The 54,782-nt window shown below is 66.3% G+C and carries 53 protein-coding genes (1 of these 53 running past the window's edge); 31 read left to right on the forward strand and 22 right to left on the reverse strand.

Features of this window, described 5'->3' with window-relative positions; all coding sequences use genetic code 11:
- Positions 1–105: 105 nt before the first annotated feature.
- The 4 genes from ACOHX0_RS09265 (at position 106) to ACOHX0_RS09280 (ending at position 3,185) form a co-directional block, all read left to right on the forward strand.
- Positions 106–519: an Hsp20 family protein gene (locus tag ACOHX0_RS09265; protein ID WP_420676392.1), complete on the forward strand. Its 414-nt coding sequence runs from the start codon at positions 106–108 to the stop codon at positions 517–519.
- Between the two features lie 5 nt (positions 520–524).
- Positions 525–749 carry a DUF1150 family protein gene (locus ACOHX0_RS09270; protein ID WP_420676393.1) on the forward strand — a complete coding sequence of 75 codons (225 nt, stop codon included), beginning with the start codon at positions 525–527 and terminating at the stop codon, positions 747–749.
- 108 nt (positions 750–857) lie between these two features.
- Positions 858–1,742 (forward strand): PhzF family phenazine biosynthesis protein, encoded by an 885-nt coding sequence (locus ACOHX0_RS09275; RefSeq protein ID WP_420676394.1) that lies wholly within the window; start codon positions 858–860, stop codon positions 1,740–1,742.
- 210 nt (positions 1,743–1,952) lie between these two features.
- Positions 1,953–3,185: a class I SAM-dependent methyltransferase gene (locus tag ACOHX0_RS09280; RefSeq protein WP_420676466.1), complete on the forward strand. Its 1,233-nt coding sequence runs from the start codon at positions 1,953–1,955 to the stop codon at positions 3,183–3,185.
- A gap of 134 nt (positions 3,186–3,319) precedes the next feature.
- Here the strand turns inward: ACOHX0_RS09280 and ACOHX0_RS09285 are convergent, their stop codons facing one another.
- The 3 genes from ACOHX0_RS09285 to trxB form a co-directional block, all read right to left on the reverse strand.
- A complete protein-coding gene (locus ACOHX0_RS09285) occupies positions 3,320–5,035 on the reverse strand; it encodes a bifunctional sulfate adenylyltransferase/adenylylsulfate kinase (protein WP_420676395.1) in 1,716 nt (571 codons plus the stop codon).
- Positions 5,036–5,183: 148 nt separating this feature from the next.
- Complete coding sequence (locus ACOHX0_RS09290) at positions 5,184–6,920, reverse strand: adenylate/guanylate cyclase domain-containing protein (RefSeq protein ID WP_420676396.1); 1,737 nt, start codon at positions 6,918–6,920, stop codon at positions 5,184–5,186.
- Positions 6,921–7,343: 423 nt separating this feature from the next.
- Positions 7,344–8,285 (reverse strand): thioredoxin-disulfide reductase, encoded by a 942-nt coding sequence (gene trxB / locus ACOHX0_RS09295; protein WP_420676397.1) that lies wholly within the window; start codon positions 8,283–8,285, stop codon positions 7,344–7,346.
- Between the two features lie 224 nt (positions 8,286–8,509).
- Between trxB and ACOHX0_RS09300 the strand changes: the two genes are divergently transcribed.
- A complete protein-coding gene (locus ACOHX0_RS09300) occupies positions 8,510–9,010 on the forward strand; it encodes an Lrp/AsnC family transcriptional regulator (RefSeq protein WP_420676398.1) in 501 nt (166 codons plus the stop codon).
- A gap of 28 nt (positions 9,011–9,038) precedes the next feature.
- Here the strand turns inward: ACOHX0_RS09300 and ACOHX0_RS09305 are convergent, their stop codons facing one another.
- From ACOHX0_RS09305 to lgt, 4 genes are all read right to left on the reverse strand, one after another.
- Complete coding sequence (locus ACOHX0_RS09305; RefSeq protein WP_420676399.1) at positions 9,039–9,827, reverse strand: Hint domain-containing protein; 789 nt, start codon at positions 9,825–9,827, stop codon at positions 9,039–9,041.
- A gap of 655 nt (positions 9,828–10,482) precedes the next feature.
- Positions 10,483–11,238 (reverse strand): peptidoglycan editing factor PgeF, encoded by a 756-nt coding sequence (pgeF, locus tag ACOHX0_RS09310; RefSeq protein WP_420676400.1) that lies wholly within the window; start codon positions 11,236–11,238, stop codon positions 10,483–10,485.
- Positions 11,235–12,302: a class I SAM-dependent methyltransferase gene (locus ACOHX0_RS09315; protein ID WP_420676401.1), complete on the reverse strand. Its 1,068-nt coding sequence runs from the start codon at positions 12,300–12,302 to the stop codon at positions 11,235–11,237. Before ACOHX0_RS09315 ends, pgeF begins: the two co-directional genes overlap by 4 nt.
- Positions 12,299–13,198 (reverse strand): prolipoprotein diacylglyceryl transferase, encoded by a 900-nt coding sequence (gene lgt, locus ACOHX0_RS09320; RefSeq protein ID WP_420676402.1) that lies wholly within the window; start codon positions 13,196–13,198, stop codon positions 12,299–12,301. The genes ACOHX0_RS09315 and lgt overlap by 4 nt, the downstream gene beginning before the upstream one ends.
- A 96-nt stretch (positions 13,199–13,294) precedes the next feature.
- Here lgt and ACOHX0_RS09325 point away from each other — a divergent pair, with 96 nt between their 5' ends.
- The 6 genes from ACOHX0_RS09325 to ACOHX0_RS09350 all read left to right on the forward strand — a co-directional run bounded on the left by ACOHX0_RS09325 (position 13,295) and on the right by ACOHX0_RS09350 (position 17,298).
- Positions 13,295–13,576, forward strand: coding sequence for an accessory factor UbiK family protein (locus tag ACOHX0_RS09325; RefSeq protein WP_420676403.1), 282 nt, complete (start codon positions 13,295–13,297; stop codon positions 13,574–13,576).
- A gap of 193 nt (positions 13,577–13,769) precedes the next feature.
- Entirely contained in the window at positions 13,770–14,321 is a 552-nt protein-coding gene (locus ACOHX0_RS09330; RefSeq protein WP_420676404.1) for a 2OG-Fe(II) oxygenase, read from the forward strand.
- Positions 14,322–14,654: 333 nt separating this feature from the next.
- Positions 14,655–15,155 (forward strand): type III secretion system chaperone family protein, encoded by a 501-nt coding sequence (locus tag ACOHX0_RS09335; RefSeq protein WP_420676405.1) that lies wholly within the window; start codon positions 14,655–14,657, stop codon positions 15,153–15,155.
- A gap of 41 nt (positions 15,156–15,196) precedes the next feature.
- A complete protein-coding gene (proC, locus tag ACOHX0_RS09340) occupies positions 15,197–16,012 on the forward strand; it encodes a pyrroline-5-carboxylate reductase (RefSeq protein WP_420676406.1) in 816 nt (271 codons plus the stop codon).
- Positions 16,005–16,343, forward strand: a complete 339-nt coding sequence (locus tag ACOHX0_RS09345; protein ID WP_420676407.1) for a tRNA-binding protein — start codon at positions 16,005–16,007, stop codon at positions 16,341–16,343. The genes proC and ACOHX0_RS09345 overlap by 8 nt, the downstream gene beginning before the upstream one ends.
- 1 nt (position 16,344) lies before the next feature.
- On the forward strand, positions 16,345–17,298 hold the full coding sequence (locus tag ACOHX0_RS09350) for a 2-hydroxyacid dehydrogenase (RefSeq protein ID WP_420676408.1): 954 nt from the start codon (positions 16,345–16,347) through the stop codon (positions 17,296–17,298).
- Between the two features lie 46 nt (positions 17,299–17,344).
- Here ACOHX0_RS09350 and ACOHX0_RS09355 read toward each other — a convergent pair whose 3' ends face one another.
- Positions 17,345–17,947, reverse strand: a complete 603-nt coding sequence (locus ACOHX0_RS09355) for a thymidine kinase (RefSeq protein ID WP_420676409.1) — start codon at positions 17,945–17,947, stop codon at positions 17,345–17,347.
- 369 nt (positions 17,948–18,316) lie between these two features.
- On the opposite strand from ACOHX0_RS09355, the gene ACOHX0_RS09360 reads away from it, so the two are divergent.
- The 3 genes from ACOHX0_RS09360 to ACOHX0_RS09370 all read left to right on the forward strand — a co-directional run bounded on the left by ACOHX0_RS09360 (position 18,317) and on the right by ACOHX0_RS09370 (position 23,210).
- Positions 18,317–18,781, forward strand: a complete 465-nt coding sequence (locus ACOHX0_RS09360; protein ID WP_420676410.1) for a hypothetical protein — start codon at positions 18,317–18,319, stop codon at positions 18,779–18,781.
- A 306-nt stretch (positions 18,782–19,087) separates the two neighbouring features.
- Positions 19,088–20,143, forward strand: coding sequence for an efflux RND transporter periplasmic adaptor subunit (locus ACOHX0_RS09365; RefSeq protein WP_420676411.1), 1,056 nt, complete (start codon positions 19,088–19,090; stop codon positions 20,141–20,143).
- Positions 20,144–20,153: 10 nt separating this feature from the next.
- Positions 20,154–23,210 (forward strand): efflux RND transporter permease subunit, encoded by a 3,057-nt coding sequence (locus ACOHX0_RS09370; protein WP_420676412.1) that lies wholly within the window; start codon positions 20,154–20,156, stop codon positions 23,208–23,210.
- A gap of 372 nt (positions 23,211–23,582) precedes the next feature.
- Here ACOHX0_RS09370 and ACOHX0_RS09375 read toward each other — a convergent pair whose 3' ends face one another.
- Both ACOHX0_RS09375 and carB read right to left on the reverse strand, forming a co-directional pair.
- Positions 23,583–24,263, reverse strand: coding sequence for a hypothetical protein (locus tag ACOHX0_RS09375; protein ID WP_420676413.1), 681 nt, complete (start codon positions 24,261–24,263; stop codon positions 23,583–23,585).
- A gap of 180 nt (positions 24,264–24,443) precedes the next feature.
- Positions 24,444–27,821: a carbamoyl-phosphate synthase large subunit gene (gene carB, locus ACOHX0_RS09380; protein ID WP_420676414.1), complete on the reverse strand. Its 3,378-nt coding sequence runs from the start codon at positions 27,819–27,821 to the stop codon at positions 24,444–24,446.
- 210 nt (positions 27,822–28,031) lie between these two features.
- Here carB and ACOHX0_RS09385 point away from each other — a divergent pair, with 210 nt between their 5' ends.
- The 5 genes from ACOHX0_RS09385 (at position 28,032) to ACOHX0_RS09405 (ending at position 34,889) form a co-directional block, all read left to right on the forward strand.
- Complete coding sequence (locus ACOHX0_RS09385; RefSeq protein ID WP_420676415.1) at positions 28,032–29,237, forward strand: aminodeoxychorismate synthase component I; 1,206 nt, start codon at positions 28,032–28,034, stop codon at positions 29,235–29,237.
- Positions 29,150–29,872: an aminotransferase class IV family protein gene (locus ACOHX0_RS09390; RefSeq protein WP_420676416.1), complete on the forward strand. Its 723-nt coding sequence runs from the start codon at positions 29,150–29,152 to the stop codon at positions 29,870–29,872. Before ACOHX0_RS09385 ends, ACOHX0_RS09390 begins: the two co-directional genes overlap by 88 nt.
- A 325-nt stretch (positions 29,873–30,197) precedes the next feature.
- Entirely contained in the window at positions 30,198–31,976 is a 1,779-nt protein-coding gene (aspS, locus tag ACOHX0_RS09395; protein ID WP_420676417.1) for an aspartate--tRNA ligase, read from the forward strand.
- Positions 31,977–32,244: 268 nt separating this feature from the next.
- On the forward strand, positions 32,245–33,639 hold the full coding sequence (locus ACOHX0_RS09400; protein WP_420676418.1) for a DUF1800 domain-containing protein: 1,395 nt from the start codon (positions 32,245–32,247) through the stop codon (positions 33,637–33,639).
- A gap of 14 nt (positions 33,640–33,653) precedes the next feature.
- Positions 33,654–34,889, forward strand: coding sequence for a DUF1501 domain-containing protein (locus ACOHX0_RS09405; protein ID WP_420676467.1), 1,236 nt, complete (start codon positions 33,654–33,656; stop codon positions 34,887–34,889).
- 324 nt (positions 34,890–35,213) lie between these two features.
- On the opposite strand, the gene ACOHX0_RS09410 is transcribed toward ACOHX0_RS09405, so the two are convergent.
- Both ACOHX0_RS09410 and ACOHX0_RS09415 read right to left on the reverse strand, forming a co-directional pair.
- A complete protein-coding gene (locus ACOHX0_RS09410) occupies positions 35,214–35,354 on the reverse strand; it encodes a hypothetical protein (RefSeq protein WP_420676419.1) in 141 nt (46 codons plus the stop codon).
- A gap of 1 nt (position 35,355) precedes the next feature.
- Positions 35,356–36,075, reverse strand: a complete 720-nt coding sequence (locus tag ACOHX0_RS09415) for a response regulator (protein ID WP_420676420.1) — start codon at positions 36,073–36,075, stop codon at positions 35,356–35,358.
- 168 nt (positions 36,076–36,243) lie between these two features.
- Here ACOHX0_RS09415 and mce point away from each other — a divergent pair, with 168 nt between their 5' ends.
- Both mce and ACOHX0_RS09425 read left to right on the forward strand, forming a co-directional pair.
- A complete protein-coding gene (gene mce / locus ACOHX0_RS09420) occupies positions 36,244–36,648 on the forward strand; it encodes a methylmalonyl-CoA epimerase (RefSeq protein ID WP_420676421.1) in 405 nt (134 codons plus the stop codon).
- A gap of 57 nt (positions 36,649–36,705) precedes the next feature.
- Positions 36,706–36,981: a DUF1467 family protein gene (locus ACOHX0_RS09425; protein WP_420676422.1), complete on the forward strand. Its 276-nt coding sequence runs from the start codon at positions 36,706–36,708 to the stop codon at positions 36,979–36,981.
- 141 nt (positions 36,982–37,122) lie between these two features.
- On the opposite strand, the gene ACOHX0_RS09430 is transcribed toward ACOHX0_RS09425, so the two are convergent.
- On the reverse strand, positions 37,123–37,815 hold the full coding sequence (locus ACOHX0_RS09430; RefSeq protein WP_420676423.1) for an EI24 domain-containing protein: 693 nt from the start codon (positions 37,813–37,815) through the stop codon (positions 37,123–37,125).
- Positions 37,812–38,390, reverse strand: a complete 579-nt coding sequence (locus tag ACOHX0_RS09435; protein WP_420676424.1) for a nitroreductase family protein — start codon at positions 38,388–38,390, stop codon at positions 37,812–37,814. The genes ACOHX0_RS09430 and ACOHX0_RS09435 overlap by 4 nt, the downstream gene beginning before the upstream one ends.
- Before the next feature lie 235 nt (positions 38,391–38,625).
- Between ACOHX0_RS09435 and ACOHX0_RS09440 the strand changes: the two genes are divergently transcribed.
- A complete protein-coding gene (locus ACOHX0_RS09440; protein ID WP_420676425.1) occupies positions 38,626–38,940 on the forward strand; it encodes a DUF167 domain-containing protein in 315 nt (104 codons plus the stop codon).
- Here the strand turns inward: ACOHX0_RS09440 and ACOHX0_RS09445 are convergent.
- Positions 38,889–39,152, reverse strand: coding sequence for a hypothetical protein (locus ACOHX0_RS09445; protein WP_420676426.1), 264 nt, complete (start codon positions 39,150–39,152; stop codon positions 38,889–38,891). The genes ACOHX0_RS09440 and ACOHX0_RS09445 overlap by 52 nt on opposite strands.
- Before the next feature lie 150 nt (positions 39,153–39,302).
- Between ACOHX0_RS09445 and ACOHX0_RS09450 the strand changes: the two genes are divergently transcribed.
- The 4 genes from ACOHX0_RS09450 to ACOHX0_RS09465 all read left to right on the forward strand — a co-directional run bounded on the left by ACOHX0_RS09450 (position 39,303) and on the right by ACOHX0_RS09465 (position 41,270).
- Positions 39,303–40,025, forward strand: coding sequence for a M48 family metalloprotease (locus tag ACOHX0_RS09450; RefSeq protein WP_420676427.1), 723 nt, complete (start codon positions 39,303–39,305; stop codon positions 40,023–40,025).
- 11 nt (positions 40,026–40,036) lie between these two features.
- Positions 40,037–40,441: a YigZ family protein gene (locus tag ACOHX0_RS09455; RefSeq protein WP_420676428.1), complete on the forward strand. Its 405-nt coding sequence runs from the start codon at positions 40,037–40,039 to the stop codon at positions 40,439–40,441.
- A 90-nt stretch (positions 40,442–40,531) separates the two neighbouring features.
- Positions 40,532–40,810, forward strand: coding sequence for a DUF6455 family protein (locus tag ACOHX0_RS09460; protein ID WP_420676429.1), 279 nt, complete (start codon positions 40,532–40,534; stop codon positions 40,808–40,810).
- Between the two features lie 154 nt (positions 40,811–40,964).
- On the forward strand, positions 40,965–41,270 hold the full coding sequence (locus ACOHX0_RS09465) for a DUF6455 family protein (RefSeq protein ID WP_420676430.1): 306 nt from the start codon (positions 40,965–40,967) through the stop codon (positions 41,268–41,270).
- Between the two features lie 32 nt (positions 41,271–41,302).
- Here ACOHX0_RS09465 and ACOHX0_RS09470 read toward each other — a convergent pair whose 3' ends face one another.
- Together ACOHX0_RS09470 and rimO are read right to left on the reverse strand one after the other, a co-directional pair.
- On the reverse strand, positions 41,303–41,545 hold the full coding sequence (locus ACOHX0_RS09470) for a CDGSH iron-sulfur domain-containing protein (RefSeq protein WP_420676431.1): 243 nt from the start codon (positions 41,543–41,545) through the stop codon (positions 41,303–41,305).
- 139 nt (positions 41,546–41,684) lie between these two features.
- A complete protein-coding gene (rimO, locus tag ACOHX0_RS09475) occupies positions 41,685–43,091 on the reverse strand; it encodes a 30S ribosomal protein S12 methylthiotransferase RimO (RefSeq protein WP_420676432.1) in 1,407 nt (468 codons plus the stop codon).
- A 456-nt stretch (positions 43,092–43,547) separates the two neighbouring features.
- Here rimO and ACOHX0_RS09480 point away from each other — a divergent pair, with 456 nt between their 5' ends.
- Together ACOHX0_RS09480 and ACOHX0_RS09485 are read left to right on the forward strand one after the other, a co-directional pair.
- On the forward strand, positions 43,548–43,952 hold the full coding sequence (locus ACOHX0_RS09480) for a hypothetical protein (protein WP_420676433.1): 405 nt from the start codon (positions 43,548–43,550) through the stop codon (positions 43,950–43,952).
- Positions 43,953–44,082: 130 nt separating this feature from the next.
- Positions 44,083–46,146 (forward strand): AsmA family protein, encoded by a 2,064-nt coding sequence (locus tag ACOHX0_RS09485; protein WP_420676434.1) that lies wholly within the window; start codon positions 44,083–44,085, stop codon positions 46,144–46,146.
- A gap of 223 nt (positions 46,147–46,369) precedes the next feature.
- Here ACOHX0_RS09485 and ACOHX0_RS09490 read toward each other — a convergent pair whose 3' ends face one another.
- The 4 genes from ACOHX0_RS09490 to ACOHX0_RS09505 are packed head-to-tail and all read right to left on the reverse strand — an operon-like array spanning position 46,370 to position 51,201.
- The gene (locus ACOHX0_RS09490; protein ID WP_420676435.1) at positions 46,370–47,866 is read right to left on the reverse strand and encodes a phosphomannomutase/phosphoglucomutase; all 1,497 of its coding nucleotides are present in this window, start codon (positions 47,864–47,866) and stop codon (positions 46,370–46,372) included.
- 21 nt (positions 47,867–47,887) lie between these two features.
- Positions 47,888–48,721, reverse strand: a complete 834-nt coding sequence (kdsA, locus tag ACOHX0_RS09495; RefSeq protein WP_420676436.1) for a 3-deoxy-8-phosphooctulonate synthase — start codon at positions 48,719–48,721, stop codon at positions 47,888–47,890.
- A 28-nt stretch (positions 48,722–48,749) separates the two neighbouring features.
- Entirely contained in the window at positions 48,750–50,564 is a 1,815-nt protein-coding gene (locus ACOHX0_RS09500) for a KpsE/RkpR family capsule polysaccharide export protein (protein WP_420676437.1), read from the reverse strand.
- Positions 50,542–51,201: an ABC transporter ATP-binding protein gene (locus ACOHX0_RS09505; protein ID WP_420676438.1), complete on the reverse strand. Its 660-nt coding sequence runs from the start codon at positions 51,199–51,201 to the stop codon at positions 50,542–50,544. Before ACOHX0_RS09505 ends, ACOHX0_RS09500 begins: the two co-directional genes overlap by 23 nt.
- 253 nt (positions 51,202–51,454) lie before the next feature.
- Here ACOHX0_RS09505 and ACOHX0_RS09510 point away from each other — a divergent pair, with 253 nt between their 5' ends.
- Both ACOHX0_RS09510 and ACOHX0_RS09515 read left to right on the forward strand, forming a co-directional pair.
- Positions 51,455–52,063, forward strand: coding sequence for a uracil-DNA glycosylase family protein (locus ACOHX0_RS09510; RefSeq protein WP_420676439.1), 609 nt, complete (start codon positions 51,455–51,457; stop codon positions 52,061–52,063).
- Positions 52,060–52,848, forward strand: a complete 789-nt coding sequence (locus tag ACOHX0_RS09515) for an SseB family protein (RefSeq protein WP_420676440.1) — start codon at positions 52,060–52,062, stop codon at positions 52,846–52,848. The genes ACOHX0_RS09510 and ACOHX0_RS09515 overlap by 4 nt, the downstream gene beginning before the upstream one ends.
- A gap of 309 nt (positions 52,849–53,157) precedes the next feature.
- On the opposite strand, the gene yghU is transcribed toward ACOHX0_RS09515, so the two are convergent.
- Positions 53,158–54,033 (reverse strand): glutathione-dependent disulfide-bond oxidoreductase, encoded by an 876-nt coding sequence (gene yghU, locus ACOHX0_RS09520; protein ID WP_420676441.1) that lies wholly within the window; start codon positions 54,031–54,033, stop codon positions 53,158–53,160.
- A gap of 269 nt (positions 54,034–54,302) precedes the next feature.
- Here yghU and ACOHX0_RS09525 point away from each other — a divergent pair, with 269 nt between their 5' ends.
- A protein-coding gene (locus ACOHX0_RS09525; RefSeq protein ID WP_420676442.1) for a YHS domain-containing (seleno)protein crosses the window boundary here: on the forward strand, positions 54,303–54,782 show its 5' portion. Its footprint extends 39 nt past the window's final position; only the first 480 of its 519 coding nucleotides appear in the window; its start codon is at positions 54,303–54,305; its stop codon lies beyond the right edge, outside the window.

Here is a 54,782-nt window from a genome sequence, read left to right on the forward strand (position 1 = left end):
CGCATGGTCTTGTGATCGGGGAGAAACTTCCCATATTCTTGCAAGAGCGGCCGCCGGAACCGGGACCGCACACACCCGTCGCTTTCGAACAAAGGACGAAGAAACGTGTCGAAACTTACTTTGGGCTCCTACCCGCACATGCTGGGGTTCGAGCAGCTGGAACGCCTCCTGGAACGCTCGGCCAAGTCGGGCAACGAGGGTTACCCCCCGTATAATATCGAACAGACCTCCGATCATTCCTACCGGATCACCCTGGCCGTCGCGGGCTTTGCCGAAGACGACATTGCCATCACTGTCGAGGACCGGCAGCTGGTGATCCGCGGCCGCCAGCGCGACGACAGCGACGGGCGGGTGTTCCTGCACCGCGGCATCGCCGCCCGCCAGTTCCAGCGCATGTTCGTGCTGGCGGATGGCGTGGAAGTCGGCGAAGCGGTGATGGAAAACGGCCTGCTGCACGTGGATCTGACCCGCGCGCGGCCGGAGACGGTGGTTCAGACGATCAACATCAGAAAGGGGTAAGAGCAATGCACACACTGTATGACTTCAAAGATGCCGGACAGCAGACCGTCTATGTGAAGACGGTCGATGTAGCCGATCTGCCCAAGGATGTGCAGGCAGGGGCAGGCGACCGGAAGCATTTCTACGCTGTGCACGACGCCGAGGGCGGGCAGCTGGCGCTGGTCGCCGACCGCCGCCTGGCATTCGTGCTGGCGCGGCAGAACGATTTCACGCCGGTGCCGGTGCACTGACGGTCCGGCTGCGGCCCATTGACGGCCGCACCGCGATTCCACAAGATGCGCGAGGCGGGCTCAGGCCCGCCTTTTTGCTGCCTGAAGGAAAGACGCGGGGAGGGTGTGATGGCACGGTTTGATTTCGATTGGGTGGACGCATTCTCGTCCCGGGCTTTTGGCGGCAACGGATGTGCGGTGGTGCATGGCGGCGCGGGCCTGCCGGAAGAGATCTGCACCGCCTATGTGCGGGAGACCTCGCTGGTCGAATGCACCTTCACCGGCCCGTCCGAAGCGGCCGATATCAAGGTGCGCTATTTCCTCGCCAGCCGCGAGATCCCTTTCGCGGGCCATCCGACGCTTGCCACCGTAGCGGCGATGCGCGACCGCGGGTTGATCGAAGGGGACAAAATCACGCTGGAGACCGGCGCCGGGCTGGTGCCGGTGCGGCTGAACGGGGACATGATCGAGATGACGCAGGTGGCGCCCGAGTTCGGCCCCTTTGCCGATCCGGCGCTGGTGGCAGCTGCGGTTTCCCTGCCCGAGGACGCGATCCTGGGCCAGCCGCGCAAGGTCTCCACCGGGCTGCCGTTCTGCGTCACTGTGCTGAAGAACCGCAAGGCACTCGAGGCGGCGCGGCTGAACCTGGACGCACTGCAGCGCCTCGGCGCCTCGCTCGGCGCTGACGGGATCGACATGATGGAGCCCTTCCTGGTGACGCTGGAGGGCGCGACCGGGGCGGGGGATACTTTCTCGCGCCTCCTTATGGCACCGCCCAGCCCGCCGGAGGATCCCTTCACCGGCTCCGCCACCGGCGCGATGGCCTCCTACCTCTGGCATCACGGTATGCTGGACAAGGCCGAGTTCATCGCCGAACAGGGCCACGGTTTGGGCCGCCCCGGCCAGGCCAGCGTGAGCCGAATCGGCACGGCGCAGGAAATCGAGGGCGTGCGGGTCGCGGGCGAGGGATTTGTGCTGATGCGCGGCACGGTGGACCTGCCGCAAAGCCTCTGAGGCCAACGGGCCGCCGCCGCCCTGCAATTCCCATGAAGGTTACCTGGCTCCGGGGTCTTCGTGCCCGGGCTTCTGGCTGCTTTTGCCGGCGCGAACCGCGGTGCTGAGCAATTCAGCGCGGGGCCGAGGTTAGCCCTTTACCATTTCTTAGACGCGTGTGGGGAATAGTCCCAAGAGCTGCATTTGCTTCAAAACAAGGAAAAACAGAAGTTGCTCCAAAGACAGACGCCCCGGCCTTCGCAAAACGATCCACTGCAAGACGCGCAAGAAGCAGAAAGACTGGTCCAGCTCGCAAAATCGGAACCTCTGGCCGATGGCGGCCTCCGGACATCGCAGATCCTTTCGGAGGCTCTCACCAAGGATCCGCACCACCATGAGGCGCAGGTGCTGCAAGAACGGCTGCATCAGATGTTCGTCCCCCGCTGGCATTTCCCGATGCTTGCCGACAAGGCGCGCAACAGCGCCTATGCCAAGGCCATCGCGGCGAAAGTGCGGCCGGGCGATGTGGTTCTGGATATCGGCTGCGGTGCCGGTCTGACGGCGATGCTGGCGGCGCGCGCCGGTGCCAAGCATGTCTACACCTGCGAGCAGCAACCGTTAATCGCTGAGGCCGCAGCGCGTGTGATCGCAGAAAACGGCCTGAGTGACCGCATCACGGTCATCGCGAAATGGTCGCATGATATCGTCATCGGGGAGGATATGCCGGGACCGGCGGATGTCGTGATCTCGGAAATCGTCGACACCGTTCTGCTTGGCGAAGGGGCGCTTGCGACGCTCACCCATGCCATGCGTGCGCTGGCCAAGCCGGACGCACGGGCAATTCCCGAACGCGGGACGCTGATGGCGCAGCTTGTCGAAAGCCCAAAACTTCTGGACCTCTGGCGGCCGCAAGAGGCGGAAGGGTTCGATCTGCGGGCGTTTAATCGCTTTGCAAGCATTGCGCAATTGACGCCAAACGATCTGGAAGCCAGTGAGTTGCGCTCCCTGGGCCCGGCGGCCGAGCTTTTCGAGTTTGATTTCACCAGGCCAAACATCAATCCCGCGCGCACAACGGAAGATCTTGCCTGCACCGCCTCCGGCTCCGCCCATGCGGTCTTTGTCAGTTTTGAGATGCAGCTTGCTCCCGGCATTCTGGTGGCAAACGGATTGGAGACCGGCGGCCATTGGGGGCGCACGGCTTTCTTGCTGGACCGTCCGGAATTTGCTGGTGCGGGGGACCGGTTGAGGATTACCGCGCAGCATGACGCGTCCCAGTTGAGCCTGTCCGTGCACGATTGGCTGCCCCGCATGGAAGAAGCCGAACATGCTGCGGTCTGGATGCTGGGGGCGTGGAATGCGGGCCAGCGTCCGCGGGCGCGCGAAGGTCTTTCCTCACGTGCGAGCGCGATTTGGAGCCCATCATATGCCAAGGGCATCGAAAACCAAGGCCGTTCTTATCATTAGAAAAGCTGATGGACTGCTGACGGATTCCGGGGACCAGCCATGTGATGGCGGATGCCGGCACCGGACATATCGCGCCTGGAAACGGAAAACGGCCCGCCAATCGGCGGGCCGTTCTTGTCTCGCTACCGTCTGGATCAGCCGGCGATGAGCCCCATGCTTTCCAGCTTCAACAGTACCTGGTGGGCGCAGTTGTCGACATCGGTGCCTTCGGTTTCGACCCGCAGTTCCGGGTTCTGGGGCACGTCGTAGGGGTCGGAGATGCCGGTGAACTCCTTGATCTTGCCTTCACGCGCCAGCTTGTAGAGCCCTTTGCGGTCACGGCGCTCGCATTCCTCGATCGTGGTGGCAACATGCACCTCGATGAAGGCGCCGAACTGCTCGACATCCTCGCGCACTGCGCGGCGGGTAGTGGCGTAGGGCGCGATCGGGGCGCAGATGGCGATGCCGCCGTTCTTGGTGATCTCGGAGGCGACATAGCCGATGCGGCGGATGTTAAGATCACGGTGCTCTTTCGAGAAGCCCAGCTCGGACGAAAGGTTCTTCCTCACGATGTCGCCATCGAGCAGCGTCACCGGGCGGCCGCCCATCTCCATCAGCTTGACCATCAGCGCGTTGGCGATGGTGGATTTGCCGGAGCCGGAGAAGCCGGTGAAGAACACGGTGAAGCCCTGCTTGGAGCGCGGCGGCTTGGTCTTGCGCAGCTCGGTCACCACCTCGGGGAAGGAGAACCACTCGGGGATCTCCAGACCTTCGGACAGACGGCGGCGCAATTCGGTGCCGGAGATGTTGAGGATGGTGACGTTGTCCTTGTCCTCGATCTCGTCGTTGGGCTCGTACTGGGCGCGCTCCTGCACATAGACCATGTGCTTAAAGTCAACCATTTCGACGCCGATTTCCTTTTGGTGCTCGCGGAACAGGTCCTGGGCATCATAGGGGCCGTAGAAATCTTCGCCCTGGCTGTTCTTGCCGGGGCCCGCGTGGTCGCGGCCGACGATGAAATGGGTGCAGCCGTGGTTGGCGCGGATCAGCCCGTGCCAGACCGCCTCGCGCGGGCCTGCCATGCGCATCGCCAGGTTCAAGAGCGACATCGAGGTGGTGGCGGCCGGGTATTTGTCCAGCACCGCCTCGTAGCAGCGCACGCGGGTGAAGTGGTCCACGTCGCCCGGCTTGGTCATGCCGACAACCGGGTGGATCAGCAGGTTGGCCTGGGCTTCCTTGGCGGCGCGGAAGGTCAGTTCCTGGTGCGCACGGTGCAGCGGGTTGCGGGTCTGGAAGGCGACGATCTTGCGCCAGCCCAGCTTGCGGAAGTAGGCGCGCAGCTCGTTCGGGGTGTCGCGGCGGCCGCGGAAGTCATAGTGCACGGGCTGCTGGATGCCGGTCACGGGACCGCCCAGGTAGACCTTGCCTGCGCTGTTGTGCAGGTAGTTGACGGCCGGGTGCGCATCGTCATCGGCGCCAAAGACCTTCTCGGCCTCGCGCGCCTTGTTCGGGGTCCAGCTGTCGGTCACGGTCATGGTGGCCAGGATCACGCCTTCCTGGTCGCGCAGCGCGATGTCTTCGCCGACCTCCAGCGAGGCGGCGAAGTCTTCGGACACGTCCAGGGTGATCGGCATCGGCCACAGGGTGCCGTCGGCCAGGCGCATGTCTTCAACGACGCCATTGTAATCTTCTTCCGACAGGAATCCCTTCAGCGGGTTGAAGCCGCCGTTCATCAAAAGTTCCAGATCGCAGATCTGGCGCGGGCTCAGGTCGTGGCTCTTCAGGCTGGCCGCTTCGACCTTCAGTTTCTGCGCAGAGTCGTAAGATACGTAAAGCTCGGGGATCGGGGCCAAATTGCTCAACATCGTCATGGGAAGTCTCTCATCACTGTCCACAAGGGGCGCGGCGGCGCGCGGTTCTGCGGGCGCAATAACCTGCGGTGGTAAAGAATGTCTAGCGCCGCAGGGAAAAGCGGGGGGAAAAAGGACGATGTGTGCCTGAGGCGCCCGAAACGGGCAGTTATCCGCCCTTGGGCCTGCCGGTTGGAAGATGATTTGGTTGAGGCCCGGCGCCGGATGGCGGCTGTTCGCCAGCCAGCAGGCGGGTAAGGGCGGCGGCCCGGCGGACGGGCAGGGCAGGCAATGGCCGGGAGAGGCCGCGCAGCTGAATGTCCTGAAGTGCCAGATCGCCGGGGGTGTGGCCCGCCGCCTCCAGCACCGGCGCAGAGACCAGAAGCTCCAGCCCCAGCTCCTTTGTCTTGGCCTCCAGCCGGCTGGCGGTGTTGACGGTGCCGCCAATGATGGTGCGCGTGGCGTGGCCCAGGCTGCCGATCTCGCCCAGTACCAGCTCGCCGAGGTGCAGACCGATGCCGATCTTCACTGCGGGCTCGCCCTGTTCCGCGAGCGCCTGGTTGAAACGTTCCAGTGCCACCCCGATGGCTGCCGCGGCCGCCAGTCCGGCGCGGGCGGAGCGGGCGGGCGAGGGCGCCTCGAACAGCGCAAGCAGCCCGTCGCCGAGGTATTTGTCGACGCTGCCGCCTGCCTCGGTGATCGCGGGCACCACCGCATCAAAGAAGCGGTTGAGCAGGAACACCACGTCATAGGGCAGATGGCCCGCGGTGCGGGCGGTGAAGCCGCGCATGTCGAGAAACAGGATCGCCAGCTGCCGCTCGCTGCCCTGGCTGGCATGGGCGCGGCCCTTGCGGCCGTCGGGGCGGAACATGCGCGCCACGGTGAGCGGCGCCGTCGGCCGGATCTGGCAGGCAAGCCGCATGTTGCCGGGGGCATTGACCGCGGCGAGGCTGCGGGCTTCGGGCGGCGCGGGAGGCGGCAGGCTTTCGCCGCCTTCCTCCACCACCACGCGGCAGGTGGTGCAGCGCCCCTTGCCGCCGCAGAGCGAGGCATGCGGCACGCCGTTGGCCCGAGACATCTCCAAAAGCGTCATGCCGCGCTCGCCCGTGATTTCGGGCCCATAGGCATAGCGGATCCGGACCCGGCGGCGGCGGCCGGGCAGCTTGCGCAGCAGGTAGGCCGCCGCGGTGAGCGCGAGCAGCAGCAGGAAGGCCTCGATCCAGCCGCGCTCGGTCTCGCGCAGAGCGTCGAAAACAGGCCGCGCGGGCCAGTTGAAGCCCTCCATCAGCGCGGCGCGCTGGCTGCCTTCGACGAACAGGGCATGGATGCGGCGGCCTTCGGTCAGAAGCCCCGCCAGGGCAAAGCCGGGCACGAAGACCGCAAGCCCCGCCATCCACGGGATCAGCCGCCGCCACCAGCGGGTCAGCCGCAGCCAGTAGTGCAGCCCGATGCAGCCGTGAATCCAGACCGCGAGGAGCAGCGCCGATTGCTTCCAGACCGCGGGCGAGTCCCACATCAGCACGATGATATAGGGCAACTCGTCATTCACCCCGAAAAACTCGTGCGAATAGCGGGTGTAGGCCAGATGGCTCAGGAGCTGCAGCGGGATCAGCAGGCCGAGCACGGTTTGCAGGCCCTCGCCAAAGGGCATCCTCAAAGAGCGCCGCCGCGCCAGCCGCCACAGCGCAAGACCGGGGTGCAGGATCAGAGAGGCATAAAGGATAAGGCTGCCCGCCAGGCTGCGGGTGATCCATTGCCGGGCGTCCTGGAAGGACTCCATCCAAGCAGGCGACAACAGGCCGAGACCGATGTTCAGGAAATGGAAGAAGGCATAGGTCAGAAGCACCAGCCCGGTGACGATGCGGGTACGGGTGATCCAGTCGCCTCTCCACAGCGGGCTTGCCACCGGCACCTCCGTTCCCCGCGTCCCATTTACAGAGTGCGGGGCGGCGCGTTGCGGGTCAAGACAGGGCGGCGCGGCTCCGGCAGGGCGGACGGCGGCCAAATTATGGAGATGTCCGCAATCCGAGCTGGCCCGCCGTGAGGATTGATCCGCCAAAGCCCCCGGGCAGGAAGCCGCGCATCGCCGCCGTGTGGGCGCGCACCGGAGATGCGCAGCGGACTTCGGCCTTGTGCCGCGCTGGGAGAAAATTGGGTGGGGAGATGGAAGGCATTTGATGCGGCTGCGTGAAACGCGCGTTGATGAGGCATCTTTCCGGGAGCAGCGGCTTACCAATCCGATGAGAGGATCTTTCAAAAACACAAACGCGGCGGGGGTTCCGCCGCGTTCCAAAAAGCTCAAGCCGGGCGCTTCACGGGCGCAGGCGGATCACTCCTGCCCGGCCAGGAAACGCTCGGCGTCCAGCGCCGCCATGCAGCCCATGCCGGCCGAGGTCACCGCCTGGCGGTAGACGTGGTCGGTCAGATCGCCAGCCGCGAAGATGCCGGGGATCGAGGTCTCGGTGGTGCCGGGCTTCACCTTGACGTAGCCGCCGTTGTGCAGCTCCAGCACGTCCTTCACCAGCTCGTTGGCGGGCGCGTGGCCGATCGCAACGAAGACGCCTTTGCAGGGGATTTCCTTCAACTCGCCGGTTTGGACGTTCTTCACCACCACGCCTTCGACGCCCAGCGGGTTTTCGGTGCCGACGACCTCTTCCAGGGTGTGGAACCACAGGGTTTCGATCTTCTCGTTCTTCATCATCCGGTCGATCAGGATCTTTTCCGCGCGCAGTTCGTCGCGGCGGTGGACCAGCGTGACCTTGGAGGCGAAGTTGGTCAGGAACAGCGCTTCCTCGACGGCGGTGTTGCCGCCGCCGATCACCACGATCTCCTGGCCGCGGTAGAAGAAACCGTCGCAGGTGGCGCAGGCGGAAACGCCGAAGCCCTTGAACTTCTCTTCGCTTTCCAGCCCCAGCCACTTGGCGCGCGCGCCGGTCGCCAGGATCACCGCGTCAGCGGTATAGGTGGTGCCGCTGTCGCCGCGTGCCGCGAACGGGCGCTTGGAAGTGTCGAGCGAGGTGATGATGTCGCCCACGACGTCGCAGCCCATCGCCTTGGCGTGGTCCTGCATGCGCACCATCAGGTCGGGACCCTGCACCTCGGTGTCGCCGGGCCAGTTCTCCACTTCGGTGGTGGTGGTCAGCTGGCCGCCGGGCTCGATGCCCTGGACCAGGACCGGTTCCAGCATGGCGCGGGCGGCATAGACCCCCGCGGTATAGCCGGCGGGCCCGGACCCGATGATCAGAACCTTGGTGTGGCGCGTGTCGCTCATCTCTATTCCCCACGTGATGCAGCCTGGCGGGCTTGCCGCCGTCAGGCATTGCATATAGCTGCCCGCTCCGCAGGCTTAAACCCCCGGCAGCGGCAGCCGCTATGCAGCCAGCGGGTAAATGGGGTTGAATTTCCGGATGGCAAAGAATATTGCGCGCCCCTGAAATATTGTTGCGCGCTCGCGCGGCAGTGCTATAACAACCGAAAATCCATAGGAGTTCCGGCATGGTCACGACGCGTCTTGATCCGATTGATCGCATGATTCTCTCGGAGCTTCAGGCCGATGGGCGGATGACGAATGTCGAGCTGGCCAAGCGGGTCGGCATCTCGGCACCGCCTTGCCTGCGCCGGGTACGGGCGCTGGAGGAGGCCGGGCTGATCCGCGGCTATCATGCGGAAGTGAACGCGCGCGAGCTGGGCTTCGAGGTGCAGGTTTTTGCCATGGTCGGGCTGGAGAGCCAGGCCGAGGGTGAGCTGAGCGCATTCGAGGAGAAATGCCGCGGCTGGCCGCTGGTGCGCGAGTGCCACATGCTGAACGGCGAGGTGGACTTCATCCTGAAATGCGTCTCCCCCGATCTCAGCACTTTCCAGAGCTTCCTGACCGGCGACCTGCTCACCACGCCAAATGTTGCCAGCGTCAAGACCTCCCTGGTGATCCGCGGCGCCAAGGATGACCCCGGCGTGCCGTTCGAGGTGCTGGAGGAGCGGCTGGCGCGCGAGGCCTGACCGCTCCGTTTCCAGCCGCGGTTCCGGTTCAGACCGCCAGCGCCTGCGGCAGGCCGGGCGCGCCATCAGCGCGGGTGTAAGCCAGCGGGCCGAAATCCGCGATACTGCTGGCGTGACTGAACATGTTCAGAAACAGCGTCTTGATCGGATAGCTCACAAGCTTCAGCGCATCCGGCCCCGGGTGGTAGCTTTCGAACGCCAGCCCGCCCACGCTGATCGCCGCATGGCGCGGCAGGCAGAGGTGGTAGAGTTCCACCGGCGCGGGCGGAGCGGTCTCGAAAATGTTCATGCCGTCGCGGAAGTCGGCGGCCGGGGTCAAAAGCGGCCCGGTGCCGGCCCGGGCGCGCAGATGCGGCGGCGTGCGCAGCAGCCGCGCGGCCGGCCCGGCCACCATGGAGGCAGAGGGCCGGGTCAGGCCCAGGCTGTCGGCCATGAAGCTGGTGAGGCCGGCGCCGCAGCCGCGGCCGTCCTCACGGCCGGGGACCAGCGTGGTGCGGCCGATCCAGATGAGCGTCTGGCTGCCGCCGCCTGCGGTTGCGATTTCATCCCCCGGCAGCAGGTCTTCCACCGCGACGGGCCCGTGCGCGGTCTCGACCAGTGAGCCGCGGCTGAAGGCGCAGAAGGCATTCTCGAAAAGCGGCAGGGCGGGACCGGTGTGGCGGGTTTCCACGATGCTGCCGTTGTCCAGCAGGCTGGTCACGTCATAGCGGCGCAGCTGCGGCTTGGCGGCCGGGCGCGGCTGGGGCTGACCCTGAACGAGAGATACGGCCTCAACGGCGCCGGCTGCCGCACGCGGCAGGATGTGGGGGATCGTCATGAGTACAAAACCTTTCTTATCAAACTGCCCGTTTGCATCGGCCCCCACCGGCAATACAGACGCGCTTGAGCACTGGGATGCGTCCAACCTGGCGGGTTTTGGTTCAAATTGTCAAAAAATCTGAAGCGAACTGGTTAATGCGCGGCCAGTGAAACAAGCCCCCGCGCGGCCCGGTCCGGACTGCGGGAGATGCGGCGCTGGAAGACACGGTTAGCGGGAAATTCCTAACGAACGGTCAAGATGCGGAGGCCCCGGCTGCCGGCCCGCCGGTCCGCTTCAGCCACTGTTCGATGCGCCTTTGTTGCGTGCTTCGCGGAGGCGGCGGGCCCAAGGCGGGGCGGGCTGCGGAGACTGCGCTGCACGCACACTGAAGGAAAGGAAGCGTGACTTCATGGTCGTTCTCCTGTGCAAACTGCCCGGATGCGTCCGGCGGGGTCATCGTTGCCGTCAGGGTATCGGTAAGCTTTGCGGTGCCAATATGGCCCCCGCGTGGCAATCCGCCGGGTGGCGGCCCTTCATGTACCCGCGCCGGGCCGGGTCCGCTGGTCCTTGTCTGAAAGGCGATTGCGGAGCCGCCTGCCGGGGAAATGCGGGAGGTCCGGCACAAAGCTGTCGCAATCGGCAGCGCGGCGGCGGTTCGGGTGTTAACCCTGATTCACAGCCGGATACAGGAGATCAGCCGGCCGTAGTCGGCTTCCTTCGCATGGGTGGCGCGGCGGTAGGAGAAGAACTTTGCCGGGTCGGAGTAGGTGCAGTGCCGGGTCCACTCGGCGGCCTCAACACCCGCTTCGCGCAGCTTGAACAGCCCCAGACCGGGCAAGTCGAAGAGGTAACGGTCGCCTTCGCCATTGGCAAAAAAACGCGCATAGAAGGGGTTCTCAACGATAAAATCATCGAAAAATCCGGGGCCGACTTCGTACGCGCGCTGCGAAATTGTCGGACCGATCACCGCAACCGTGCGGCTGCGCGCGGCGCCCAGGCCCTCCATCGCATCCAGCGTTGCCTCCAGCACCCCGTCCAGCGTGCCGCGCCAGCCCGCGTGGGCGGCGCCGATCACGCCCGCCTCGGGGTCGCTGAACAGCACCGGCTGGCAGTCGGCGGTGAGGATCGACAGCACCAGCCCCGGCACATTGGTGACCATCGCGTCGGCCTCCGCCCGCGGAGCATCGGCGCGGGTTACCACTTCGACCTTGGCGCTGTGGATCTGATGCACGCCCGCCAGGTTTGCTGGTGCCACATCCATCGCGGCCGCCACCCGGGCACGGTTCAAATGCACCGCCTCGCGCTGATCGGAGGAGCCAAGCCCGCAGTTCAGCCCCTTAAACACCCCCGACGACGCCCCCCCCTTGCGGGTGAAGAACCCGTGCCGGACCGGGGCGAGAAGGTCAGAGGTGAGTATCTCCAGCGTCATGCGAGCAATCCTGGTGGCGGTGTGGCGGCGGCGGGAAACAGGGCAAGAGTTTTGAACAGGTTTCCCATTTCCTCCGGGTGCGTCAACCGCCGATGTGCGGCAACCAGGTTCTCCAGCGCTTCGCCTTCCAGTGGTGCTGCCAATGCGCGGGCGCGGTCCGTGATGCCGAGCCGCTCCAGGAATACCCCCTGCGGTGTCAGGCGCGAAACCGCGCAACCTTCGGATTTTGCTGCCAGGGTGAGCGCCTCGAAGTCCACGTGCACGGTCAGGTCGGCGCTGCCGGGAGCGGCGAGGGGATCGCAGCTTTGATGCCCGCTGAGTGCCTGCAGCGTGTCCCCGAGCGAGCGCCAGTCGCCATAATCCACGATCAGCGCGGCGCCACCGTGCTTTGCGATTCGCGCGGCGATTGCCGCGGTGATCGGCGCCGCCGCCTCGCAGAACTCGACCAGATCGCCCTCGCGGGTGTCCTGAAGGCGGTGCGCCAGCGCAGGCTGCGGCGCTGCCGCGCCCAAGCCGAAGGCCAGCGCATCCTCGCGCAGGCCAATGCGCCGCTCGCTCCAGCCCGCGCCGCTGCGGATGAACTGGCGCACCGGCAGCGCGTCGAAAAACTCGTTGGCGATCAGGAACAGCGGCTGCTGCGGCAGCGCCTCCGCCGTATCGCACCACTGCGGCTGATAGCCCGAAAGCGTCTCTGCTTGCCGTTTGCGCAGAGCGGGAGAGGCCTCGACCAGGCGGATCTGCATGGCGGCCTGGAAGCCCGGCACGCCGCGGGTGGCGCGCAAGAGGTCCGCCATCAGCGTGCCGCGGCCGGGGCCCAGCTCGGCCAGGGTGAAGGGCGCGGGCGCGCCCTGATCCAGCCAGGCCTGCGCCAGCGACAGACCCAGAAGCTCGCCGAACATCTGGCTGATCTCCGGCGCGGTTGTGAAATCGCCCGCCGCGCCAAAGGGATCGCGGGTGCTGTAATACCCCTCCTGCGGGTCGAGCAGGCAGGCGGCCATGTAGTCGGCGACCGAAATCGGGCCTTCGGCCCGGATGCGGGCCTTCAGGCGGTCGGCAAGCCTCATGCCGCGCTCCGCGCGCGCTTCAGTGCCCGCAGCAGGAAGACCAGTCCCAGCGCAATCATCGGCAGCGACAGGATTTGCCCCATGGTGAGCCCGTAGCCGCTGATATGCCACGCGAGCCCCAGCGGGTTGCCGGGGGTGACGAATTGCGCATCGGGCTGGCGCACTAACTCCACCAGGAAGCGCGCCAGGCCATAGCCCGCAAGGAACGTCCCCAGGATCAACCCCGGCCGGTGGAACGCGCCGCGCCGCCAGGCCATCCACAAAAGCAGAACGCCCAGGATCAGCCCCTCCATCGCCGCCTCATACAGCTGCGAGGGGTGGCGCGCGCAGAGCTCCCCGAGCGCCTGGCCGCAGTCCTGCGCAGCGCGGCCCGGGAAGGCGACGCCCCAGGGAAGGTCGGTCGGGCGGCCCCAAAGCTCGGCATTGACGAAATTGGCAATCCGCCCGAGCAGCAGCCCCGGCGGCACAGTGTGGGCGATCAGGTCGGCGATCTGCAGCTTGGGGATTTTGTGGCGCTGCGCATAAATCAGCACCGCCAGCACCACCCCCAGAAGCCCGCCATGAAAGGCCATGCCGCCCTGCCAGATCCGCAGGATCTCGCCCGGGTTCGCGAAGTAGTAGGCCGGCTGGTAGAACAGCACAAAGCCGAGCCGCCCGCCAAAGATCACGCCGAGGATGATCCAGGTCAGCAGATCCTCCATCTGCTGCGGCTGCATCGGCGGCGTCTGCGCGGGCCAGAGCGCGGGGCGGCGAAGCGCCGCGACGGCGAGCCGCCAGGCAATCACAATACCCGCAATATAGGCCAGCGCATACCAGCGCAGAGCGAACTCCATGCCGCCGATGGCGATAGAAAAGATCTCGGGCGAAAGGTCGGGGAAGGGGATCATGGCCTGCATGGAGTCTCAATGCCTCTGCATCTTGGGGGAAGTCAACGGCTTGCCGCGACGGCTTTGCTTGCCCATATAGGAAGCAGCCCTGAGACGGAGTAGACAATGCAGAGCCGCAACAAGATCCTGGACGACATCTCCCAGCTGATGACCAACGCAATGGGCGTGGCCCAGGGCGCGCGGGAGGAAGCGGAAACCGCGATGAAGAGCATGATCGACCGCTGGCTGGCCGACCGCGATTTCGTCACCCGCGAGGAATTCGACGCGGTGCGCGCGATGGCGCAGAAGGCGCGCGAGGAAAACGCGGCGCTGAAGGCGCGCCTGGACGCGCTGGAGGCCGCGGGCGGTGCGGCCGCAGGCGGCAGCGCGCAGCAGGCGGACGGCTGAGCGAAAAGGCCGCACACAAGTGCACGGCGCGCCGCGGCTCCGGTCCGGCGCGTTTTTTGCATTTGGCCCCTCCTAACGCTGCCTGGATTTCGAGCGGGTTCTGGTCGCTTTCCGCCCGCCGGGTCGGAAACCGCACAGCTTGATGCGCCGATTCCGCTAGAAGCCTCCTCTGGTTTAGAAGAAGGTCACAGCCATGGTTGCGGTTTTTTCGGTGCCGAATGCGTTCACGATGCGGGAATGCGCGGAAATTATTACCCTTGCCAAAGCCGCCCCCGCCAGCGAGGCGCTGCTGGTCGGCCGCAACCGCGACCACAACCTGCGCCGCGGCGGGCTGGTCTGGCTGGACGACGTGGCCGGAACGGGCTGGGTCATGCAGCGGCTGATCTCGCTGGTGCGCCGGGCCAATCGCGAGGCTTTCGATTTCGACCTGCGCGAATTTGCCGAAAGCCCGCAGGTCGCCAGCTACAGGGCCAGCGACGGCGGCCTTTTTGCCTGGCATTCCGATATCGGCGACGGGCCGGTCGCGGGCAAGCGCAAGCTCACGCTTGTTGTGCAGCTCAGCAAGCCTGGCGCCTATGATGGCGGCGATCTCGAGGTCATGCCGGGCGCCCAAGTGGTCCCGGCTAGCCGCAGCCAGGGCAGCGCCACGGTGTTCCCAAGCTTCCTGCTGCACCAAGTAACGCCGGTCACCCGCGGTGAGCGCAAGTCGCTGACGGTCTGGGCACACGGCCCCGCCTTCCGCTGACCTCTGCCCTTCGCTGAACAGGGCTGCAGTGCGCCAGTCCCGCCGGGGCTGGCGCACTGCAGAATTTTCAATATCATACATTGTTGCGGCGCAGCAAAAGCCGAGGGCGGCGCGTTTGGCCCGGCAGGCTCCTTAAGCCGGCATTTTGGGGTCTGTGGATAGTTCATCCACAAGTTATTGCAGATATCCCCAAATAAAGGGTTGCTACGCTGCTAATTCGCCTCCACCATATCTGGTAGGGAGCGGGGCTCTCTCCCCGTCCCTTGGTATAGAAAACCAGCCGCTTGCGGTGCATCGCACCCTGTTGACTGGATAATACAAAGAGGTGGCACCATGGCACTTTCCGAGCATCACCTGGACGACGAGATTCATCCGATCGACATTGCCGAGCATCTGGCTGCGCATCACGACTGGGATTTCGACAGGGTCGGCGACGATCAGATCGCGATGTCGGTGGAGGGGCAATGGCGCACCTATTCGCTGACGCTCGCCTGGTCCGGCCACGAGGAATGCCTGCGGCTGGTCTGCAGCTTCGAGATGGAGCCGCCGGAGGCCAAGCTGCCGCAGCTCTACGAGCTATTGAACGCGATGAACGACCAGTGCTGGGACGGCGCCTTCACCTATTGGCCGGACCACAAGCTGATGCTGTTCCGCTACGGGCTGATGCTGACCGGCGGGCAGGTGCCCTCGCCGCAGCAGATCGACGCGATGATCAACGCCGCGGTGGCGCAGTCGGAACGTTACTACCCGGCGATCCAGCTCGCGGTCTGGGGCGAACGCCCGGCGGCGGAGGCGATGCAGGTCGCCATTGCGGAGGCCTACGGGCGCGCGTAAACCTTTGCCCTGAACCGGAGGACCTATAGGGGAGGGGCAAGATGGACATGCAGGATATCGCTGCGCGCGGCCTGGTGCTGCTGGGCTGCGGCAAGATGGGATCGGCGATGCTGGCCGGCTGGCTGGAAGGCGGTCTGCCTGCGGCTTCGGTCTGGGTGATCGACCCGCGCCCGTCGGAGTGGCTGCGGGAGATCGGCGTCAACATCAACGCCGATCTCCCCTCCGATCCGGGCATCGTGCTGATCGCGGTGAAGCCGCAGATGATGGGCGTGGCCTTGCCCAGTCTGCAGGCCTTCGGCAATGGCAGCACGCTGTTCATCTCGGTGGCGGCGGGCACCTCGATCGCCACTTACGAGGACATGCTGGGCAGCCAGACGCCGATCGTGCGGGCCATGCCCAACACCCCCGCAGCCGTTGGCCGCGGCATCACCGCGCTGATCGGCAACGGCCACACCGGCCAGGAGGACCTCGCCCGTGCGGAGGCGCTCCTGTCTGCGGTGGGCCAGACCGTGAGGCTCGAAAACGAAGGCCAGATGGACGCGGTGACGGGGGTCAGCGGCTCGGGGCCCGCTTATGTTTTTCACCTGATCGAAACGCTCGCTGCCGCGGGCGAGGCGCAGGGGCTGCCTGCGGAGCTTGCTATGCAGCTGGCCAAGGCCACCGTCGCGGGTGCCGGTGCGCTGGCGGAGGCGGCCCAAGAGAGCCCCAGCCAGCTTCGCGTCAACGTGACCAGCCCCAATGGCACCACCCAGGCGGCGCTTGAGGTGCTGATGGACGCAGAAAACGGCTTCCCGGCGCTCCTGAAGCGTGCGGTGACGGCGGCAACAGAACGCTCTAAGGAACTGTCCCGTGGCTGAAATTTCTTTTGATGACTTCATGAAGGTCGACATCCGCGCGGGCGAAGTGGTGCGCGCCGAACCCTACCCGGAGGCGCGCAAGCCTGCGATCAAGCTCTGGGTCGATTTCGGCCCGGAGATCGGCGTGAAGAAGAGCTCGGCGCAGATTACGGCGCATTACACGCCGGAAACGCTGGTGGGCAAGCACGTGCTGGCGGTCGTAAACTTCCCCCCCCGGCAGATCGGCAGGTTCATGTCCGAGGTCCTGGTGCTGGGTCTGCCGGACGAAACTGGAGAGATTGTGCTGGCGGGCCCGGACGGGAAGGTGCCGCTGGGCGGGAGGATGCACTGAGATGAAGGTCCTGATCACACGTCCGATGACCGCGGCGGTGGAGGCACGGGCGCGCGCCGCCTTTGCGGAGCTGGAGATCCGGGAGAGCACCGCGGTGCTGAGCGAAGCCGAGATGCAGCGCGCGCTTACGGAGTTCGACGTGGTTGTGCCGACACTGGGCGATGCGTTTTCGGCAGAGGTCTTTGCCAGGGCCGGCAGCCCCCGCTGCAAGCTCTTGGCCAACTTTGGCGTCGGCTACAACCATATCGACGTGGCAGCCGCGCGCGCCGCGGGGGTTGAGGTGACCAACACGCCCGGCGCGGTGACCGATGCCACCGCCGATATCGCGCTGACGCTGATCCTGATGTCGGCGCGCCGCGCGGGCGAAGGCGAGCGGCTGGTGCGCGCCGGCCAGTGGCAGGGCTGGCATCCGACCCAGATGCTGGGGCATCATGTCACCGGCAAGCGCGTTGGCATCGCCGGTATGGGCCGGATCGGCCAGGCCATCGCGCGGCGCTGCCACTTCGGCTTTGGCATGGAGGTGTCCTACGTGGCGCGCTCCACGAAAGCGCTGGATTTTCCGGCCACCCGCGCGGACAGCCTCTTGGCGCTGGCGGCAGACGCGGATTACCTTGTCGCGGCGGTGCCGGGCGGTTCTGAAACTCGCCACATGATCGACACCGATGTGCTGGCGGCGATGCCCGCCCACGCGCATCTCATCAACATCGCGCGCGGCGAAGTGGTGCAGGAAGCGGCGCTCATCGAGGCTTTGCAGGCAGGCCGGATCGGCGGCGCGGGGCTGGATGTCTACGAGTTCGAGCCGAAGGTGCCGCAGGCGCTGATCGATCTGGATAATGTGACCCTGCTGCCGCATCTGGGCACAGCGACCGAAGAAGTGCGCAGCAACATGGGGCACATGGCGCTCGACAATGCGGCGGCCTTTATTGCGGGTGCGCCGGTGCCGAATCCGGTCTGAGACTTAGCGGGCATGGGCGAGGGGCAGCTCAAATCCGCAGTGCCGCTTACCCGCTGGCGCCGCCCTCGGGCAGGTCGCCAACCGCCTGGCGCCAATGGCGGCGGCAGAGCGACACATAGGTCTCGTTGCCGCCGATCTGCACCTGGTCGCCCTCGGTCAGCACCCGGCCCTCGCCGTCCTGGCGCACCACCATCGTGGCTTTCTTGCCGCAGTGGCAGATGGTGCGCACCTCGCGCATCTCGTCGGCCAGCGCCAGCAGCGTCGCCGAGCCGGGAAACAGCTTGCCCTGGAAATCCACCCTGAGCCCGAAGGCCAGCACCGGCACCCGCAGGTCATCCACCACGCGCGCCAGCTGCCAGACCTGCTCCGGCGTCAGGAACTGCGCCTCGTCGACGAAGATTGCCGCCACTGCCCCGCGCGCCAGCCGCGCTTGGATGCGGGCAAAGAGATCGTCGCCCTCGGCAAAGGTATCGGCGCGCTCACCGATGCCGATGCGCGACGCAATCCGGCCCGGCCCGGCGCGGTTGTCGAGCTGGGCGGTCAGCAGGTAGGTCTCCATGTCATTTTCGCGGTAGTTGTGCGAGGCTTGCAGCAGCACCGTCGACTTGCCCGCGTTCATGGTGGAGTAGTGGAAATAGAGTTTCGCCATGGCCGCGGGTTTAGCCGCTGGGGGCGGCAAGGGAAACCTCAAACCGGGCCGGCACCGGCCGCTGTTGCAGGGGCGTTGCAGAAGGCCCGCCGGGGCAGCAACGGCAGGGGCGAAATACCCCGCGTGCGGCCGCTGACATCCCCCGGCGAGCGCAGTTTCCGGGCAGATCAATTGCCCCCTCCGCGCAACGTCACTCACTCGTTGCGGCAGGCACCACATAATTAGTGCGGAAGGTATCACGGCACTCGCTAGGTCCCCGGAACCCTTAGGGATGGATAAGGTTTCGCAATTCCCTTACAACTTTGGCATGGGAATTATTAAGCTCCGTTCCCCATAGCGGGCGGGGCACGCATACCAAGCAGGAATTCAATGGCAGACATTGGCACTTATCTGAAACAACATACAGAGGCGCTGGTGAAGGACGTGGGCATCGAAGCCGCCTGTCAGATCACCGGCAAATCCAAGGCAACGCTGGGGCGCTATTATTCCGAAAACGACGAACACGCCGACCGCTTCATCCCCGTGGATGCGGTGGCCCGGCTGGAGGGCGCGGCCTCCTATCCGCATGTGACCTCGGCGCTGGCCGAGCTGAAGAACATCACGCTGTCCTACAACGGCAACGGCACCGCGTCAGAGGCCGGGCGCAGCGGCGGGGTTAATGCCGACGTGATCGCGCTGAGCCAGCGCTTTGCCCAACTGATGAGCGAATACCAGGCGGCGATTGCGGACGGCATCATCACCGTGAACGAGGCCAAACGGCTATTGCGGGAAACCGTGCTTCTGCAGCAGGTCCTGCTGGACATGAAGCTGCACCTGGAAGAGGAAAGCGCCTGACCGGCCTGGACCGCAATGCGGGCCCGCCTCTACGGCAAAGCAGCGGAAACGCCTCAATGAGAGGTTGAGTTTTTCGCCTCTCACGATGCGGCGCGGTTGCCCCTGGCACCGCGCTTTTCGTTTTTTTGGCCCCGGCGCATATATTTACGTGAGGTTCCACTGCTGGACGGCGGCAAATGTAATCTTTGTCACAGGGAATTCAGGCGAACCGGTGTATAGGCACCGCCCTGGGTCCCCTTGCCCAGCAGGCATCGCGGCACCAGGCGGCCAATTTCCGGCCGGCACCGTCGGAGAAGGAGAGAGAGAATGCGATTGATACCACTCCTGACCGCTTTTGCGGCGCTGTTACAGCTGGGCCAGGGCGCGGCGCAGGCGCAGGATGCGCCAAAGCCGGTGAAGCTGATCCAGACCGCTTCCGGCGCGGCGCAGATGGAGCGGCAGTTCTTCGGCCAGGTGGCTGCCAAGCAGACGGTGGACCTCGCATTTCAGGTGGGCGGGCAGATCCTCAAATTCCCGGTGACCGAGGGCAGCATTGTGCCCAAGGGCGCACTGATCGCGGAACTGGACCTTGAGCCTTTCGAGCTGAAGCTGGAACAGGCGCAGCTGCAGAAGGCCCAGGCCGACCGCACCGTGGCGCGGCTGGAGAAGCTGACCGGCACCGTGAGCCAGGTCTCCATTGACGATGCCGAAACCGAGGCCGGACTCGCCCGCGTTGCGCTGCGGGATGCGGAATACGCGCTGGAGCACGCCACGCTGAATGCGCCGTTTGATGCGCTGGTCTCCAGCCGCGAGGCCGAGCAGTTCGCCACCGTCAGCGCCGGCACCCCGATCGTGCGGCTGCATGATCTGTCGGAACTGCATATCGAGGTGGATGTGCCGGAAATCCTGTTCCAGCGCGCCGACGAAAGCGATGTGGCGCGGATTTTTGCGACCTTCCCCGGCCAGCCCGGCGAATACCCGCTGGAGATCCTGGAATTCGATGCCGAGGCGAGCAGCGTCGGCCAGACCTACCGGGTCACCTTCCGGCTCGACCCGCCCGAGGAACGGCAGATTCTGCCCGGCGCCTCCGCCACCGTCACAGTGACGGTGGACACAGGCATTCAGGCAATCCGCCTGCCCGCTACGGCGCTGGTGATCTCACCCGAAGGCAACACCGGCGTGATGGTCTTCAATGCCGCAGACGAAGAAGCCGGCGCCGGTACCGGCACTGTGGCCTGGCAGCCCGTCGAAGTGGAGGCCACCCAGTATGGCGATTTCCGCGTGGCCGAGGGGCTCAGCGGCGGCGAGGAAGTCGTGCTGACCGGCGGCAGTGCGCTGAAGGACGGCCAGGCGGTTACCCGCTTCCGCGGCTTCGGCAACTGAGGCACGGATCATGGACATTGCACGCGCCTCCATCAACCGGCCGCTCTATACCTGGCTCATCATCCTCGCCGCGCTGTTTGGCGGCATCTGGGGGTTTCTGAACCTCGGCCGGCTGGAAGACCCGGCCTTCACCATCAAACAGGCGGTGATCGCCACGCAATACCCCGGTGCCAGTGCGGAACAGGTGGCGCTTGAGGTTTCCGAACCGCTGGAATCGGCGATCCAGAAGATGGGCGAGGTGAAGCTCATCACCTCGATCAACCAGCCTGGCCGCTCGCTGATCGAAGTCGAGATGAAGGACATCTACGATGGCGGGGAGCTGCCGGAAATCTGGACCAAGCTGCGCGCCAAGGTGCGCGACGCCGCCCGCAACCTGCCCGATGGTGTCAGCGAGCCTTTCGTGAACGATGGCTTCGGCGATGTCTTCGGCCTGTTCTACGCGGTCACCGCCGAGGGCTACAGCGACGCCGAAAAGCACGAGCTTGCCACCTTCCTGCGCCGCGAGGTGCTGGCCGTGGACGGTGTTGCCGACGTTGAGGTCGCGGGCCTGCCGCAGGAGGCGGTCTTTGTAGAGCCGGACCTGCCGATCCTGGTGAACCAGAACATTCCCGTGACCTCGGTGGGCACTGCGCTGGCCACTGCGAACTCGGTCCGGCCGGCGGGCTCGCTGGAGGCGGGAACGTCGGACACCCGCATCAACGCGCCCGAAGGCTCGGACTCGGTGTCCGAAATTGCGGGCCTCTCGATCGGCTCGCAGGGCGAGGTTGTCAACGTGATCGACATGGCCAGCGTTCACCGCGGCCGCATCGACGACCCCGACCTGATCATCCGCTACGACGGCACCGAGGCCTTCACCCTCGGCATTGCGGGTCTGGCGACCGAAAACATCGTTGAGGTCGGCAAACGCGTTGATGCCAAGCTGGCGGAGCTGGACAGTCAGATCCCCTATGGCGTCGAGCTGAAGCCGGTCTACCAGCAGCATGTGGTGGTGGAGCAAGCCTCCAACGACTTCCTGGTGAACCTCGCCATGTCCGTCACCATCGTGGTGGTGGTGCTGGCGGTCTTCATGGGCTGGCGCGCCGCTATCGTGGTCGGCTCCACGCTGCTCCTGACCGTGGTAGGCACGCTGATGTTCATGAACTTCTTCTCGATCGAGATGGAGCGGATCTCGCTCGGTGCGCTGATCATCGCGATGGGGATGCTGGTCGACAATGCCATCGTGGTCGCCGAAGGCATGCAGATCTCCATGTTGCGCGGCAAGGCATCGCGCGAGGCGGCGCATGATGCGGCCTCCAAGACCCAGATCCCGCTTCTGGGCGCGACGGTGATTGGCATCATGGCCTTTGCGGGCATCGGCCTCAGCCCGGATTCCGCGGGCGAGTTCCTGTTCTCGCTGTTTGCGGTGATCGCGATCTCGCTGCTGCTGAGCTGGCTGCTGGCGCTGACGGTGACGCCGCTTCTGGGCCATTACTTCTTCAAGCAGGGAAAGGAGGGCGGCCAGGACGCCTACGGCGGCATCCTGTTCCGCATTTACGGCAAGCTGCTGCGGCTGTCGCTGAAGCTGCGCTGGCTGGTCGTGGCCGGGCTCATCGGTGTCACCGTCCTGTGCTTTGCCGGCTTCGGCATGGTCAAGCAGCAGTTCTTCCCGAACTCCAACACACCTTTGTTCTTTGTGCATTACAAGCTGCCGCAGGGCACTTCGATCCAGACCACCTCGGAACATCTGAAGGTGTTCGAGGAATGGCTGGCCGAGCGGGAGGATGTGGTCTCGGTGGCTTCCTTTGTGGGGCAGGGGGCGACGCGCTTCATGCTGACCTACTCGGCGGAGAAGGCAAACCCCAGCTACGGCCACATGATCATCCGCACCCCGGGACTGGAGGCGATCCCGCAGCTGCAGTCCGAGTTGGAAGCCTTCGGCCAGGCCCGCTTCCCCGAAGGCGAGTTCCGCACCAAGCGGCTGGTCTTCGGCCCCGGCGGCGGCGATCCGATCCAGGTGCGCTTTTCCGGCCCCGACCCTGCGGTGCTGCGCCAGCTGGGCGCGGAGGCGATGACCCGGCTGGAGGCGGCCTCCGACGATATCCTGAGCGTGCGGCACGACTGGCGCGAGCAGGAGCTGGTGCTGAAGCCGGTTTACGCCACCGACCGCGCCCAGACCGCGGGCGTCACCCGGGAAAACATCGCGGATACGCTCCAGTTTTCCACCGACGGCGTGCGCGCCGGGGTGTTCCGCGAGCGCGACCGGCTGATTCCGATCATCGTGCGCCGCCCGCGCGATGGCCGCTACAACATCATGGACCAGGTGGTCTATGCCAGCTCTTCGGGTCAGTTTGTTCCGCTGGAGCAGATGATCGATGGCGTCGATGTGGCGGTGGAGAACACGCTGGTGCACCGCCGCGACCGGGTGCCAACGCTGACCGTGGGCGCCGACATTCCGCCCCACCTGACCGCGGCCACTGTCTTTGCCCAGGTGCGCGGCAGCATCGAGGAGATGCATATCCCGCCCGGCTACCGGATGGAATGGGGCGGCGAGCACGAGGATTCGGCGGATGCCAACGCCAGCCTCGGCAAGCAGCTGCCGGTGACGCTCTTGATTATGGTGCTGATCTCGGTGCTGCTGTTCAACGCGATCCGCCAGCCGGTGATCATCTGGCTCCTGGTGCCAATGTCGGTCAACGGCGTGGTGATCGGGCTTTTGGGCACCGGCCTGCCGTTCACCTTCACCGCGCTCCTGGGGCTGCTGAGCCTCTCGGGCATGCTGATCAAGAACGGCATCGTGCTGGTCGAGGAGATCGACCTGGTGCGTGCCACTGGCGTGCCGCTGCGCGAGGCCATCGTGGAAGCATCGGTGTCGCGTCTGCGGCCGGTGATGCTGGCGGCAGTGACCACGATCCTCGGCATGGCGCCCCTGCTCACCGATGCCTTCTTCGTGTCGATGGCGGTGACGATCATGGGCGGGCTGGCTTTTGCCACCGTGCTGACGCTGGTGGCGGCGCCGGTGTTCTACCTGATCTTCTTCGGCCGCGACGAAAAACGGGAGAAGGTGCAGGCGGAGCTCGCCACGGCCTGAAAGTGATTGGCAGGCCTCCTGCTGCGGGAGGCCTGCCGGCGGCTTGCCGGACTACTGAATAGCCAGCCAGCCGAAGGAGAGCGGAGCTGCGCATTGCCGCCGCTTGGGCGCGCGCCGGCGATGCGCGGCGGTCTTCGGCCTTGTCCCGCGCTGGCGGCATCCGGGGCTGTTTCCCGCTGCGCGCAGGCGACCCGCCTCAGATAAACGGTATCAGCGGCACGCCGCAGGCGGAGAGGGCCAGAAGTCCGAGAAAGGGAAGGATCAGGCGCATCGGGCGCTCCATTTTGCTGCACGTTCCGCGTAATTGTGCCGCGGCGAAGCAGGGCGTGCAATCGCCGGGTCCTGAAAGTTTAGGCAGAATTCTCCGGGCTGTTATCCCCGTTGTTCTGCCCCCCTTCCGGCCGGGTTCGGCGCGGGCCTGCCTCTCCGGCTGCCAAGGCCGTTTTGCCCCGCCAGGGCAAATCCGCCAGCTGCAGCCAGCATCACCGCCAGCGCCAAGGCCACCAGCGCGAGATAGGCCAGCAATATCGTTTCTGCGGGCACGGTGTGGTTGAGCTGCCAGAACACTCCAAGCGCTGCGGGCATGTACCACGACACCACCGAGACCGCGCCGGATGCAAGGAAGCAGCCGCGCTGCCAGGGCGCGGTGCCCTCAAACAGGGAACGGCCGGTTTGCCGCTGCAGGAAGGGCAGGATCATCAGGTGAATGATGCCGCCGTTGAGGGTGAGCACGGCGACGATCAGAAGCTTCGCATGCACCTTGGGGTTGGCAAGCTTTTCGGGCTCGGTCAGCGCATAGAGGAAAAGGAACCCTGCGCCGGTCAGCCAAAGCAGTTTCAGCCCCGCGCCGATGACCTTGGAAGCAAAGACGGCAAAGGCCGCGGTGTCGGGCGAAACATGCCGCAGGATGGCAAAGCGCAGCAGCATCAGGTCCAGAAGCGTCGCCCCGCCCAGCCCGGCCGCCAGCCCCACAAAGTGGAGGAAGCGCAGGACGCTGCGCGTGCTGGCGGCTGGGTCGCTTTGAATGAGGTCGGAGAGAACAGTTGGATACATGGATGGCCTTTGGGGATTCTCTGCGGCAACGGCGCCGGTGGTGCGCAATAGTGATAATGAGAATCATTATCAATTTGCAAGCGAAATTGCCTCTGCCGGAGGCTGCCAATGCAAAAAGCCCCGGGACACGCGCCCGGGGCTTTGACTGCCGTCACTCTTTCCACCTGCGGGGCAGGGGATTCAACCTTGCAGCGATTTCACCTCGATTTCACCCTCGGCCTGCGCCTTGATCGCGCGGGCGGCGGCATTGGCGCCGGCGGCCGTGGTGAAATAGGGGATCTTGTCATACAGCGCGACCGAACGCATTTCTTTGCTGTCCTCGACCGCCTGCGCGCCTTCGGTGGTGTTCATCAGGAGCTGAACGGTGCCGTCTTTCAGCATGTCCACCACATGCGGCCGGCCTTCGTAGACCTTGTTGACCAGCTCGCACGGCACGCCCTGGCCTTCGAGCCACGCCTGGGTGCCGCGGGTGGCGACCAGGGTGAAGCCCTGCCCGACCAGGATCTGTGCGGCCTCCAGCATCAGCCGGCCTTTGTCGGCATCCTTGATCGAGATGAAGGCGCGGCCTTCGGAGGGCAGCACCATGCCCGCCCCCATCTGCGCCTTCAAAAAGGCGCGGGCAAAGGAGCGGTCCCAGCCCATGACCTCGCCGGTGGAGCGCATTTCGGGTCCGAGGATGGTGTCGACACCCGGGAAGCGGGCAAAGGGCAGCACCGCCTCCTTGACCGAGAACCAGGGCATGTCGGGGTCGGCCAGTGTCATCGGATCGGCGATCGGGGTGTTGACGTCATAACCTGCATCGGGCCCGTAGGGCGGACGTTGCGGAAAGTTCGACAGCGGCTCGCCCGCCATCACCCGCGCGGCGATGGAGGCGATGGCGCTGTCGGTGGCCTTGGCGACAAACGGCACGGTGCGCGAGGCGCGCGGGTTGACCTCGATCAGGAAGATCTCTTCCTTGCCCTCGTCGTTTGCCTTGATCGCGAACTGCACGTTCATCAGGCCCACTACGTTCAGCGCCTTGGCGAGCGCGCGGGTCTGCTCCTTGATTTCCGCGATGATGGCGGCATCCAGCGAGTAGGGCGGCAGCGAGCAGGCGCTGTCGCCCGAATGCACGCCGGCTTCTTCGATGTGCTGCATGATGCCCGCCACATGCACATCGGTGCCGTCGCAGATCGCGTCCACATCCAGTTCCACCGCACCGGAGAGGTAGCTGTCGAGAAGCACCGGGCTATCGCCGGAGACCACCACAGCTTCGCTGATGTAGCGTTTCAGGTGATCCATGTCGCGCACGATCTCCATCGCGCGGCCGCCCAGCACGTAGGACGGGCGGATCACCAGCGGGAAGCCGATGTCTTCTGCAATTTCAAGCGCCTGCGCGTCGGTGGAGGCAATGCCGTTCTTCGGCTGCTTCAGCCCCAGCTTGTTGACCAGGTCCTGGAACCGCTCGCGGTCCTCGGCCAGGTCGATGGCGTCGGGAGAGGTGCCGAGGATCGGGATGCCTTCGTCCTGCAATGCATCGGCCAGCTTCAGCGGGGTCTGGCCGCCGAACTGCACGATGACGCCATGCAGGGTGCCGTTCTGCTGCTCTGCCCGCAGGATCTCCATCACGTGCTCGAAGGTGAGCGGTTCGAAATACAGCCGGTCGGAGGTGTCATAATCGGTCGACACCGTCTCCGGGTTGCAGTTGATCATGATGGTCTCAAAGCCCGCATCGGTCAGCGCGAAACAGGCGTGGCAGCAGCAGTAGTCGAACTCGATGCCCTGGCCGATCCGGTTCGGCCCGCCGCCGAGGATCACGACCTTCTTGCGGTCCGAGGGACGCGATTCGCATTCCACTTCGCCAAAGGCCGGGGCCTCGTAGGTCGAGTACATGTAGGGGGTCTGCGCCTCGAACTCGGCAGCACAGGTGTCGATGCGCTTGAACACCGCGTTGACGCCGAGGTTCTGGCGGGCGCGGCGCACGTTGTCCTCGTCGCGCCCCGTGAGCTTGCCGAGGCGGGCATCGGTGAAGCCCAGCATCTTGAGCGCGCGCAGACCGTCCTCGCGCAGCGGCAGGCCGGTCCTGCGCAGTTCGGCCTCGGCCTCGACGATCTCGCGGATGCGGGCCAGGAACCAGGGATCGAACTTGGTGACGGCGTGAATCTCATCGTCGCTCAGCCCGTGCCGCATGGCCTGGGCAATGGTGCGCATCCGGTCCGGGGTCTGCTGGCTGATCGCCTTGATCACGGCGGCCTTGTCTTCCGCGCCAACCGCGTCCCAATGGCCCACGCTCACGCCGGGGATGGTCACCTCGTCAAAGCCGGTGAGGCCGGATTCCATCGACGCCAGCGCCTTTTGCAGCGACTCGTGGATGGTGCGGCCAATCGCCATCGCCTCACCCACCGATTTCATCGCGGTGGTCAGGTAAGGTTCGGCGCCGGGGAACTTTTCGAAGGCGAATTTCGGGATCTTTGTGACGACATAGTCGATCGACGGTTCAAACGACGCGGGCGTCACCTTGGTGATGTCGTTGTCCAGCTCATCGAGCGTGTAGCCCACCGCCAGCTTGGCGGCGATCTTGGCAATCGGGAAACCGGTCGCCTTGGAGGCCAGCGCCGAGGAGCGGCTGACGCGCGGGTTCATCTCGATCACCACCATGCGGCCGTCTGCGGGGTTGACCGCCCACTGCACGTTGGAGCCGCCGGTTTCCACCCCGATCTCGCGCAGCACCGCAATCGAGGCGGTGCGCATCATCTGGTATTCCTTGTCGGTCAGCGTCAGCGCGGGCGCCACGGTGATGGAATCGCCGGTGTGCACACCCATCGGGTCGATGTTCTCGATCGAGCAGACGATGATCGCGTTGTCCGCCTTGTCGCGGACCACCTCCATTTCGTATTCTTTCCAGCCCAGGAGGCTTTCGTCGACCAGGATCTGGTTCACCGGCGAGGCATCCATGCCGGAGCGGCAGAAATGGATGTAGTCCTCGCGGTTGTAGGCCACGCCGCCGCCGGTGCCGCCGAGCGTGAAGGCCGGGCGGATGATCGCGGGCAGGCCGATTTCGTCCAGCTCCGCCAGCGCCATCTGCACGCCCGCTTCCAGATCAGCGCTGCCATTGGCCTTCTTCGGCGCCGTGACGATGGTGGCGCGCGGGTTTTCCAGGCCAAGCCGGTCCATCGCCTCGCGGAACAGTTTGCGGTCCTCGGCCATCTCGATAGCGTCGCGCTTGGCGCCGATCATTTCGACTCCGAATTTCTCCAGCACGCCCATTTCCTCAAGCGCCAGCGAGGTGTTGAGCCCGGTCTGCCCGCCCATGGTCGGCAGCAGCGCGTCGGGGCGCTCCTTTTCAATGATCTTGGCAACCGCCTCGGGGGTGATCGGCTCGATGTAGGTGGCATCAGCGAGGCCCGGATCGGTCATGATGGTGGCCGGGTTGGAGTTCACCAGAATGACCCGGTAACCTTCCTCGCGCAGCGCCTTGCAGGCTTGGGCGCCGGAGTAGTCGAACTCGCAGGCCTGGCCGATCACGATCGGCCCCGCTCCAATGATCATGATCGACTGGATGTCGGTTCTCTTAGGCATGGCCGTTTTCCTTCGGTTTTGCGCGCGCTGCTGACGTGGACAGATGACGTGACTTTCGGGCGCGGGCGGGCGCCCAAATTGTCCTGCTTTATAGGGATGGGCGCGAAAGGTTCAAGGGGGATCGGAAACGGCGCCGGAAATGCCGCTTCGCCCCCTTTTGTTCGCAATGCGAACGGTTATACCTCCATCCTGGATGTTATGGAGGTGGCGGTGCGGATTCGCTTTGACCAGGGGCCGGCAGGGCCGGGCACATGTTTCAGCCAGCCGCTGCGCCTGATCCAGGCAGCAGAGCCGCAGGAGGTGCCGGGTGCGCTGGCCGCGCTGGATAAGGCACGCGCCGAGGGGTACTGGCTGGCGGGCTATGCCACCTACGAGCTGGGCTATGTGCTGGAGCCGAAGCTGGCGGCGCTGATGCCCAAAGAGCGCCGGCTGCCGCTTCTGTGCTTTGGGGTTTATCAGGAGCCGCCAAACAATACGCCGCCAAACAGTACAGAGGGCAGCGTCCGGGCGCTGCCTGGCGTGCCGCCGGGCGAACCAGGGCTAAAAGGCATCACCCCCCGCTGGAGCGAAGACCGCTACGCCGAAGCCTTCGCCGAGGTGAACCGCAACATCGGCAAGGGCGACATCTACCAGGCCAACCTGACGTTCCCGATCGATGCGGAAGCCCATGGCTCTGCCGGCGCGCTCTATGCCGCGCTTCAAGCCAAGCAGGCCGTCGGCCATGGCGCGCTGATCGAGCAGGAAGGCTTGCCGGACATCCTGTCGCGTTCACCGGAATTGTTCTTCCGCACCGATGCTGCAGGCCGCATCGAGACCCGCCCGATGAAAGGCACCCAGCCGCGCAGCGCCGACCCGGCAGAGGACGCCCGCCGCCGCGATTTCCTGCGCCAGGACGAAAAGAACCGCGCCGAGAACCTGATGATCGTCGATCTTCTGCGCAACGACATCTCGCGGCTGGCCGAAACCGGATCGGTGCATGTGCCGGAGCTGTTTGCGGTGGAAAGCTACGCCACCGTGCACCAGATGGTGTCGCGGGTGGCGGCGCAGCTGCGTCCCGGGATTGGCCTTGCGGAGATTTTCGCGGCGCTGTTCCCCTGCGGCTCGATTACGGGCGCGCCCAAGATCCGCGCGATGCAGATCCTCGCCGGGCTCGAGCCCTGGCCGCGCGAGATTTATTGCGGCAGCATCGGCTGGGCCGCGCCGGACGGATCGTCCGAGTTCAACGTGGCGATCCGCACGCTGATGCTGGAGGAAGGGCGCGCGACGCTGAACGTGGGCGGCGGCGTGGTCTGGGACAGCACCGCCGCATCGGAATATGAGGAGGCGCTATGGAAAGCCCGCTTTGCCCAGATGGCACCGGACGGAGGAACCCCGGCGGCCGGAATGCCATCGGCACGGATCCAGCTTTCCGCCTGATCGAGACCTTCGCCTGGATACCCGGAGAGGGCATCGCGCGGGCGGGCCTGCACTTCGCGCGGATGGCCGCCTCGGCGACTGAGTTCGCTATTCCGTTCGACCCGGCGGCGGCGCGGGCGCGGGTGGCGTCGGTGGAAGGCGAGGCCCCGCTGCGCTGCCGGATGACACTGGCCCCGGACGGCACACTGGCATTGGAAACCGCGCCGATGCCCGCCGCAGCGAGCCGCTGGCGCTTTGCCATCGCGGCCGAACGGCTCGACCCCGCGGACCCCTTCCTGCGCCACAAGACCAGCCGCCGCGCGCTTTACGACCGGGTGCGGGCTGGGTTGCCCGGCGGCGTGGAGGAGATGGTCTTTCTCAACACCCGCGGCGAGGTCTGTGAGGGCACGATCACCAATATCATTGCCGCCACTCCAGAGGGCACGCGGCTGACTCCGCCGCTTGCCTCGGGCTGTCTGCCCGGCGTCTACCGGCAAAGCTGTCTCGACGCCGGAACCTTGCGCGAAGCGGTGTTGAGCCCCGCGGATCTGGCCGGGGCGTCCCGCATCTGGCTCACCAATGCCTTGCGCGGCGCGATCCCGGCCGTCTGGCGCGAAGATTGCGCGGTCTTCCGAGAGCTTCAGGGTCACCGCTAACGCCAGCCGGGCGTCTCCCGCGGGCGCGCGCAGCCCCGCTGGCGCCGGGCAGCGGCAGGACGCGGCAGGCTGCGGGAGCCGCCCCCGTTTGCCGGATCAGCCGCGGTTCCGCGCCCGCTGGACCTGCCCGCCGCTCGCCTTCGCGCCGCAGCCGGGCCCGGCCCGAACCAGCCGCCAAGCGTGGCGGAATCGCCCAGTTTGCTTGACAAGCGAGCCGCAACCTTGTGTATCGGCCCGGACGTATTTCACGCCGCGCCAGCGCCCCCGAAGGCTGTCGGTTCGCGGCCTGCCCGAACAATCGACCCGTATAGCGAAAGGTCACCCCATGCACGCTTACCGCAGCCATACCTGCGCCGAACTGACCAAATCCAACGTCGGCGAAACCGTCCGCCTGTCGGGCTGGGTCCACCGCGTCCGCGACCACGGCGGCCTCCTGTTCATCGACCTGCGCGACCACTACGGCATGACCCAGGTGATGGCGGACCCGGACAGCCCGGTGTTCGCCGCGATCGAGAAGGTCCGCAGCGAATGGTGCATCCGTATCGATGGCGAGGTGAAAGCGCGCGACGAAAGCCTGGTGAACCCGAAGATCCCGACCGGTGAGATCGAGGTGTTCATCCGCGACCTTGAGGTTCTGGGCAAGTCCGAGGAACTGCCGCTGATGGTCTTCGGCGATCAGGAATACCCCGAGGAGACCCGCCTGCGCTACCGCTACCTGGACCTGCGCCGCGAGAAGATGCAGAAGAACATGCTCCTGCGCTCCAACATGGTGGCCTCGATCCGGCGCCGTATGTGGGACATCGGCTTCAATGAATACCAGACCCCGATCATCACCGCGTCGTCGCCTGAAGGCGCGCGCGACTTCCTGGTGCCCTCGCGCCTGCACCCGGGCAGGTTCTACGCCCTGCCGCAGGCGCCGCAGCAGTTCAAGCAGCTGATGATGGTCTCGGGCTTTGACAAGTATTTCCAGATCGCGCCCTGCTTCCGCGACGAGGATCCGCGCGCCGACCGCTCCCCGACCGACTTCTACCAGCTTGACATGGAGATGTCGTTCGTCACCCAGCAGGATGTTTTTGACACCATCGAGCCGGTGATGAAGGGCGTGTTCGAGGAGTTCGGCGGCGGCCGCAAGGTGGACCAGGAGTGGCCGCAGATCTCCTACCGCGATGCGGCGCTGTGGTATGGCACCGACAAGCCGGACCTCAGGAACCCGATCAAGATGCAAGTGGTCTCCGAGCATTTCCGCGGCTCGGGCTTTGCGATCTTTGCCAAGCTGCTGGAGCAGGACGGCACCGAAATCCGCGCCATCCCGGCGCCCAAGGGCGGCTCGCGCAAGTTCTGCGACCGGATGAACGCCTTTGCCCAGAAGGAAGGCTTGCCGGGCATGGGCTACATCTTCTGGCGCGAAGGCACAGAGGGCATGGAAGCGGCCGGCCCGCTGGCCAAGAACATCGGGCCCGAGCGCACCGAAGCGATCCGCCAGCAGCTCGGCCTGGGCGTCGGCGACGCGGCCTTCTTCCTCGGCGGCAAGCCGAAGAGTTTCGAAACCGTGGCGGGCAAGGCGCGCGTGGTGATCGGCGAGGAGCTGGGCCTCACCGAAAAGGACCGCTTCGCATTTGCCTGGATCGTGGATTTCCCGATCTACCAGGAGGACGAGGAGAGCGGGAAGCTGGACTTCGACCACAACCCGTTCTCGATGCCCAAGGGCGGCATGGAGGCGCTGGAGGGCGATCCGCTGGCGGTGACCGGCTACCAGTACGACCTGGCTTGCAACGGCTATGAGCTGGTCTCCGGCGCGATCCGGAACCACAAGCCGGAGATCATGTTCAAGGCCTTTGAAATCGCCGGGTATGGCGAGGACGAAGTCAAGAAGCGCTTTGGCGGCATGGTCAACGCGTTCCAGTACGGCGCGCCGCCGCACGGCGGCTGCGCGGCTGGCATCGACCGGATGGTGATGCTGCTGGCGGATGAGGCCAACATCCGCGAGGTCATCATGTTCCCGATGAACCAGCGTGCCGAGGATCTGATGATGAACGCGCCCTCCGAGCCGGCGCCGGAACAGCTGATGGAGCTGAACCTGCGGGTGATCCCCCAGGACCAGTAAGTTCTGCAGCAGACAGCAATCGCTTCAGGCCCGGGCCCGCAAGGCCCGGGCCTTTTCTGTATCCGTCCGCCGCAGGCGCCGGAATTTTCAAAAATTCCGGCCCGGAAAACACGGTGTTTTCCGTCCCGTTTTCCGTGCCGGAAAACGGCTGCGCCAAACTGCGACGGAAGCGGCGGCATTCTGCGTATCACCAGAGATTGCGCTGTGGAGCAAAGAGGCGATGCGCTAGGCTGCTCACGCGCAGACTGCGGCAAGGGAGAGCGGAACAATGGCTTACAACGCGGAACTGGCCGCGATCCGGTTTGGCACCGGCCTGTCGCCTGCCATCGCACCGCCCGTTTCGGCTGGTGCCATGCTGGCGCTGCTGCAAGGGCCGGACCGTATGGCGGAGCGCTTCCCGGTGCTGAGCTTCGGCACGGCCTTGGAGACCAGCAGGGAGTTCATCCGGCTGCGGCGGCAGAAGAACAAGCTGCGCGGCCAGCCGGGGTATGAGGCCGCGGAAAAAGCCTATCGCACCGTCCGCCGCAAACAGGGGCGCCTGCGGCTGGACTGGCACCGCCAGCGCCTGTTGCGCTGGTGCCGCACCGAAGACGGGTTCCGCGAGCGGCTGGCGCTGTTCTGGGCCGACCACTTCACTGCGCAGGGCAAGTCCGGCGCGTTCCGCCACCTCGCGGCACCTTACGCCGAAACCGTGATCCGTCCGCACCTGTCCGGCCGGTTCGAAGACATGCTGACCGCCGCCGTCACCAGCCCCTTGATGCTGCACTACCTGGATCAGAACCGCTCGGCCGGGCCGGGCAGCCGCCGGGCAGACCGCGCAGGCCGTTCGGGCCGCGCCGCCGGATTGAACGAGAATCTGGCACGCGAGGTGCTGGAGCTGCATACGCTGGGCGTGGGCGGACCTTATACCCAAACCGATGTGCGCCAGCTGGCGGAGCTGTTCACCGGGCTGACCTACACCGTGAAGGACGGCTTTCGCTACCAGCCGGGCATGGCAGAGCCGGGGGCGGAAACCGTTCTGGGGCAGAGCTATGGCGGCGGCCGGCCGCGGCTGGAGCAGGTGCTGGAAGCACTGCGCGGCCTCGCCCGCCACCCTGCCACTGCCCGCCACCTGGCGCGGAAGATTGCGGTGCATTTCCTGTCCGACCAGCCGCCCGAGGCGCTGGTTCAGCATCTGGAGACCCGCTACCTGGACACCGGCGGCGACCTCGCGCAGGTCTATGCCGCGATGCTGGAACATCCCGCAGCTTGGCAGCCGGAGCTTGCCAACGTGAAGCCGCCCTTCGGCTTCATCGCCTCGGCCTGCCGCGCCTTGGGCGTATCCGAGCGCGAATTGGGGGCGCTGAACCCAGGGCAGGTGCGCGGGCTCCTGATGGCGCCGCTGGCAGTGATGGGGCAGCGCTGGGAATTCTCCTCAGGCCCGGATGGCTGGCCGGAGGCGGACAGCGCCTGGATCACCCCGCAGGCGCTGGCCGCGCGGCTGCGCTGGAGCATGAGCGCGCCGCGCCGCCTCCTGGAGCCGCTGCCCGACCCGCGCGCCTTTGCCCAGGCCGCACTGGGCCAGTTTGCCGCGCCGCGGGTGGAGTTTGCCGCCCGCGCTGCCGAAACCGAAAGCGAGGGCGTCGGCCTGGTCCTGGCTTCGCCCGCCTTTCAGCGCCGGTAACAGGAGTTCTGATGATGCAGCTGACCCGCCGTGCCTTGCTTGCCCGCTCCGCCGCCCTTGGCTGCTCACTGGCGGCGAGCCCCCTTGTGACCCCGGTGAGCTTTGCCGCCGCCCCCTGGGATACCCGCCTGGTGGTCATCATCCTGCGCGGCGGCATGGACGCGCTCGACGTGGTGCAGCCCTATGGCGACGCGCAATTCGCAGGCCTGCGCCCGACGCTGCAGGGCGGACCAGGCGCGGGCGCCCCGGACTTGGACGGTTTCTACGCCCTGCACCCGGGCCTTGCGCCGCTGATGCCGCTCTGGCGCAAGGGCGAACTGGGCTTCGTGCAGGCGGTCTCCACTCCTTACCGCGACCGGCGCAGCCATTTCGACGGCCAGGACCTGCTGGAAGCAGGCACACCCGGGCTGGGACAGGCCGATGGCGGCTGGCTGAACCGTTTCCTGCAGCAGATCCCCGGGGTCGAGCCGCGCACCGCCTTTGCGATTGGCCAGGAGCGGATGCTGCTTCTGGAGGGCGCAGCACCGGTGGCGGAATGGGCGCCGGGCGCGAGCCTTGCGATGAGCCCCCAGGCGGAGCGGTTGGCGGCGCTGCTGATGGAGGACGACCCGCTGTTCCACGCCGCGCTGAACGAGGCGCTGGAGCTGACCCGCGCTGATCCCGGCTTCGGCGCCGGAAGCGGGGACGCGGAGGACGCGGAGGACGCAGGGAGTGCAGCGGCGCAAATGGGCATGATGCAGGCGCCGCCGGGCAAGGCGCATCAGCAGGTGGCGGACTACGCCGCCGCGCAGCTGCGCGGCGATACGCGGATTGCAGCCTTTTCGATCAACGGCTGGGACACGCACAGCCGCCAGGCGGGCGCGCTGAAGGCGGCCCTGGGCCGGTTGTCTGACACCGTCCTGGGCCTGCAGAGCGGCGTCGGGCCGGAAGTTTGGGGCAAGACCGCAGTTGTGGCGGTCACCGAGTTCGGCCGAACCGCGCGCGAGAACGGCACCGGCGGCACCGATCACGGCACTGGCGGTGCGATGCTGCTGGCAGGCGGCGCGATCCGCGGCGGCCGGGTGCTCGGGCGCTGGCCCGGGCTGGCCGAGGCCGATCTCTACGACCGCCGCGACCTGATGCCGACGGACGACCTGCGCCGCCAGCTGGCCTGGCTGCTGCACGGGCTGGCCGGCGCCGGGCAGGGGGATCTGGAGCGCAAGGTGTTTCCCGGACTGTCGATGGGGGGTGATCCGGGTCTGCTGCTGTAGCGCTTGCTGGGGCGGTGCCGGAGGCCTGTCCCTTTGCCGCCTCTGGCCGCTGTAGCGGAACCGGCATATTTGCCTGGAGCATCGGTTTTCGCTAGGGGCTTGCGTGAGATCCGGCCGGTTTCGGCCGATATGCGGTCTTGTGACCGACCTCTTGGACATGCGCGAAGGTGTTCGTTTCCTTTGCGCCAGGAGAGGGCCGGACGCTTGGTGCTGTCCCGGCGGGACCGGTGCGCCCACCATCCTGTGACAGGCGCAAGCCAAAGCGGGCTTCCCGGGTTGCCCAGGGCCAGGAGCGCGGGCGGCAACGCCGCTTCGGGCGGCCGCCTAGCGTTCCGGCGGGTGCAGGATCAGCGGGCGGCTGGCGGCGCGGCGGCGGTTGCGGCGAATGCCGCGGGCCTCGAACCAGGCCTGCGCATAGAGCACGATGGCGAGCGCCGCGAGGGTGGTCAGAAACGTCCCGATCATCTCAGATGGCGGCCGGGCGCTGCAATCGTTCCTGCACAAGACCGGCGATGGCGGCGGTATCGCAGGCCAGCGGCCCGCCGTCCTGCCGGGCCTGCGCCAGGCGGTCGGCGGCATCGGCCAGCGGGCGGTCTCCGGCGCTGCGGGCAACACCGCCGAGGAACTGCGCGATGTAGTCGAGCGCCTGCCCGCCTTGCGATTCGTTCAGCACGTCGGCGGCATGGGCCATGTCGTCGCGGAAGGCGAGGAAGTCGGGCTCCACCGTTTCGTCCTCCAGCGCGCGCGGGCCGGGCATCCCGCGGCCGAGCGGCATGCAGGAGAGGATCGCCTGCTGGAATGCCGCAAGCGAGGTGATCGGCTTGGGCAGGAAACCGGCGGCACCGGCCTCCAGTGCGGCGTCCTCCAGCGCGGGATCGCCGGAGAGCGCCAGGATCACGCCGGGGCGCGGGCTTGCGTCCATCAGCTCTCGGATGAGATCCAGGCCGGAGCCGTCCGGCAGGCCGAGATCGGCGATCAGCACGGAGGGCCGGTAGGTCTGCAGGTGGCGGCGCGCCGATTTCAGGCAGTCCGCGCGGCGGATGCGGGCGCCGCTGCGCAGGCAGAGGAGGCGCAGCGCTTCGCAGGCAAAGCGGCTGTCCTCGACCACAAGTATGGTCAGCCCCAGCAGCGGGCGGCGGGTGGTCGGCAAACGTTGTGCCGCGGCAAACAGGTCCAAATCGTCCATAACTAACAAGCTCCTTGCGGGAATCTCCGTGCAGGTCGACTCTGACGCTAGGGAGACTAGGCTAATTCCGGGTTAACGGCAGGTCCCGTGCGGATTGGCGCACTTGCCCGCGTCCCGGCTGCCGCGCATAAGCGGGGCAGGAATGACAGTGAGAGGAGCACCCCCGTCATGATTGGACGCCTGAACCACGTTGCCATCGCCGTGCCCGATCTGGAGGCGGCCTCGGCCCAGTACCGCGACGCGCTGGGCGCCAAGGTGGGCGCGCCGCAGGACGAGCCGGATCATGGCGTGACGGTGGTGTTCATCGAGCTTCCCAACACCAAGATCGAGCTGCTCTATCCGCTGGGCGGGAACTCCCCGATCGCGGGCTTCCTGGAAAAGAACCCCTCGGGCGGCATCCACCATGTCTGCTACGAGGTGGAAGACATCCTGGCGGCGCGTGACCACCTGAAGGCGCAGGGCGCGCGGGTGCTGGGCTCGGGCGAGCCCAAGATCGGCGCCCACGGCAAGCCGGTGCTGTTCCTGCATCCGAAGGATTTCAACGGCTGCCTGGTGGAACTCGAACAGGTTTGAGGCTAGAAGCGGCCTGCCCCGGCGGCCGGGGCAGGGCAATAGCAAGGGGTCTGCGCCATGGGCATCACATCCGGACTGGTTCTATACGCGGTGATCTGGTTCCTGACGTTCCTGGTCGTGATCCCGATCCGGCTGGAAACCCAAGGCGACCGGGGCGAGATCGTGCCCGGCACGCACGCGGGCGCGCCGGAGCAGCACCACCTGAAGCGCAAGGCCTGGATTACCACGGGGGTTGCGGCGCTGCTCTGGGCGGTAATTGCGGGGATCATCCTGTCCGGCATCATCTCGGTCAATGATTTTGACTGGATGGACATGATGCCCGATCCGGAGTGATCCGGGGCTCCTGTTCGCACAAGCTGGACCCGAGACCTCCCGCCCGGCGCCGGAAGCATCAAAGATGCCGCTGCGCCCGCTGGGCCGGGCGCCGCGCTGGCGCGCGGCGCGGGGCTGCCCCTGCAGCCGTTCCGCCAGGCCTCAGCCGCGGCGGCTGAGGCTGTGGAAAATATGAGTGAAGGTGGCCGCGCCGAGGATCGGCACCAAGAGATTCACTAGCGGGATCGACAGCGGCATCGCCATCAGTGTGCCAGCGGCCCAGATCGCACCCGCATGGCGGCGGCGCATACGTTTGGCCTCCGCTGTGCCGATGCGGCGGGCGGCGGCGACGGTGAAATATTCCCGCCCCAGCAGAAAGCCGTTCAGGCCCCAGAAGATGAACGGCGCCGCGGGCGGGAACATCAGGTAGAAAATCAGCGCCAGGATATTGGCCCCGATCAGCACGCCGAGAAAGTTCACCGTATCCTTGATGGCCTCCCAAACAGGCACGCTGGCGGCCGGGGGCAGCGCGGGATAGTGCTTGTCCTCCACCGCCTGGGCGACCTGGTCCAGGAACATCGATGTGATCGCCGAGGCCACCGGCACCATCAGGAACACCGACAAGAGCAGCATCACCAGGACCGAGCCCGCCGAGAGGAGGTCATCGAGCCAGGTGACCTCGCCGATGAGCGGAAGAGTGGTTTCCGGCCCCACCAGCCACTGGATCAGCGCGAGGAAAGCGGCATAAGAAACCACCAGAAGCGCCACCGTCAGCGCCAGGCCGAGGAACAGAACCCGGCGGAAGCGGGGATCGCCGGTCTGGCCCAGCGTCTTGAAGAAGGCGTCGAAAATCATTCGGTTACCCATGTGGTAATGGCGGTGACGTCGGGGCGGGGGCGCTCTGGCGGGGCGCTGCGCTCGGTGGCGATGTGGATGATGCCGGCAATGCGCTCGTGCGGCTGCAGCCCGAAGGCGTCGCGGCAGAAGCCCGCGTCGTGACTGGCCCAGCCGCTCAGCCAGTTGGCGCCCCAGCCCGCCGCCAGCGCCGCGTTCAGCAGTGCAAGGCAGGCGGCACCGGCCGAGTAGCTCTGCTCCACCGGCGGCACCTTGGGGCTCTCTCTCTGCACTTCGACCACGACCACTGCGAGTTGACCGAGGTCGAATTGGCTGCAACCCTTGGCGATGTCCTCAGGCGATTTGCCGAGCCGCGCGCCGGCCTCGGCTGTGAGCCGCGACAACCGCGCCATCGCGGGCCGCTCCACCACGATGAAGCGCCAGGGTTCCAGTTTGCCGTGATCGGGCGTGCGCGCCGCGGCGGTCAGGATCGGCAGCAACTCCTCGCGGCTGGGGGCAGGGGCGCCCAGCGTCTTGGCCGGACGCGAGCGGCGCGTCAGCAGAAATTCCAGGGCTGCGTCGTTGCGTGGGGGCATATGTGAAACCTTTTTACATCAGGCGCTGCCAATGTCGGCGGCCCGGAGGGAATTTTCAAGGGGCGCCGGACTGTTGCGGGGCCTTGGGGGCTTTCCGGCGGGTGGCTGGCATGGGGCCTTGCGGGCAGCGCGGCGGTCAGGCGCGGCAGCGGGCTTGGAAGGTCGGGGCTGCAAGGTAGCCGCAGGGGCGGCGAAGTCCATGGCCTTTCCCGCTCTGATGCGGCATCAAGGCGGCATGGCAAGAGCAAAGACGAAAGTCCTGCCGGACTTGTCCCGGCTTTGCATTCCCGGCGCGGAGATCGCGGTGCGGGCCACGCCCAAGGCAGCCCGAAATGCGGTCGCACCGACCGCGCGACGGGTGAAGATCGCCGTTACCGCCGCGCCGGTGAACGGCAGGGCAAACAGTGCCATCCGCCGCCTTCTGGCGGCAGCGATGGGCACCGCGCCCTCCAACCTTGAGCTGCGCCGCGGCGCATCGGCGCGCGACAAGGTGTTTGTCTATTCCGGCCCGTCGCCGGCGGCCTCCCCGTCCTCCGCCACCAGGCGGTAGACACCTTCGGGCAGGTCGAGAGCCGCGGCAAGGTCGCGCACCTGGAGATGCGAAAGGGTGATTTTCTGGACATTCCCGGTGCGCGGATCAAGCTGTTCCACGGTCACGCATTCGGCAAAGGCGTTGATAGTCACGTCTTCCTGCAGCGGCAGGCCGTCTTCATCCACCAGGGTGATGACCGTCGAGTCGAATTCATGTTCGATGGTAAACATGTTCCCAGCCTGCCACCGCAGCCGGGGAACTGGCAAGCGTTCTAATCGTTACCATATGGCACCGGTGCTGCGGCGGACTTCCGCCGGGGGGCGATTGAACCTCCCGCCGCAAGCACGATATTGTGCCGGGAAACGTCAAGAGGATCTGCCATGCGCCGTGTTAGCCGTCTTATGTGTTTGCTTACCTTTGCCGTCAGCGCCTGCAACGTCGCGGTCGTGCCGGGACCGCAGACCGTGCCCGCAGGTGCCGCGCCGAGGGTTCAGGGCATGCCCCCGGGAGAGGCCCGTGCCGCCTTTGCCGCGGTCACGCAGCGGGTGGAGCCGGTAGGCGAGCGTGAATGCCGGGCGCGGACCCAGGGGCTCAACTGCGATTTCCTGATCCGCATCGACCCGAACCCGAATGCCGCGCCCAACGCCTATCAGAGCCTGGACCGCAACGGGCGGCCAGTGATCACCTTCACCCAGCGCATGCTCGGCCAGATTGCCAACCGCGACGAACTGGCCTTCGTGATGTCGCATGAGGTTGCCCACCATGTGCGCGGCCACTTGGCGCGGCAGCAGCAGAATGCCGTGCTCGGCTCGGTGGTCGGCGCTGGCCTCGCCACGATCGCAGGCGCCAGCGGGTCGCAGGTTACCACCGCCCGGGATCTCGGCGCTTCGGTAGGTGCGCGCCGCTACTCCAAGGATTACGAACTGGAGGCGGACGAGCTGGGCACCATCATCACCCACAAGGCGGGCTACCGCCCCAGCGTCGGCGTGCGCTTCTTCAACCGGCTGCCGGATCCGGGCGACCGCTTCCTCGGCACCCACCCGGCCAACCCGGACCGGGTGCGGGTGGTGCAGGCGACGATCCAGGCTAACGGCCTGAACTGAGCATGGCGGCGGTGCCCGGGACCACCCCGAACCGGACGCCCGGCGGGAAACCGGCGCTGACCCGGCTGGGGGTGGTGCTGAGCGACCGCGGCTCGCGCTATGCCGTGTCCGGCGCGCGGGCCGCCTCGCGCGCGGAGGTCGACGCCGTTCTGGCGGAGCTCAAGACGGACCGCGCCTATGCCAAGGCGACTCACAACACCTGGGCCGCGATGCTGCCCGCAGGCGCGCTCAAGGCCGATGACGGCGAAAGCGGCGCCGGAATGGTGATCCTGCGGATGATGGAGCGCGAGGGGCTGGCGGATCACGTCATCATCGTCACCCGCTGGTACGGCGGCAAGAAACTGGGCGGCGACCGCTTCCGCCGGGTGCAGGATGCGGTGCGGGCCTATCTCGAACACCTCGCCACGGAGTTGTGAAAAATCAATTTTCTTTGACCTGAGTCAAATCCCCGCCCGCGGCGCGCCTCTAAGGTGCAGCGGGTATGAATGAAATGGGGGGACCGTGCGATGATTTCATCTTCGAAGCTGAGAAAGCACGCAGGGCTGTTCGACCGGATGGCCGACGCCCAGGGGCTCGACCTGCAGGAGGAGGCCATCGCGGGCCGTCTGCCGTTTGACGAGATAGCGGAAGCGGTGCTGCGCTGCAGCCGCTGCGGCGCCGAGGGCGCGTGCCGCAAATGGCTGGCGGGTGCTCCAGGGCAGAGGCCGCCCCGGAAGAGAGCCGAAGCGCCTGATTTCTGCCGCAACCGCGATCTGCTTGCCTATCTGAACGAACTGCGGGGCTGACCTGCCCCAACCTGCAAAGGAGAGTGCCGATGCAAGCCTTGGGCGCACCGATTCGCTATTTGAAACTTCTCGCCCAGGTGGGGCTGGCTTGCACCGCGGAGTTGCCGGGCTGCGGCACCGCCTCCGTGCAGGCCGGGCTGGCCGGGGGTCGGGCATGAAGGACCTGGCGCGGGAGGCCGAGGCAGAAGAAGGCGCGGCACAGCGCGGCGCGCCCCTGGGCAGTATCTTCCGCCACCTGTGGCTATTGAAGGCGGTTGCCGAGTCGGCAGGCGTCGACCTCAGCGCGGCACTGAAGGACAGGCGGCTGAGCGGGCTGGAGTATGCCCGTATGGTCACTTCCTGCCGCGGCGCGGGCTGCAGCAACCGCTGCGCGCTGTGGCTGTCTGCCGGGCAGGGCGGGAAGGGCACGGTGCCAGCGTTCTGCCCCAGCGCGGAACTGATCGAACGGCTGAAACCCTGATCGCGGCGGCCTCTCACGCCCGTCCGGCTGGATCAGAGCCGGGCGTGGCTGCCGTCGCAAATCGGCCGGTTGCCAGTCTGCTTGCATCCGCAAAAGAACACCTTGGCGTCCCTCTCCGCCTTGTATTTAACCGGCTCCAGCCCGCTGTCCTTGTGCGAGCCGTCACAGAACGGCTGCCGCTGGGACCGACCGCAGGCGCACCAGAAATAGGCCTTCCCGGCCGTCACCTCGACCGGGTAGGGGCCCTTCTGGGCAATTTTCGCATCTGCGCTCATGGTGTTGGCCGCTTCCTGTCAGGAGGTGTTCAGGCAGAAGATAGCGGGATTACAGCGCCAAGGTAGGGGGTTGACTAAAAAAGCCCGCGCAAAAGCGCGGGCCTGAACGTGCAGTCGCTTGCCGGGGTGAGCGCGCCGGTCAGCCCGGCAGGCGCCCCCAGAGATCGTATTCCCCGGCCTCATCGACCTCGACCGTCACCAGCTGGCCCGCTTCCAGCGCCCCGGTGCCCTCGTCGATGAACAAGTTGCCGTCAATTTCGGGCGCGTCGGCTTTGGTGCGGCAGGTTGCGATGCCGTCTTCGTCGATGTCGTCGACAATGACCTGGCAAGTCAGGCCCACCTTGGCCGCCAGCTTGGCTTCCGAGATCGCCTGCGCCTTCTCCATGAAGCGTTCCCAGCGCTCCTGCTTCACCTCTTCCGGCACGTGGTCCGGCAGGTCATTGGAGCGCGCACCCTCAACGTTTTCGTACTTGAAGCAGCCGACCCGGTCGAGCTGCGCCTCGTCCATCCAGTCCAGGAGGTGCTGGAACTCCGCCTCGCTCTCGCCCGGGAAGCCGACGATGAAGGTGGAGCGCAGGGTGATGTCCGGGCATGTTTCGCGCCAGGCACGGATCTCGTCCAGCGTCCTGGCCGCCGCGGCGGGCCGTGCCATGCGGCGCAGCACATCCGGGTGGGCGTGCTGGAAGGGGATGTCCAGATAGGGCAGCAGCGCATTGTCCGGGTCCGCCATCAGCGGGATCAGCTCGCGCACATGCGGATAGGGGTAAACATAGTGCAGCCGCACCCACAAGTCCTGCGGACGGCCAAGCCGCCCGAGTTCCCTTGCGAGGTCCTGAATGTGGCTCCGCACGTCCTCCCCCTTCCACGGATGGGTCGAATACTTACGGTCCAGCCCATAGGCGGAAGTGTCCTGGCTGATCACCAGGAGCTCGCGCACGCCGGCCTCGACTAGCTTTTCCGCCTCGCGCAGCACCGCGTGGACGGGGCGCGACGACAGCTTGCCGCGCATATCCGGGATGATGCAGAACTTGCACTTGTGGTTGCAGCCCTCGGAGATCTTCAGATAGCTGAAGTGCCGCGGCGTGAGCTTCACACCGGCCTCTGGCAGCAGGTCCACAAAGGGGTTCGGCGCGGGCGGGACGGCTGCATGCACCGCGTCCAGCACCTGCTCGTACTGATGCGGGCCGGTGACGGCGAGGATGCGCGGGTGGTGTTCGCGGATATAGTCGGGCTCGGCGCCGAGACAGCCGGTGACGATCACCTTGCCGTTCTCCTTCAACGCCTCGCCGATTGCCTCCAGGCTTTCCGCTTTGGCGCTGTCGAGGAAGCCGCAGGTGTTCACGATCACCGCATCGGCGCCCGCATAATCCGGCGAGACGCCATAGCCCTCGGCCCTGAGCCGGGTCAGGATGCGCTCGCTGTCGACCAGCGCCTTGGGGCAGCCAAGCGAGACCATGCCGAGCGTCGGCTGGCCTGCGCGGGGGGCGTCGCTCAGCTGCAGTTTCGGGGCGAGGTCGGGGCGGAGATCTGGCGGGTTGCTGGTCATGCGCGCGCATATAGCGGCTGCGCGGGCGTTTGGGAATGGAGGATTTTGCAAGGCTGGTGCCCGGGCGGCGGGCCGGGCAGCCTTTGGCGCCGTTAAAAATCCTTCGTCCGGCCGCTGGCACGCAGCGACTGACCTTCCCCTTAGGAAGGCGCTTTGCACCTCGCCAAGGTCAGGCGCTGCCCTCGGCTATGTGCCGAAGCCTTTTCGCCATTGCCAGCAGCCAGCGGCAACGCCTGTTTGACGCATTATCGGGAGCACAACAGTAACCTGCTTCACGGCCGCGCGCTTTGACGTAAGCCGGAACGGCGATGGTGCAAGCTTCAGGAACTATCAGTTTCAGCGTCCTGCCAGTTTCGAAGACCGTGCATTTGTGCCCGCGTACCCGGATTTCTCTGGTACAGAACTGCATAGGAAAACTGCCTTTTCAGCGCTATCCAGGCTTGGCCGGAAAACGTCGTGCATACCTCGGAGCGTGCGCAGGATACCAATGCTGCCACCAGGCATGTCCTCGTCAAACAAGGTCTGCCCGAAGACGAACACTTCTTCTTCCGCCGTGAGATGCACATAGCCGGAAAAATCGGCTCCATCTCTCAGCGGCTGCCTTGCTTGCTGTTCGGCCAATTCTCTGAATACGGCTATTCCATCCTGCGGCCCACGCTGTGGCTGTTGGGAATCTGGGCCATGGGCTTGAGCTTCTCCAGCGTGTTCCCGCTGTTCGGATTCGGGCGCACATTCCCGAAGGAGGAGCTGGGGGCACTGCCCGCCGTCCTGCAATATTTCCCGGGCATCCAGACCGTCGCCGGCTTGCCGCTTCTGTTCTTCGCCGGCCTTGGCCTGCGCCAGCGGTTTAGGCTGCGGTAGAAGAAGCATTTCCGGGCCGCGCGGACCTCGCGAAGGTGTAACCACATCCTGCATTGCACCCCTGCGGCCACGCGGTAAGCTGGAGAAAAGACTCTCCGGGAACGGGGGGCAAGTCATGAGGAGCGGGCCGATGAAGCTGATAACCCGGGTCATCGCGGCAGTGGTGCTGACAGTGACGGTGCTGGCGGGGCTGTTGCTGCTGCTGCCGGGCGAGCGCATCGCGCAGCTGGCTGCCGCGCGGCTTGAGGCGCAGACAGGGCGCACGCTGACCTTTGGCGGCGACGTGGAGCTGTCTTTCTGGCCCGTGCTCGGCATCAAGGCCGATGCGGTGAGCCTGTCGAACGCGGAGTGGGCCGGGTCCGAGCCCTTCCTGCGGGCCGAGCGGCTGACCATCGCGATGGAGCCCGCCGCACTTCTGCGCGGCGATGTGCGGATCACCGGCCTCTCGGCCATCCTGCCGCATCTGAACCTGCAGACCCGCGAGAACGGCACCGGGAATTGGCAGTTCGGCTCTGCTGCCGGGAAGGCCACGGGACAGGACACGGATCAGGACCCTGGGCAGGGCGCGGATGCGGGCGGGGCGGCGCGGCCGGTGCTGATCGAAAACATGGAGCTGACAGGGGCCTCGCTCCGCTATGCTGCCCATGGCAAACCTCCGGTCACGCTGGACAATATCGACCTGACGCTAGACTGGCCGGACCGGGATCAGGCGGCACAGGCGCGGCTGACCCTGCGCCCGGCTGGCGCGCCGGTCCGGGTGAATGCCGCAGTGCAGGACTTTGCCAGTTTCCTCAGCGGTGCCACCGCGCCGCTGGATGCGACGCTCACCGCGCCCGGCGGCACTCTGCGCTTCTTCGGCACCGCGGCTATTGACGGCGCGGCACAGGGGCGGCTGACGGCAGACACCGCTGATGCGGTGGCGTTTGCCCGGGTCCTCGGTGTGCCGGCGGCCAGGCTGCCCGAGGACGTCTCCCTGCCTGCCACGCTGTCGTCCGAGGCGACTTTCCATAGTGGCGGCCTGCTGGCGCTGCGCGATCTGCGCACAGAGGTAGCGGGCAACCGGCTAACCGGGGCGGCCGACATCGAGCCCGGCGCGGTGCCGCGTATCACCGCCCGCCTGAACGGCGGCGCGCTGGATGTTTCGGACCTGCTGCTTCGGCTGACCGGGCAGGGCAGTGCGCAAGATGAAGGGGCGGCCCCTTCCGGCTCGGGCGCGCGGCTGGCGCGCGGCTGGCCCGAGACCCCCATCGACGCCGGCTTTCTGGCGCTGGCGGATGGCACGCTCGATCTCAGCTTCGAAAGCCTCGACACCGGCGGCGTGACGCTTGGCGCCAGCCGCCTCACCCTCACCAACGAACGCGCCCGCGCTGTGCTGCAGCTGCAACCGGCAGCAGCCTTTGGCGGCAAACTGCGCGGCGAACTGGTGCTCAACAACCGCAGCGGGTTGTCGGCCGGCGGCAACCTCGCCTTTGAGAACATCCGGCTTGAACGCGCGCTGGGCGAGCTTCTGGGGGTCGGCAACCTGAGCAGCCTGGCGGACGGCGAGCTGGAGTTCCTCGGCAGCGGCGCCTCGGTTGCGGAGATCATGCACACGCTCAGCGGCAAGGGGAGGGTCGCGGCGGGCAGGGGGTTCTTCAGTGGTTTCGACCTGGAAGAGCTGATGCGCAGCGGCCGCGGCAATGGCGGCAGCACCCTGTTTGACAGCTTGAGCGCCAGCTTCACCATCAAGTACGGCGTGCTGCGCAACTCTGACCTGGTGATGCGGCTCAAGCAGCTGTCCATCTTCGGGGCCGGCCAGGTGGGGCTTGGCGCGCGCACCCTGAATTACACTTTCACCCCGGCGCTGGAGCGAGCCGGCGTCCGGCTGCTCACCATCCCGGTCCGCGTCACCGGCCCCTGGCACGATCCGGAGATCCGCCCGGATCTTGCGCGGGCCACGGCGCCGGAGTTCGACGAACTGAAGGACGTGATCGAGGAGAAGGCCAAGGACAAGCTGCGCCGGAAGCTGAACGAGGAGCTGCGGCTTGAGCTTCCGTCCGGCCCCGCGAATGCAGGGCCCTCCGCACCTCTGGCTATCCCCGGTCAGGCGCCGGCTGCCAGCGCGCCTCCGGTGCAGGACCTGAACCGGATCCTGAAAGAGCGTATCGAGCAGGAAGCGCGCGAGCAGCTGCAACGCCTGCTTGGCGGCAACTGAGCCCTGCGAGGGCACCTCCAAGCCTGCGGCCGGGTCAAGGAGGGCCGGAGGCCCCCGGGCTGCGCCCGGCGTGTCCTTGACGCGGCCGCAGGCGCCATACACTGGATGTGGCGCAGGTAAGGGCAGAATTGCCCTTACATCGCTTCTCAGCGCAAAAAAGCGCCCGCCGAAGGCGGGCGCGGATCGCCTGCGTCAGCAGGCGAAAAACCTTGTGCAAACCGGATCAAATGGTCTGATCGTAGTCGCCCACCTGCGGCTCGGTGCGGATCACCGCGTCGATACCTGCAAAGATCGCGCGCATCTCGTCTTCGCTTTCCGAGCTTTCGCAAACCACCACCAGGTTCGGCGTATTCGAGGACGCCCGCACCAGCCCCCAGGAGCCGTTGTCCAGGATCACCCGGGCACCGTTCACGGTGACGACCTCCTTGATCGCGCGGCCGGCAAAACCGTCGCCCGCCTCGTGCTTGGCCACCAGTTTCTGCACCAGCCGCTCCAGAACGCTGTATTTCTCGGTATCGGCACAGTGGGGCGACATGGTCGGGGTCGACCAGGTCTTCGGCAGGGCCTTGCGCATGTCCGACATCTTCATGTCCGGGTTGCGGTCCAGCATCTTGCAGATCTCCACCGCCACCCGCATGCCGCAGTCATAGCCGCGGCCCACCGGTTCGGCGAGGAAGTAGTGGCCGGATTTTTCGAATCCCGCCAGAGCGCCGATTTCCTTCACCCGGCGCTTCATGTGGCTGTGGCCGGTCTTCCAGTAGTCCGCCTTTACGCCGTTCTTCTGCAGCTCCGGGTCGGAGGCGAAGAGGCCGGTGGATTTCACATCCGCCACGAAGGTCGAGCCGGGGTGCAGTTTGCTGAGATCGCGCGCCATGATCACGCCCACCTTGTCGGCAAAGATTTCCTCGCCCTCGTCGTCCACCACGCCGCAGCGGTCGCCGTCGCCGTCAAAGCCAAGCGCCAGATCGGCGCCCGAAGCCTTCACCGACGCGGACATGTCATGCAGCATCTCCATCGCTTCGGGGTTGGGGTTGTAATGCGGGAAGGTGTAGTCGAGCCGGTTGTGGCTTTCGACCACCTCCACGCCGATGCGCTTGAACAGCTCGGGCGCAAAGGCCGAGGCGGTGCCGTTGCCGGTGGCGCAGACCACCTTCAAGGGGCGGGACATTTTGAAATCTCCCACCAGGTCGTCGATATAGGCTTCTTTCACGCCATCCACGAATTCGTATGAGCCGCCCGGCCGCGCCACGCCTTCGCCGTTCAGCACGATATCGCGCAGCTCCCCCATCTCGTCCGGGCCATGGGTCAGCGGCCGGTCAAAGCCCATCTTGACACCGGTCCAGCCGTTCGGGTTGTGGCTGGCGGTGACCATGGCAACCGCCGGCACATCCAGATGGAACTGGGCGAAATAGGCCATCGGCGACAGCGCCGGGCCGATGTCCTTGACCTCGATCCCCGCCTGCATCAGGCCGAGGATCAGCGCGTTCTTGATCGTCAGCGAATAGTCGCGGTAGTCGTTGCCGACCGCGATCACCGGTTCGATGCCGCGCTTGCGGATCTGGGTGCCGAGCCCCAGGCCCAGTGCGGTCATGCCGGGGAGGTTGATTTCCTCGGGGTATTTCCAGCGTGCGTCATATTCGCGGAAGCCCGTGGGCGTGATCATCGCGTCGCGCAGGAAGCTCCAGGTGTTCGGGGTCACCTCAGGCAGCGGTTTGTTCATCACAAATACTCTTCCTTGAAATCAGATACGGATCGGGTCGGCTTTTGCCAGCGCATCGAAACGCATCAATGTGTCGATCAGCTGCGGCATTTGGTCGAGATAGATCATGTTGGGCCCATCGGAGGGCGCATTGTCCGGGTCCTGGTGGGTTTCGATGAAGACCGCGGCAATGCCCAGTGATACCGCGGCGCGCGCCATCAAGGGCGCGAATTCGCGCTGCCCGCCGGTGGAGCCGCCCTTGCCGCCGGGCTGCTGCACGGAATGGGTGGCGTCCATCACCACCGGGTAGCCGCCCTGCGCCATCTGCGGCAGCGACCGCATGTCGGCCACCAGCGTGTTGTAGCCAAAAGAGGTGCCGCGTTCGGTCAGCAGGATCTTGTCGTTGCCGGTGCTTTCCACCTTGGAGACCACATTGGCCATGTCCCAGGGCGCCAGGAACTGGCCTTTCTTGATGTTCACCGCCTTTCCGGTGCGGCCCGCGGCCAGCAGCATGTCGGTCTGGCGGCACAGGAAGGCCGGGATCTGCAGGATGTCGACGGCTTCGGCCGCCACTGCGCATTGCGCCTCGGTATGCACATCGGTCAGCACCGGCACATCGAATTCGCGCCGGATCGTGTCCAGCACCTTGAGCCCCTCGTCGATGCCGAGCCCGCGCTTGCCCGAGAGCGAGGTGCGGTTGGCCTTGTCGTAGGAGGCCTTGAACACGAACTGCGCACCGGCCTTTTCGCAGGCTTCTTTCACGGACCCGGCAATCATCCGGGCGTGATCCGCGGTTTCCAGCTGGCAGGGACCGGCGATGACGGTCAGCGGACGGTCATTGCCGATGGAGAGGCCGGCGATATCGATGTTCTTCATGGGGTTTCCGATGGGGCTTCCGATAGCGTTACGAGGAGACCTGCTCGCGCAGGATGGACGCGGTCAGGGAACACATCAGATAGATACCGGAAAAGATCAGGAAAGCCAAAACGGTATTCTCGAACTTGCGCGGATAGGAGGGCTCCTGGCTCGCCACGGGCTCAACCGCAGTGGTCAGGTAGCGCACCTGCCGGTTGGCCTCCAGCCGCGTGGTTTCCACCTGCTGCAAGGCCGATTGCAGCATCAGGTCGCGGGTGGCAAGGTCGGCCTGGGCCATCTGGATCTGAATGCGCAGGTTGGCGAGCGAGTTTTCGCCGGCCGAAGCATCGATCATCCGGTTGTTGAGGTTCTCGATCACCTGCTCCAGCCGTGCGATGTCGGCTTCGGCGCCCGAGACCTTGGCCCGGTTGGGGCGGGCGTTGTCCATCAGCGCCGCCAGCTCCAGCCGCTTTTCCTCGAGCTGGACCTCGAAGGTGCTGATCTGCGCCCGCAGGGCCGCCACCACGCCTTCGGGGTCGAGCACCGAGCCCTGCTGCTGCAGCACCACCAGCTGCTCCTGTGCTGCGCGGCGCTGGGCTTCGGCGTCGGCCAGGGCGGTTTCAGCCTCGGACATCTGGTCTGTGCGCTTCTGGTGGGAGAGGCTGTTCACCTTTTCCTGCGCGTAGGAGATCAGCTTGCGCGAGAAGCCGGCAGCCGCTTGCGGGTCGGCAGCCGAAACCTCCATCCGCACCACGCCTTCGGTCGGGTCATAGCCGATCTTCACGTTGCGCGAATAGGCGGCATAGGCTTCCTCGTTCGTGGGCGCGGGGTCCAGCCGCTGGATCGGGTCGATCCAGTCTTGGGTGAAATGCGCCTTGAACCCGGCCTCGCGGTCGAGCCGCAGCATCGCCTCCTTCGATTGCAGAAAGCTCTGCACCGCAATCGAATCCTGGCTGGTGGCAAATTGCGTCCCGCTCAGCAATCCGCCGACGCCGCCGCCGGCACTGTCAGCCTTCAGCACAAGGAACTCCGAGTTGGAGGAGTACATCGGCGTCGCAACTTCGTAGAAGTAGTACCCCGCGCCCAGGGTCGGGACCAGCACGAAGAACGACAGCCGCGCCGCCAGCATCGACAGCTTGCGGCGGCGGCGGCGGGTAATGCCGCTCTGGATCTTCTGGATCTCCTGAGCCCGCCGTTCCGCCGGGCTGAGCTCTGCCGAAGGCAGCGTGGTCTTGCCCGCAGGCACGGTCTGCGGCAGCTGCACCCGGCCCGGCGCTGCCGGGCTGCCGGGCGGCTGTGCGGTGTTCTGCGGCACCACCAGTTCCAGCATGTTGGCGCGCTTGAACGGGTCGATGCCGCGGGCGCGCAGCATGTGCACCGCCTCGAAGTCCGAGGCAGCGGGAAGGTTGTGCTTCTGCGCCATCCGCCGTGCCAGCCGCAGCTGGCGGCCGGTCAGCCCTTCCTTGCGGATATCGGAAAGATCCTTCTCCAGCTTGGTTTCGCCGGCGGGGCTGACCAGGCCGGTGAGTGCTTTGGGCGCCATCTGCGGCTTCGGTGCTGCGCTGCTGGCCGGAGTGTCCGCCGGGCTGCGGGCGGGACTGCTGGCGGGCGGGGCCGGGGGCGATTGCGCAACCTCGCGGGGCGGAGCTTGCGGCGGCATGGAAGAGCGCGCCTCGGGCTGCGGGGCAGGTTTCGGCACGGGGCGTGCTACCGCCAGCCCGGCCTCCGGGGGCGCCGGCCGGGCTGGCGCCGCGGGCTTCTGCTCCGCAGCCGCAGGGCCGGACGATGCCGGTGCCGCAGCCGCCGCGGCAGCCGAGGGGCTGCGGCGGATGCGGAATTTCCTAGCTCTCGGTTTCGTAGTCATAGAGCTGTTTCGCTTCTTCCAAAGTGTCGAACATATGCAGCTGGCCCTGCAGCAGAACCGCCGCCGACCGCGCGAATTTCTCCAGCGTCTTCGCCTGGTGGGAGACGATGATGATGGTGGTGGTCTGCAGCCGCTCCTTCAGGATCTCGCCGGCCTTGCGGTTGAACTCCACATCCGTGGTGCTCGGCATGCCCTCGTCGATCAGGTAGATGTCGAAATCCAGCGCCAGCATCAAGGAGAAGCTGAACCGCGCCCGCATCCCCGAGGAATAAGTGCCGAGCGGCTGGTCGAAGTACTCCCGCAGCCCGCAGAGCCAGCGGCAGTAGGCCTCCACGTAGTCGGGGTCGAGTCCGTAGAGCTTGGCGATGTAGCGGCTGTTCTCCATCGCCGAAAGGCGGCTGACGACGCCGCCCATGAAGCCGAGCGGGAAGGAGACCTTGCAGTTGCGGCGGATCTCTCCTTCGTCGGGTTTTTCCAGCCCCGCCATCATGTTGATCAGCGTGGTCTTGCCAGTGCCGTTGGGGGCGAGAATACCCAGCGAGCGCCCGGCCTCTACCCGGAAGGAGACCCGGTCCAGGATCACCTTGCGCTGGGTGCCGGTCCAAAAGGACTTGCTGACATTCTCAAACTCGAGCATCGCTGGTTCCGGTGCTGCCCTTCGGCCCGCTGGCGGGGCGCTTGCTGCCTCTTGCTGCGCAGGCCTCTCACGGGACCCGCCGGGTCTTCCTATCAAACGAGAGTTAAGGGGCTACGCCGCGATTTGGGCTTTATTATGTCGAATTGTGACGTAATTGATCAATGAAGTTTTAACCATGATGCCGCGGCAGGAGCAGCCGGGATCACGCAGCGTCATACACCGGAGTGGGCCGGGAAACGGCCAGGAGATCGCAATGGACACATCCGACGCCACGACAGCGAAGGCGCTGAAGCGCAGCATCCGCGCCTGCCGGATCTGCGCGGACCGCTTTGCCGCCACCGCCACGGCGCACGCGCCGCGCCCGGTGGTCTGGTTCCGGCCCTCGGCACGGATCCTGATCGCGGGCCAGGCGCCAGGGGCGCGGGTGCACGAAAGCGGACGCCCCTTCACCGATGCCTCTGGCGACCGGCTGCGCGCCTGGCTCGGGCTTTCGGAGGCGGAGTTCTACGACAAGGACCGCGTCGCGATCGTGCCAACGGCCTTCTGCTTTCCCGGCTACAGCCGCCAGAAGGCCGACCTGCCGCCGCCCCCGGTCTGCGCCCGGACCTGGCACCACCAGGTGATGGCCTGCTTGCCGGACCTGCGGCTGACGGTGCTTGTGGGCGGGGCGGCGCAGCGTTATCACCTTGGCACCAAGGCGCCGGTCGGCGAGGTGGTGCGCAACTGGCGCGCACATGCGCCGCAGGTTTTCCCGCTGCCGCATCCCTCCTGGCGCAACACCGGGTGGCTGAAGCAGAACCCATGGTTCGAAAGTGATGTGCTGCCCGCGCTGCGCGCCCGGGTGAAGGAGCTGATGCGATGAGCGAAGAAACCCCCTTGGACCAGGCCCATGCGGCGATGGAGACCGCCGGAAGCGACGCCGCGCGGCTGCGGTTCTACGAACAGCTGGGCGACAGCGAGCTGTTCCTGCTGCTGGCGGCCGAGGCCGGGAGCGAGACGATCTCGCCTGAGCTCTTCGAGACGCCGGAGGGCCGTTTCGTGCTGGTGTTCGACCGCGAAGAGCGGCTGGCGCAGTTTGCAGGCCGGGCAGTGCCCTATGCCGGGCTCACGGGGCGGATGGCGGCGCAAATGCTGGCCGGGCAGGGGATAGGCCTTGGCCTGAACCTCGAGGTCGCGCCCTCGTCCCTGCTGCTGCCAGCCGAGGCAGTGGACTGGCTCAACCACACGCTGGGCCATGCGCCGGATGAGGTTGAGGCCCGTATCGAATCCTTCCTGCCGCCTGCGGGCCTGCCCGGGGCGCTCCTGTCCGCGCTGGAGGGCAAGCTGGCCTCGGCCGGCGGGCTGGCGCAGGCGGCCTATCTCGCCGGGGTGCGCTATGCCGGCGGCGGGCAGGGGCATCTCCTGGGTTTTGTCGGCGCCGCCGAGGGGGCGCGCGCGCCGCTGGCCAAGGCGGCGGGCGAGGCGCTTACCTTCTCGGGGGTTGAGGCAGGGGCGATGGATGTGGGCTTCTTCGAAGCGGAAGAGCCCGCCGCCGCCAGCCTGGCCCGGGCCGGGCTCCGGTTTGAGCTGCCCGCGCCGCCCGAGCCGAAGGTGCGGACGGCCGAGGTGCCTGGCAGCAACCCCGACAAGCCGCCGCGCCTGCGCTGAGCCGGGCAGCTTGCGGTTTCGCGGCGTGGCTGCAGGGATAATCCGCGGCATGCGGTCCCCTCCAGCGCGCTCCGGCGCCTTTGAACAGGCACCGTTCCGGTTGGGCGGGGCGCAAATTTGCCGGAAGGGAACCCAACGCGGCGGTTGCGCGGCTGTCATGCCGGGCACCCGCTGCGCCTGCATTCACCGGATGCCGGACTGCGGAACGCAAAAGCGCCGCGCAAAGCGCGGCGCCCGGCCCAAGGCCGCATAAAGCCGCGGCGGCGCAAGCCGCCGCGGCTGCGGGCGCGGGAGCGCGCCCCTAGGGCTTTACTCGGCCGCCTGCTCCAGCTTGTCCTGGGTGCGGGTGTCGAAATCGCTGGCGTCGTGGCGCTCGTGCAGCTGCATCTCCAGTTCGCCGAAGCTGCGGTTCACCTTGCGGCCGCGCTGTACCGCGGGGCGGCCGTCGATGGCCTTGGCCCAGCGCATCACATGGGTGTAGCTCTCCGCATCCAGGAACTCCGCCGCGTCATAAAGCCGGCCCAGCACCAGCTGGCCGTACCACGGCCAGATCGCGATGTCGGCGATGCTGTACTCTTCGCCCGCGATATAGCTGCGCGCCGCAAGCTCGCGGTCCAGCACGTCGAGCTGGCGCTTGGTTTCCATCGCGAAGCGGTTGATCGGATATTCGTACTTCTCCGGCGCATAGGCGTAGAAATGGCCGAAGCCGCCGCCGAGATACGGCGCGCTGCCCATCTGCCAGAACAGCCAGTTCATCGTCTCGGTCCGTGCAGCACCGTCCTTGGGCAGGAAGGCGCCGAACTTTTCGGCCAGGTAGACCAGGATCGACCCGCTTTCGAACACCCGCTGGGGGGTATCACCGCTGTGATCGGCCAGCGCCGGGATCTTGGAGTTGGGGTTCAGCCCGACGAAGCCCGAGCCGAACTGGTCGCCCTCGCCGATGTCGATCAGCCAGGCGTCGTATTCCGCGCCCTGATGACCGGCCGCCAGCAGTTCCTCCAGCATGATGTTGACCTTCACGCCGTTCGGAGTGGCCAGCGAGTAGAGCTGCAGCGGGTGTTTGCCCACTGGCAGTTCCTTGTCGTGGGTGGGGCCGGCAATGGGCCGGTTGGTGGAGGCAAACTTGCCGCCATTCTCCTGGTCCCAGGTCCAGACCTCGGGCGGGGTGTAAGAAGAGTCACTCATCTGTCGGGCCTTCTTTTCTGATTGTTCCGTTGATCCTTGAGCAGGCAATTGCGCATGGGGCGCCGCCCGGCTCCGGCAGAGATAAGCGGTTTTCCGCAAATTCCAATGGCCTTGCGTACCCGGCGTGGGGAAAAGGGCCGGACCCTCACGCCCGGTTCATTGCGCGACACAAGGACGTGAAGCCTGCTTCGCGCCTGCGCCGCAGCCGCTATGGTCGCCTTCAGGCCCGATGGATACCGGGCGCCGAACGGATCAAGAGGAACCATGCCATGAAGCAATTTGCCTTTGCCGCCGCCGCTGTCCTGTCGACGGCCCTGCCGGGTTTTGCGGGGGAACAGTATATCGATGGCACCGGCTATGCGGTGTCGGGCTATGACGTGGTGGCCTACCGCAGCCTGCCGCAGGTGGAGCCGGGCACGCCGCAGCCCGAGGGCGTGAAGGGCAGCACCGAGTTCACCGCCGAGCACAACGGCGCCACCTGGGCCTTTGCCAGCGCCGGGAACCGCGATGCTTTCCTGGAGCGGCCCGAGTATTACGCGCCGCAGTATGACGGGCACTGCGCCTATGGCGTCTCCAAGGGCGGCAAGGTGCCGGGCAATCCGAACCTTTGGCGGATCGTCGATGACAATCTGTATCTGAATATCACCAAGACCGTGGTGGGCTTCTGGGAAGAGGACATTCCCGGCAACATCACTTTGGCCGAGGCCAACTGGCCGGAGATCGAACCGGCAGAGGCTTCCGGCAACGTG

The organism is Cribrihabitans pelagius, assembly GCF_048820915.1.
Taxonomy (GTDB): Bacteria; Pseudomonadota; Alphaproteobacteria; order Rhodobacterales; family Rhodobacteraceae; genus Cribrihabitans_A; species Cribrihabitans_A pelagius.

Bases quoted from the DNA above. Each gene is read 5' to 3' on its own strand.
- ACOHX0_RS09270 (WP_420676393.1), top strand. From the start codon at position 525: ATGCACACACTGTATGACTTCAAAGATGCCGGACAGCAGACCGTCTAT.
- ACOHX0_RS09275 (WP_420676394.1), top strand. From the start codon at position 858: ATGGCACGGTTTGATTTCGATTGGGTGGACGCATTCTCGTCCCGGGCT.
- ACOHX0_RS09285 (WP_420676395.1), bottom strand. From the start codon at position 5,035: ATGACGATGTTGAGCAATTTGGCCCCGATCCCCGAGCTTTACGTATCT.
- trxB (WP_420676397.1), bottom strand. From the start codon at position 8,285: ATGAGCGACACGCGCCACACCAAGGTTCTGATCATCGGGTCCGGGCCC.
- ACOHX0_RS09300 (WP_420676398.1), top strand. From the start codon at position 8,510: ATGGTCACGACGCGTCTTGATCCGATTGATCGCATGATTCTCTCGGAG.
- ACOHX0_RS09305 (WP_420676399.1), bottom strand. From the start codon at position 9,827: ATGACGATCCCCCACATCCTGCCGCGTGCGGCAGCCGGCGCCGTTGAG.
- pgeF (WP_420676400.1), bottom strand. From the start codon at position 11,238: ATGACGCTGGAGATACTCACCTCTGACCTTCTCGCCCCGGTCCGGCAC.
- ACOHX0_RS09315 (WP_420676401.1), bottom strand. From the start codon at position 12,302: ATGAGGCTTGCCGACCGCCTGAAGGCCCGCATCCGGGCCGAAGGCCCG.
- lgt (WP_420676402.1), bottom strand. From the start codon at position 13,198: ATGCAGGCCATGATCCCCTTCCCCGACCTTTCGCCCGAGATCTTTTCT.
- ACOHX0_RS09325 (WP_420676403.1), top strand. From the start codon at position 13,295: ATGCAGAGCCGCAACAAGATCCTGGACGACATCTCCCAGCTGATGACC.
- ACOHX0_RS09330 (WP_420676404.1), top strand. From the start codon at position 13,770: ATGGTTGCGGTTTTTTCGGTGCCGAATGCGTTCACGATGCGGGAATGC.
- ACOHX0_RS09335 (WP_420676405.1), top strand. From the start codon at position 14,655: ATGGCACTTTCCGAGCATCACCTGGACGACGAGATTCATCCGATCGAC.
- proC (WP_420676406.1), top strand. From the start codon at position 15,197: ATGGACATGCAGGATATCGCTGCGCGCGGCCTGGTGCTGCTGGGCTGC.
- ACOHX0_RS09350 (WP_420676408.1), top strand. From the start codon at position 16,345: ATGAAGGTCCTGATCACACGTCCGATGACCGCGGCGGTGGAGGCACGG.
- ACOHX0_RS09355 (WP_420676409.1), bottom strand. From the start codon at position 17,947: ATGGCGAAACTCTATTTCCACTACTCCACCATGAACGCGGGCAAGTCG.
- ACOHX0_RS09360 (WP_420676410.1), top strand. From the start codon at position 18,317: ATGGCAGACATTGGCACTTATCTGAAACAACATACAGAGGCGCTGGTG.
- ACOHX0_RS09365 (WP_420676411.1), top strand. From the start codon at position 19,088: ATGCGATTGATACCACTCCTGACCGCTTTTGCGGCGCTGTTACAGCTG.
- ACOHX0_RS09370 (WP_420676412.1), top strand. From the start codon at position 20,154: ATGGACATTGCACGCGCCTCCATCAACCGGCCGCTCTATACCTGGCTC.
- ACOHX0_RS09375 (WP_420676413.1), bottom strand. From the start codon at position 24,263: ATGTATCCAACTGTTCTCTCCGACCTCATTCAAAGCGACCCAGCCGCC.
- carB (WP_420676414.1), bottom strand. From the start codon at position 27,821: ATGCCTAAGAGAACCGACATCCAGTCGATCATGATCATTGGAGCGGGG.
- ACOHX0_RS09390 (WP_420676416.1), top strand. From the start codon at position 29,150: ATGGAAAGCCCGCTTTGCCCAGATGGCACCGGACGGAGGAACCCCGGC.
- aspS (WP_420676417.1), top strand. From the start codon at position 30,198: ATGCACGCTTACCGCAGCCATACCTGCGCCGAACTGACCAAATCCAAC.
- ACOHX0_RS09400 (WP_420676418.1), top strand. From the start codon at position 32,245: ATGGCTTACAACGCGGAACTGGCCGCGATCCGGTTTGGCACCGGCCTG.
- ACOHX0_RS09405 (WP_420676467.1), top strand. From the start codon at position 33,654: ATGCAGCTGACCCGCCGTGCCTTGCTTGCCCGCTCCGCCGCCCTTGGC.
- ACOHX0_RS09410 (WP_420676419.1), bottom strand. From the start codon at position 35,354: ATGATCGGGACGTTTCTGACCACCCTCGCGGCGCTCGCCATCGTGCTC.
- ACOHX0_RS09415 (WP_420676420.1), bottom strand. From the start codon at position 36,075: ATGGACGATTTGGACCTGTTTGCCGCGGCACAACGTTTGCCGACCACC.
- mce (WP_420676421.1), top strand. From the start codon at position 36,244: ATGATTGGACGCCTGAACCACGTTGCCATCGCCGTGCCCGATCTGGAG.
- ACOHX0_RS09425 (WP_420676422.1), top strand. From the start codon at position 36,706: ATGGGCATCACATCCGGACTGGTTCTATACGCGGTGATCTGGTTCCTG.
- ACOHX0_RS09430 (WP_420676423.1), bottom strand. From the start codon at position 37,815: ATGATTTTCGACGCCTTCTTCAAGACGCTGGGCCAGACCGGCGATCCC.
- ACOHX0_RS09435 (WP_420676424.1), bottom strand. From the start codon at position 38,390: ATGCCCCCACGCAACGACGCAGCCCTGGAATTTCTGCTGACGCGCCGC.
- ACOHX0_RS09440 (WP_420676425.1), top strand. From the start codon at position 38,626: ATGGCAAGAGCAAAGACGAAAGTCCTGCCGGACTTGTCCCGGCTTTGC.
- ACOHX0_RS09445 (WP_420676426.1), bottom strand. From the start codon at position 39,152: ATGTTTACCATCGAACATGAATTCGACTCGACGGTCATCACCCTGGTG.
- ACOHX0_RS09450 (WP_420676427.1), top strand. From the start codon at position 39,303: ATGCGCCGTGTTAGCCGTCTTATGTGTTTGCTTACCTTTGCCGTCAGC.
- ACOHX0_RS09460 (WP_420676429.1), top strand. From the start codon at position 40,532: ATGATTTCATCTTCGAAGCTGAGAAAGCACGCAGGGCTGTTCGACCGG.
- ACOHX0_RS09465 (WP_420676430.1), top strand. From the start codon at position 40,965: ATGAAGGACCTGGCGCGGGAGGCCGAGGCAGAAGAAGGCGCGGCACAG.
- ACOHX0_RS09470 (WP_420676431.1), bottom strand. From the start codon at position 41,545: ATGAGCGCAGATGCGAAAATTGCCCAGAAGGGCCCCTACCCGGTCGAG.
- rimO (WP_420676432.1), bottom strand. From the start codon at position 43,091: ATGACCAGCAACCCGCCAGATCTCCGCCCCGACCTCGCCCCGAAACTG.
- ACOHX0_RS09485 (WP_420676434.1), top strand. From the start codon at position 44,083: ATGAAGCTGATAACCCGGGTCATCGCGGCAGTGGTGCTGACAGTGACG.
- ACOHX0_RS09490 (WP_420676435.1), bottom strand. From the start codon at position 47,866: ATGAACAAACCGCTGCCTGAGGTGACCCCGAACACCTGGAGCTTCCTG.
- kdsA (WP_420676436.1), bottom strand. From the start codon at position 48,721: ATGAAGAACATCGATATCGCCGGCCTCTCCATCGGCAATGACCGTCCG.
- ACOHX0_RS09500 (WP_420676437.1), bottom strand. From the start codon at position 50,564: ATGACTACGAAACCGAGAGCTAGGAAATTCCGCATCCGCCGCAGCCCC.
- ACOHX0_RS09505 (WP_420676438.1), bottom strand. From the start codon at position 51,201: ATGCTCGAGTTTGAGAATGTCAGCAAGTCCTTTTGGACCGGCACCCAG.
- ACOHX0_RS09510 (WP_420676439.1), top strand. From the start codon at position 51,455: ATGGACACATCCGACGCCACGACAGCGAAGGCGCTGAAGCGCAGCATC.
- ACOHX0_RS09515 (WP_420676440.1), top strand. From the start codon at position 52,060: ATGAGCGAAGAAACCCCCTTGGACCAGGCCCATGCGGCGATGGAGACC.
- yghU (WP_420676441.1), bottom strand. From the start codon at position 54,033: ATGAGTGACTCTTCTTACACCCCGCCCGAGGTCTGGACCTGGGACCAG.